The organism is Novosphingobium sp. SG919 (genome assembly GCF_012932495.1).
In the GTDB taxonomy this organism is placed as follows: domain Bacteria; phylum Pseudomonadota; class Alphaproteobacteria; order Sphingomonadales; family Sphingomonadaceae; genus Novosphingobium; species Novosphingobium rhizosphaerae.
This window is the reverse complement of sequence record NZ_JABCNG010000002.1, coordinates 230687-288357: the sequence shown is the minus strand read 5'-3', so window position 1 is coordinate 288357 and position 57671 is coordinate 230687. Positions and strand designations below refer to the sequence as shown.

Annotated in this window: 46 protein-coding genes (2 of these 46 running past the window's edge); 18 read left to right on the top strand and 28 right to left on the bottom strand. The window is 67.5% G+C overall.

Going from position 1 to position 57671, the window contains the following annotated elements; all coding sequences use genetic code 11:
- The 12 genes from ureC to FHT19_RS11345 form a co-directional block, all read right to left on the bottom strand.
- Positions 1–1447: the 5' portion of an urease subunit alpha gene (ureC, locus tag FHT19_RS11400; protein WP_169475213.1), read on the bottom strand. 263 nt of this gene lie to the left of the window's left edge; the window shows 1447 of its 1710 coding nt (coding positions 1–1447); its start codon is at positions 1445–1447; the stop codon falls past the left edge of the window.
- A gap of 2 nt (positions 1448–1449) precedes the next feature.
- Entirely contained in the window at positions 1450–1755 is a 306-nt protein-coding gene (locus FHT19_RS11395; RefSeq protein WP_169475212.1) for an urease subunit beta, read from the bottom strand.
- A gap of 11 nt (positions 1756–1766) precedes the next feature.
- On the bottom strand, positions 1767–2069 hold the full coding sequence (locus FHT19_RS11390) for an urease subunit gamma (RefSeq protein ID WP_168557483.1): 303 nt from the start codon (positions 2067–2069) through the stop codon (positions 1767–1769).
- Positions 2070–2079: 10 nt separating this feature from the next.
- A complete protein-coding gene (locus FHT19_RS11385) occupies positions 2080–2937 on the bottom strand; it encodes an urease accessory protein UreD (RefSeq protein WP_169475211.1) in 858 nt (285 codons plus the stop codon).
- 71 nt (positions 2938–3008) lie between these two features.
- On the bottom strand, positions 3009–4754 hold the full coding sequence (locus FHT19_RS11380) for a methyl-accepting chemotaxis protein (protein WP_169475210.1): 1746 nt from the start codon (positions 4752–4754) through the stop codon (positions 3009–3011).
- A 41-nt stretch (positions 4755–4795) separates the two neighbouring features.
- Positions 4796–7327: a TonB-dependent receptor gene (locus tag FHT19_RS11375; RefSeq protein WP_169475209.1), complete on the bottom strand. Its 2532-nt coding sequence runs from the start codon at positions 7325–7327 to the stop codon at positions 4796–4798.
- Between the two features lie 209 nt (positions 7328–7536).
- Positions 7537–8688, bottom strand: coding sequence for a DUF2332 family protein (locus FHT19_RS11370; protein ID WP_211184893.1), 1152 nt, complete (start codon positions 8686–8688; stop codon positions 7537–7539).
- A 116-nt stretch (positions 8689–8804) separates the two neighbouring features.
- Complete coding sequence (locus FHT19_RS11365) at positions 8805–9608, bottom strand: copper resistance protein B (protein ID WP_169475208.1); 804 nt, start codon at positions 9606–9608, stop codon at positions 8805–8807.
- Positions 9605–11371 (bottom strand): copper resistance system multicopper oxidase, encoded by a 1767-nt coding sequence (locus FHT19_RS11360; RefSeq protein WP_348981792.1) that lies wholly within the window; start codon positions 11369–11371, stop codon positions 9605–9607. The genes FHT19_RS11365 and FHT19_RS11360 overlap by 4 nt, the downstream gene beginning before the upstream one ends.
- 4 nt (positions 11372–11375) lie before the next feature.
- Positions 11376–11966 (bottom strand): RNA polymerase sigma factor, encoded by a 591-nt coding sequence (locus FHT19_RS11355; protein ID WP_248290414.1) that lies wholly within the window; start codon positions 11964–11966, stop codon positions 11376–11378.
- A 15-nt stretch (positions 11967–11981) separates the two neighbouring features.
- Positions 11982–12449 carry a periplasmic heavy metal sensor gene (locus tag FHT19_RS11350; RefSeq protein ID WP_169475206.1) on the bottom strand — a complete coding sequence of 156 codons (468 nt, stop codon included), beginning with the start codon at positions 12447–12449 and terminating at the stop codon, positions 11982–11984.
- Positions 12449–12772 (bottom strand): hypothetical protein, encoded by a 324-nt coding sequence (locus FHT19_RS11345; RefSeq protein WP_169475205.1) that lies wholly within the window; start codon positions 12770–12772, stop codon positions 12449–12451. The genes FHT19_RS11350 and FHT19_RS11345 overlap by 1 nt, the downstream gene beginning before the upstream one ends.
- Positions 12773–12927: 155 nt before the next feature.
- Between FHT19_RS11345 and FHT19_RS11340 the strand changes: the two genes are divergently transcribed.
- Positions 12928–13314, top strand: a complete 387-nt coding sequence (locus FHT19_RS11340; protein ID WP_169475204.1) for a copper resistance protein CopC — start codon at positions 12928–12930, stop codon at positions 13312–13314.
- A gap of 1024 nt (positions 13315–14338) precedes the next feature.
- On the opposite strand, the gene FHT19_RS11335 is transcribed toward FHT19_RS11340, so the two are convergent.
- The 4 genes from FHT19_RS11335 to FHT19_RS11320 all read right to left on the bottom strand — a co-directional run bounded on the left by FHT19_RS11335 (position 14339) and on the right by FHT19_RS11320 (position 19689).
- Positions 14339–15592 (bottom strand): replication initiator protein A, encoded by a 1254-nt coding sequence (locus tag FHT19_RS11335; RefSeq protein ID WP_169475203.1) that lies wholly within the window; start codon positions 15590–15592, stop codon positions 14339–14341.
- 352 nt (positions 15593–15944) lie between these two features.
- On the bottom strand, positions 15945–17129 hold the full coding sequence (locus tag FHT19_RS11330; RefSeq protein ID WP_169475202.1) for a ParB/RepB/Spo0J family partition protein: 1185 nt from the start codon (positions 17127–17129) through the stop codon (positions 15945–15947).
- 50 nt (positions 17130–17179) lie between these two features.
- Positions 17180–18382 (bottom strand): AAA family ATPase, encoded by a 1203-nt coding sequence (locus tag FHT19_RS11325; protein WP_168557494.1) that lies wholly within the window; start codon positions 18380–18382, stop codon positions 17180–17182.
- Between the two features lie 299 nt (positions 18383–18681).
- Entirely contained in the window at positions 18682–19689 is a 1008-nt protein-coding gene (locus tag FHT19_RS11320) for an MBL fold metallo-hydrolase (protein WP_169475201.1), read from the bottom strand.
- Between the two features lie 246 nt (positions 19690–19935).
- Here FHT19_RS11320 and FHT19_RS11315 point away from each other — a divergent pair, with 246 nt between their 5' ends.
- The 3 genes from FHT19_RS11315 (at position 19936) to FHT19_RS11305 (ending at position 23623) form a co-directional block, all read left to right on the top strand.
- Positions 19936–20646, top strand: a complete 711-nt coding sequence (locus tag FHT19_RS11315) for an MnmC family methyltransferase (protein WP_248290413.1) — start codon at positions 19936–19938, stop codon at positions 20644–20646.
- Positions 20647–20811: 165 nt separating this feature from the next.
- Positions 20812–22956: a response regulator gene (locus FHT19_RS11310; RefSeq protein WP_248290412.1), complete on the top strand. Its 2145-nt coding sequence runs from the start codon at positions 20812–20814 to the stop codon at positions 22954–22956.
- Positions 22957–23164: 208 nt separating this feature from the next.
- Positions 23165–23623: a histidine kinase gene (locus FHT19_RS11305; protein WP_169475052.1), complete on the top strand. Its 459-nt coding sequence runs from the start codon at positions 23165–23167 to the stop codon at positions 23621–23623.
- Positions 23624–23639: 16 nt separating this feature from the next.
- Here the strand turns inward: FHT19_RS11305 and FHT19_RS24620 are convergent, their stop codons facing one another.
- A complete protein-coding gene (locus tag FHT19_RS24620) occupies positions 23640–25217 on the bottom strand; it encodes an ATP-binding cassette domain-containing protein (protein WP_169475199.1) in 1578 nt (525 codons plus the stop codon).
- Positions 25214–26890 carry an ATP-binding cassette domain-containing protein gene (locus tag FHT19_RS11295; protein WP_169475198.1) on the bottom strand — a complete coding sequence of 559 codons (1677 nt, stop codon included), beginning with the start codon at positions 26888–26890 and terminating at the stop codon, positions 25214–25216. Before FHT19_RS11295 ends, FHT19_RS24620 begins: the two co-directional genes overlap by 4 nt.
- Before the next feature lie 250 nt (positions 26891–27140).
- Here FHT19_RS11295 and FHT19_RS11290 point away from each other — a divergent pair, with 250 nt between their 5' ends.
- The 4 genes from FHT19_RS11290 (at position 27141) to FHT19_RS11275 (ending at position 32579) form a co-directional block, all read left to right on the top strand.
- Entirely contained in the window at positions 27141–28727 is a 1587-nt protein-coding gene (locus tag FHT19_RS11290; protein ID WP_169475197.1) for a cytochrome ubiquinol oxidase subunit I, read from the top strand.
- A gap of 12 nt (positions 28728–28739) precedes the next feature.
- Positions 28740–29888 carry a cytochrome d ubiquinol oxidase subunit II gene (gene cydB / locus FHT19_RS11285; protein WP_169475196.1) on the top strand — a complete coding sequence of 383 codons (1149 nt, stop codon included), beginning with the start codon at positions 28740–28742 and terminating at the stop codon, positions 29886–29888.
- A gap of 12 nt (positions 29889–29900) precedes the next feature.
- Positions 29901–30011: a cytochrome bd-I oxidase subunit CydX gene (gene cydX, locus FHT19_RS11280; protein ID WP_168557502.1), complete on the top strand. Its 111-nt coding sequence runs from the start codon at positions 29901–29903 to the stop codon at positions 30009–30011.
- Between the two features lie 225 nt (positions 30012–30236).
- The gene (locus tag FHT19_RS11275) at positions 30237–32579 is read left to right on the top strand and encodes a TonB-dependent receptor (protein WP_168557503.1); all 2343 of its coding nucleotides are present in this window, start codon (positions 30237–30239) and stop codon (positions 32577–32579) included.
- 62 nt (positions 32580–32641) lie between these two features.
- Here FHT19_RS11275 and FHT19_RS11270 read toward each other — a convergent pair whose 3' ends face one another.
- From FHT19_RS11270 to FHT19_RS11260, 3 genes are read right to left on the bottom strand one after another with little or no spacing between them, the layout of a single operon-like run.
- Positions 32642–33961, bottom strand: coding sequence for an amidohydrolase family protein (locus FHT19_RS11270; RefSeq protein WP_211184894.1), 1320 nt, complete (start codon positions 33959–33961; stop codon positions 32642–32644).
- A 31-nt stretch (positions 33962–33992) separates the two neighbouring features.
- Positions 33993–34979: a FecR domain-containing protein gene (locus FHT19_RS11265; protein ID WP_169475195.1), complete on the bottom strand. Its 987-nt coding sequence runs from the start codon at positions 34977–34979 to the stop codon at positions 33993–33995.
- Positions 34976–35494: an RNA polymerase sigma factor gene (locus FHT19_RS11260; protein WP_169475194.1), complete on the bottom strand. Its 519-nt coding sequence runs from the start codon at positions 35492–35494 to the stop codon at positions 34976–34978. Before FHT19_RS11260 ends, FHT19_RS11265 begins: the two co-directional genes overlap by 4 nt.
- 49 nt (positions 35495–35543) lie before the next feature.
- Here FHT19_RS11260 and FHT19_RS11255 point away from each other — a divergent pair, with 49 nt between their 5' ends.
- The 3 genes from FHT19_RS11255 to FHT19_RS11245 all read left to right on the top strand — a co-directional run bounded on the left by FHT19_RS11255 (position 35544) and on the right by FHT19_RS11245 (position 41923).
- Positions 35544–38123 carry a TonB-dependent receptor gene (locus tag FHT19_RS11255; RefSeq protein WP_169475193.1) on the top strand — a complete coding sequence of 860 codons (2580 nt, stop codon included), beginning with the start codon at positions 35544–35546 and terminating at the stop codon, positions 38121–38123.
- 144 nt (positions 38124–38267) lie between these two features.
- A complete protein-coding gene (locus FHT19_RS11250) occupies positions 38268–40568 on the top strand; it encodes a TonB-dependent receptor (protein WP_169475192.1) in 2301 nt (766 codons plus the stop codon).
- A 14-nt stretch (positions 40569–40582) separates the two neighbouring features.
- The gene (locus FHT19_RS11245) at positions 40583–41923 is read left to right on the top strand and encodes an amidohydrolase (RefSeq protein WP_248290411.1); all 1341 of its coding nucleotides are present in this window, start codon (positions 40583–40585) and stop codon (positions 41921–41923) included.
- A gap of 24 nt (positions 41924–41947) precedes the next feature.
- Here FHT19_RS11245 and FHT19_RS11240 read toward each other — a convergent pair whose 3' ends face one another.
- The 4 genes from FHT19_RS11240 to ptsP are packed head-to-tail and all read right to left on the bottom strand — an operon-like array spanning position 41948 to position 48535.
- Entirely contained in the window at positions 41948–43318 is a 1371-nt protein-coding gene (locus FHT19_RS11240) for a carbohydrate porin (RefSeq protein ID WP_169475191.1), read from the bottom strand.
- Positions 43319–43365: 47 nt separating this feature from the next.
- Positions 43366–45015 (bottom strand): fructose-specific PTS transporter subunit EIIC, encoded by a 1650-nt coding sequence (locus tag FHT19_RS11235; protein WP_169475190.1) that lies wholly within the window; start codon positions 45013–45015, stop codon positions 43366–43368.
- A 32-nt stretch (positions 45016–45047) separates the two neighbouring features.
- On the bottom strand, positions 45048–45998 hold the full coding sequence (gene pfkB, locus FHT19_RS11230; protein WP_169475189.1) for a 1-phosphofructokinase: 951 nt from the start codon (positions 45996–45998) through the stop codon (positions 45048–45050).
- Positions 45998–48535 (bottom strand): phosphoenolpyruvate--protein phosphotransferase, encoded by a 2538-nt coding sequence (ptsP, locus tag FHT19_RS11225; protein WP_169475188.1) that lies wholly within the window; start codon positions 48533–48535, stop codon positions 45998–46000. Before ptsP ends, pfkB begins: the two co-directional genes overlap by 1 nt.
- Positions 48536–48705: 170 nt before the next feature.
- Between ptsP and FHT19_RS11220 the strand changes: the two genes are divergently transcribed.
- Positions 48706–49680 carry a LacI family DNA-binding transcriptional regulator gene (locus FHT19_RS11220; protein WP_168557512.1) on the top strand — a complete coding sequence of 325 codons (975 nt, stop codon included), beginning with the start codon at positions 48706–48708 and terminating at the stop codon, positions 49678–49680.
- A gap of 156 nt (positions 49681–49836) precedes the next feature.
- Here the strand turns inward: FHT19_RS11220 and FHT19_RS11215 are convergent, their stop codons facing one another.
- Positions 49837–50223 carry a type II toxin-antitoxin system VapC family toxin gene (locus FHT19_RS11215; RefSeq protein WP_169475187.1) on the bottom strand — a complete coding sequence of 129 codons (387 nt, stop codon included), beginning with the start codon at positions 50221–50223 and terminating at the stop codon, positions 49837–49839.
- A 9-nt stretch (positions 50224–50232) separates the two neighbouring features.
- A complete protein-coding gene (locus FHT19_RS11210) occupies positions 50233–50466 on the bottom strand; it encodes a type II toxin-antitoxin system prevent-host-death family antitoxin (RefSeq protein WP_169475186.1) in 234 nt (77 codons plus the stop codon).
- A gap of 191 nt (positions 50467–50657) precedes the next feature.
- Here FHT19_RS11210 and FHT19_RS11205 point away from each other — a divergent pair, with 191 nt between their 5' ends.
- The 3 genes from FHT19_RS11205 (at position 50658) to FHT19_RS11195 (ending at position 54058) form a co-directional block, all read left to right on the top strand.
- Complete coding sequence (locus FHT19_RS11205; RefSeq protein WP_169475185.1) at positions 50658–51737, top strand: class 1 fructose-bisphosphatase; 1080 nt, start codon at positions 50658–50660, stop codon at positions 51735–51737.
- 22 nt (positions 51738–51759) lie between these two features.
- The gene (locus FHT19_RS11200; RefSeq protein ID WP_169475184.1) at positions 51760–52704 is read left to right on the top strand and encodes a LysR family transcriptional regulator; all 945 of its coding nucleotides are present in this window, start codon (positions 51760–51762) and stop codon (positions 52702–52704) included.
- 136 nt (positions 52705–52840) lie between these two features.
- Positions 52841–54058: an MFS transporter gene (locus FHT19_RS11195; protein WP_348981780.1), complete on the top strand. Its 1218-nt coding sequence runs from the start codon at positions 52841–52843 to the stop codon at positions 54056–54058.
- 100 nt (positions 54059–54158) lie between these two features.
- Here FHT19_RS11195 and purU read toward each other — a convergent pair whose 3' ends face one another.
- Positions 54159–55046 (bottom strand): formyltetrahydrofolate deformylase, encoded by an 888-nt coding sequence (gene purU / locus FHT19_RS11190; RefSeq protein ID WP_169475183.1) that lies wholly within the window; start codon positions 55044–55046, stop codon positions 54159–54161.
- 152 nt (positions 55047–55198) lie between these two features.
- Here purU and FHT19_RS11185 point away from each other — a divergent pair, with 152 nt between their 5' ends.
- The 3 genes in view from FHT19_RS11185 to FHT19_RS11175 are tightly spaced (at most 15 nt apart) and all read left to right on the top strand, a layout consistent with a single transcriptional unit that may run on beyond the window.
- The gene (locus tag FHT19_RS11185; RefSeq protein WP_169475182.1) at positions 55199–56485 is read left to right on the top strand and encodes a sarcosine oxidase subunit beta family protein; all 1287 of its coding nucleotides are present in this window, start codon (positions 55199–55201) and stop codon (positions 56483–56485) included.
- 15 nt (positions 56486–56500) lie between these two features.
- On the top strand, positions 56501–56764 hold the full coding sequence (locus tag FHT19_RS11180) for a sarcosine oxidase subunit delta (RefSeq protein ID WP_169475181.1): 264 nt from the start codon (positions 56501–56503) through the stop codon (positions 56762–56764).
- On the top strand, positions 56761–57671 hold the beginning of the coding sequence (locus FHT19_RS11175; protein WP_169475180.1) for a 2Fe-2S iron-sulfur cluster-binding protein. 1969 nt of this gene lie beyond the right edge of the window; the window shows 911 of its 2880 coding nt (coding positions 1–911); the start codon lies at positions 56761–56763; the stop codon falls past the right edge of the window. Before FHT19_RS11180 ends, FHT19_RS11175 begins: the two co-directional genes overlap by 4 nt.

Sequence of the window (57671 nt, the reverse complement as noted above, 5' to 3'; positions counted from 1 at the left end):
GGCCCAGCGCGCCGAACATCGGGCGGTAATGCACCGGCTGCGGCGTGGGGATCGATGCATTGGGATCGCCCATCGGCGCAGTGGCGATGGAACCGCCCTTGATCACCATGTCGGGCTTGGCGGCAAAGAACGCGGGCGACCACAGCACCAGATCGGCCAGCTTGCCCACTTCGACCGAGCCGACGACATGGGCAATGCCATGGGCAATCGCCGGGTTGATCGTATACTTGGCGATATAGCGGCGCGCACGCAGGTTGTCGTCGTCGCCATCGCCGGGCAGCGCGCCCCGCTGCACTTTCATCTTGTGCGCGGTCTGCCAGCAGCGGATCACGGTTTCGCCCACCCGGCCCATCGCCTGGCTATCCGAAGACATCATCGAAAACGCGCCCAGGTCGTGCAGGATGTCTTCGGCGGCAATGGTTTCGCGGCGAATGCGGCTTTCGGCAAAGGCCACGTCCTCGGCAATGCGCGGATCGAGGTGGTGGCACACCATCAGCATGTCGAGATGCTCGTCCAGCGTGTTGACCGTATAGGGCCGGGTGGGATTGGTCGAACTGGGCAAAACGTTCGGCAGGCCCGCCACGCGGATGATGTCGGGCGCGTGGCCGCCCCCTGCCCCTTCGGTGTGGAACGCGTGGATCGTGCGCCCGGCAAAGGCGGCGATCGTGCTTTCGACAAACCCGCTTTCGTTGAGCGTATCGGTGTGCAGCGTGACCTGGATATCCAGTTCGTCGGCCACGGTCAGGCAGCAGTCGATGGCAGCGGGCGTGGTGCCCCAATCCTCGTGCAGTTTGAGGCCACAGGCCCCTGCCTCGACCATTTCCACCAGCGCCTGGGGCTGGCTGGCATTGCCCTTGCCGAACAGGCCGAAGTTCATCGGCAGCGATTCCAGCGCCTGCAGCATCCGCCCGATATGCCAGGGGCCGGGGGTGCAGGTGGTGGCCAGGGTGCCGTGCGCCGGGCCGGTGCCGCCGCCCAGCATCGTGGTGATCCCGGCGTTGAGCGCTTCTTCCACCTGCTGCGGGCAGATGAAATGGATATGCGCGTCAACCCCGCCGGCGGTGAGGATGCGCCCTTCCCCGGCGATGATCTCGGTGCCCGGGCCGATCGGAATGGTCACGCCCGGCTGCGTATCGGGATTCCCCGCCTTGCCGATGGCGTGGATGCGCCCGTCGCGCAGCGCCACGTCGGCCTTGACCACGCCCCAGTGGTCCAGGATCACCGCATTGGTGATCACCGTATCGGGCGCGCCCTGCGCCCGGGTGATCTGGCTTTGCCCCATGCCATCGCGGATCACCTTGCCGCCGCCGAATTTCACTTCCTCGCCATAGACGGTGAAATCCTGCTCCACCCGGATCAGCAGCGCGGAATCGCCCAGGCGGATGCGGTCGCCCGTGGTCGGGCCAAACATGCCGGCATAGGCGGCGCGGGTCATGCGCAGGGCCATGGTCAAAGCGCTCCCATCACGGCGCCGCGAAACCCGATGACCACGCGCGCGCCTTGATAGGGGATCAGGGCAACGTCGCGCGATTGGCCCGGCTCGAACCGCACCGCCGTGCCGCTGGCGATATCCAGCCGGTGCCCGCGCGCCGCCGCGCGATCGAAGTCCAGCGCCGGGTTGGTTTCGGCAAAGTGGTAATGACTGCCCACCTGGATCGGCCGGTCGCCGGTGTTGGCCACCGTCAGCACCAGCACCGGGCGCCCGGCGTTGATCTCGATCTCGCCATCGGCGCACAGGATTTCACCGGGGATCATGACGGGTTCCTTCACCGGATGGGCTTGTGCACGGTCACCAGCTTGGTGCCGTCGGGAAAAGTCGCTTCCACCTGGATGTCGTGGATCATCTCGGCAATGCCGGGCATGACCTGCTCGCGCGTCAGCACGTGGCCGCCGCTGGCCATCAGGTCGGCCACGCTGCGCCCATCGCGCGCGCCTTCCACCACGTGTTCGGTGATCAGCGCGATGGCTTCGGGATGGTTGAGCTTCACCCCGCGCTGCAACCGCCCGCGCGCCACCATCGCGGCCATCGCCACCAGCAGCTTGTCCTTCTCGCGCGGGGTCAGTTGCATCGCGTTCCTTTCAGCAGGTCCAAAGCGCCGGCAGGCGCGGCGCCAGCCCGAACACCGCCGCGCGCATGGCGCAGGCCGCCGCCATCACTTGCGCGCGCAGCGCCTGGGGCTCGGGCGCGGCCCAGCGCAGCAGCAGCATGCCATCGAAACTGGTGGCCCCACCATGGGGCGCAGGCGCCAGGCTCCGCGCCAGATCGAGATGCCTGGCCGCATCGCGCCCCACATAAAGCATCGTGGCCAGCGCGCGGGCCTGGCCCAGCCCATGGGGCAGTTCTCGGGAAAGCGTGCCCTGCCCCGCGCCATCGCCGTGCATGTGCAGCGCATCGGCCCAGATCAGGCGTCCATCGCGGCGGATATGCCAGGCATCGTGAACCAGCCCCTGGGTAAACGCCTCGCCCATGGCGCCGCGCCCCAGCACGAGCGTTTCGACCGCCAGCAAGGCGCCATCGCCGTCCACATCGGCTTGCAGCCGGCGACGCAGCCGCGTGCCCTGAAACAGGATGGCTTCCTGGCCCAGCCATTCGCAGCGCCCGCCCGCACCCACGCTCAGGTGCGTTTCCACGGCAATGTCGGGATCTTCGGGCAGCACGCGATAGAGCTTTTCGGCCGCTTGCGTGGTCACCGTGCCGCAGGCCCCCGGCTCCACCACCACCTGCACTGCCACGCGGTCTCCGCCGGTCAGGCCGCCGCTGGTGGTCAGGCTCACGGCCAGGGGAAATTCGCCGGCCGCGGCATCGGGAAACAGCAGGCGGCAAGGCGCCTTCTGGTAGATATCACTGATCCCGTTGCCACCAAATGCCACGCGCGACAGGCCGGTCAGGCGCTGGTGCCCGGTCAGGCGCTGATGGCGGGCGGGGATCGCATGCATCGTGGCATCAGGCTATGCCCCGCCAACCCCGGCTCATGTAGCCAATTGCGCAACACGGCGTTGCCGCGCGCTCACGCCGCGCGCAGGTGGCTTCCCCCGCTGCGTGCGCCCGCAGCGCCATCGTCGATGCGGAAGCTGGCGAACGATTGCGCCAGCATGTTGACTTCGCGCGCCAGGCTTTCGGTGGCGGCAGTGGTTTCCTCCACCATGGCCGCATTCTGCTGGGTCATCCCGTCCATCGAACCGATTGCCGTGTTGATCTGGCTCAGGCCCGAAGACTGCTGCGTCGCGGTTTCCGAAATGGCGGAAATCACCCCGCCCACGCCACTGACCTTGGCAATGATCCGCTGCAGCGATTCGCCCGTATCATGCACCAGTTCAGAGCCCGAACGCACATGCTCGGTCACCGCGCCCACGCGGGCCTTGATTTCCTGCGCGGCTTCGGCGCTGCGCTGCGCCAGGGCGCGCACTTCGCTGGCCACCACGGCAAAGCCCTTGCCCGCCTCGCCGGCGCGCGCGGCTTCTACCCCGGCGTTCAGCGCCAGCAGGTTGGTCTGGAACGCGATCCCGTCGATCAGGGTAATGATCTCGGCAATCTCGCGGCTTGCCTGGTCCACGTCGCTCATCGCGGCAATGGCGCGGCCCACCACGTCGCCCCCGCGCGCCGCTTCGCTGCGCGCCTCGGCCATGGCCTGGTTGGCATTGCTCGTCAGGTCGGCATATTCCATCACCTTGCGGGTGATATCGGCCATGGCCGTGGCCGAAGCCTGGACATTGGCGGCCTGGCGCTCGCTGCGGTTCGAAAGGTCGATCGTTGCCTGCTTGATCTCGCCGGTCGTGCTGTTGATGCTGGCGATGGAGCCCTTGACCGTGCGCATTGCCGCGCCCAGCCGGCCCAGCGCCTGGTTGAAGTGGTCGGCCAGTTCCTGGAAATCGGCGGGCAACCCTTCCAGCCGCACGGTCAGATCAGCGTCGGCCAGCGCGTGCAGCCCTTCGGCCAGGCACGCCATGGCGCGCTCGCGATCCTGCACCGCGGCCACGCGCATGCGCGCGGCATCGCGGAACACTTCCACCGCGCGGGCCATTTCGCCCAGCTCGTCGCTGCGGTCGGCATCGGGAATGTCGATCTCGTTGTTGCCCTGCGCCAGTTGCTTCATCGTCTGGGTCAGCAGGGTGATCGGCGCGGCAATCGCCCGGCTCAGCATGCGCGAAAGGAAGAACGGCAGCCCGATCAGCAGGATGCCGCCCAGCGCCAGCGTCGCCCAGGCCAGCGTGATGGCGCGGCCCTGGCTGGCGGTGTTGGCGTCGATCGCTTCGCTCTGGATGTCGCGCAGCTTGCGCAGCGGCAGGACCGCATCGGTCACCAGCACCGCCTTGCCCGCCGCGCGCACCGCTGCCTGGGCGCCCATCTGGTCGCCAGACTTGACCACCTCCACGTACTTGTCGCCCCAGTTCTTCCGCCAGGCCTGCGTGGCCGCGCGCGATTGCAGCACCAGATCACGCTCGATCGGATCGGTCAGCGTGGTTTCCAGTTCGCGGCTCACCTTGTCGTAATCGTCGCGCCCTTCGTAATAGGACTTGAGATACGAAGGATCGGCCGTGACCAGGTAGCCGCGCAGCTGGCTGTTCTGGCGCAGCAGCGCGGTTTCCAGGGTCAAGGATGCGGCGTGAACGCCGCGGCTGTAGTCACTGCGTTCGGCCGATGCGCTGATCTGCGCGATATTAAGACCAAAGATCACGCTCATCAGCGCGGCCGTCAGCGCCACAGCCATCAGGGCAAAGACCAGCTTGCGGGGAATGGGCAGGTTGCGTTCCATATGCGATCTTTCGGCCTTGGCCATTTGGGGGAAACGAACGATCAGAAATCGAGCCGCAGCGAACCGGTCACGGTGCGGCCGTTGAGGACCTGGGCATTGGCAAGGCCGCCCGCCGGAATGCTGGCCGCACCCAGTTGCACGATGGCCAGCTTATCGAACACGTTGAAGGCGCTCAGGCCCAGTTCCAGCCGCCGCAACGGGCGCACGAAGACATAGGGGCTGACCAGCACATAGCCCGGCTGCTTGAGCACGTTGCTGTCCTGGGCATAGCTGCTGCTCAGGCCATTGACCTGCGCCCCCACGTTGAACAGGTCGGTGGCGTATTCGGGCCGCGCCTGAAACAGCAGCGAAGGCTGGTGGCGCGGGGTATGGCCCACCACCGTGGGATCGTTGAGATCGCTGTCGATGCGCGCCTTCACATACGTGGCGCCCAGCGTCAGCCGATAGGGGCCATGGTGCGCTTCGGCTTCCAGTTCCACGCCCTTGGCGCTGTAGTCGCGCTGCACGTTGAGCACCACCGTCGTGCCGCTGTCGTCGGCGCTGATCTGGTAGTCGTTTTCGTGCGAAGAGGCCCAGAACCCGGTAACATAGACCGCAAAGGCCGACTTGCGCAGCTTGAAGCCCGCCTCGGCCTGCTTGACCGGGGCATGGCTCAGCGAGGAATCGAGCAGCTTGCCCGTCTGGCCGTTGACCACCGGGGTGAACATGGCGCGCTCGCCGGTGGCCCGGCCGCCCTTGCTGTACCGGGCAAAGACCGATGCGTCGCTCGCCAGGCGATAATTCACGCCCGCCGAATACGAGACATAGCGATAGGTGTAGTCGGCAATGCCGGGGCGCTCGAGCGGCAGGATCCCCACCGCGCTTTCGACGCCGCTGATCGTGCCATCGTGGTTCATGTCGATGCTGCCGGTGCCGTTGCGCCCATCGCCCAGGTCGCCGCCAAACAGCGTGCCGCTCACCTTGCCGGTGTCCAGGCGAAGGCTGCCGCCCACGGAAACGCGGCCGAACTGGTAATTGACCGAGGCGTAGGGCGCCAGCACGCGATATTCCAGGTCATAGCGGCGATGCCAGGCCGAAGGGTTGCCCAGCGAGCCCATCCCGAACGAGGAAAAGCCACCTTGCGTCCTGGCGGTGCCATCGGCGGCAAACACATCGACGAGCGCCGATCCGGCGTGGCCGGATACTGAAGTGACCGCGTTGTTGAAATTGAACAGCGTGTCGACCGATTGCTTGGCCGCATAGAGCCCGGCCGTGGTCGTCAGCTTGCCATCGCCCACGGGCCACACCCGCGTGGCGCGCAGGTCGTTCGCCACGTGGTCAAGCTTGTTGAGCTTGGCATTGATCTCGAACTGCAAGGCCAGCAGGCCATTGCCGCCGATCGTGGCAGGATCGGCAATGGCCTGCCCTGCCGATGGCCCGGTGGCATAGGCGAACGTGGCGCCCGGACCCGCCACCATCAGCCCGATCACCGAGGCAGGGGCAGTCGCCACCGGCAGTTCCTGGTTGTACGCGCCGCTGTTGGCCGAATAGTGGAACCGATCCGAAACCGTCCACCCGCCCAGTTCGAACTGCGTCTCGAAACCGACGCTGCGCGACTTGCCGCGAATGCCCTGGCGCCCGTTGATCGCCATGGGATTGTTGCTTTCATCCAGGCCCAGGCCCGATGCGGTATAGCGCGTCAGGAAAGTGTCGCGCCGCGCGCTGGTGCCCGGCACGTTGCTGATCACCGGCTTGGCATTGCTGCCCGAAAGCAGCACGGGATATTCCGAGTAGTCGGGCTCGCGGTCGTCCAGGAACTTGCCGTAGAAGCGGATATAGCCGCCGGCGAATTCGCGCGTGACGTTCAGCTTGACCTGCCCGCCCGAAAAGGCGTTGTAACCGATATGGCGCGGCCCCTCGCCGGTGCGATAAAATCCACCCACGTGAAAGCGCCAGCCTTGCCCAAGGGGCGAGCCATAGGAAAAGTCCATGCGGTTGAGATCGTAGCCCAGCCCGCCGGAATAGCGCACGGCACCCCCGGCTTCCTCGCCGGTCTTGGAAATCAGGTTGATCACCCCGCCCGGCGAATTGGACGCAAACGTCGAAGCCGAACCGCCGCGAATGGCCTGGACTTGCGACAGGCTGAGATCGGCACGCACGAAGGAATCGAGCAACCCGAAGTGGATGTCGCCGAACTCCATCACCGGCAAGCCGTCTTCCTGGATGAGCAGGTACTTCGAACCATCGCCCGACAGCGGCAGCCCGCGCACGGTCATCGACGAATAGCCGTCTGTCCCGGTGGATTCGACGCGAACGCCCGGCATGTTGCCGATGATCGCAGCCGTCGCCGTCACGCCCAGGCGCTGCAGGTCGGCTTCGTCCAGCGACGTTGCCGAAATCGCCGAATCCAGCAGGTCGCGCCCCTTGGCAACGCCGGTGCTGAATGTCTTGGCGGCCCGCGCCGGGGCGGCGGCCACCGCGCCGGGGTGATGCCCTTCTCCCGCATGGTCAGACACGTCTGCACCATCGGCGGCAAAGGCACCGGTGGAAACCATCATCGTGGCGGAAGCCAGCAGGGTAAAACGCAAGGTCATTTCCGATCTTCTCCCGATGCAACGGCATCTCCTGGGCCGGATTAGGGAAGGATCGCGAAATTATCTGTTGCGGTTATATAGGCAGATTTGCGGAGGGTTAATGCAACCAGCGCAATAGAAATCAAATTTCTACGCAAACATACTTACGTATTTTGCGAAGATCGTGCCGTTTGACCATGGCGCGTCGGTTCCAGCTCCCACCTGCCCTTTCAGGCAAGCCACTCGATCCATTCGCCATAGGGATGGACGCGCGCCAGGGTCTGGGTTTGCCCGCCGCTCCGCACCCCCGCGCCCCAATGCGTGGCCTGCAACATCACCGCGCTGCGATCCGCCGCCCATTCCAGCCCGATCCAGGCCAGCGGCCGTTCGGGCGTGGCCGCAGCGCCGGCGCGGATGATCGTCGCGGTAATCTCGCCGCGCTCCCCGGCAGACAGATACTGCATGACCATCGAATGCACGATCACCCTGCGGGTGCCCTGGGCCTGCGGCGCGGCCAGGCGGCGCTCCAGCCAGGGCGCGGCGCTTTCGCGGTCCACCAGCGGCGGATGGCGGCGCGCGATCGCGATCGCGGCCTGCAGCCGCGCCAGGCGGTCGGGCTTGTCGGGCCAGACATAGGCCTGCATGCGCGTGGCGCTTGCCGGTTCGCGTGGATCGATCGGCGCCAGGTCCACCCCGCGCGCGCTGGCAATGCGCAGCGCAGCCGGCGGTGGAGATGCCCCGCGCCAATCTGGCACGATGGACAAGGGCGAATTCGCCGGTCCGCAGGTCGTGCGCCCAAGGATATGGCGATAGTGCCCCAGATTGAGATTGAGACCTGCACTGGCGCCCACTTCCAGCAATTCCACCGGCAGCGGCCCTTGCCTGTCCAGCGTCAGCAGCGCAGCGGCAAAGGCGGCCGATCGCGCCACTTCGTTGGTCTGGGTGGGGTGGGCCATCCAGCCGATGACAAACCCCTGGTGCAGCGCCAGCGCTTCGCCCACGGCCGCTTCGAAATCACCATTCTGGCTCGCAAACAGTGCGGCAAGGCGGGGCGGATCGCCCGCCAGCGCAAGGGCATGCAGCGCCGAAGCCAGCCTGAACGCCACGGCATCGGCGCCGAATTCGCCCGGCCAGTTGTCGAACATCAGCGCCAGTTCGGGGGCTTGGTCAAGTTGCCGCCAGGCCGCTTCCAGCAACCGCGCCACGAAAGGTGAACCAAGGGCGGCAATGCGCGCGGCGTGGGTCCGCAAGCCATCCCGCCGGGGCTCCGCCACCACGCCCACCCTGGGCCCCGCCCCCAGCCCGGCGTCCCGGCCAAAACGCTTGCCCTGCCCCGCGGCGCTGGCCACTTCGTCTCGGGCCGGCAAAGAAACCGCCATCATCGTCAACGCCAATCGTGCCTGATCCATATCCACTTGCACGATATGGACGATCAGGCCCCAACAGGCCTCCACCACCCGTCACGTAGAGATGCGTAGTCCCCCGTTCATGATGGCCATCACCACCAAACCCGCACCCCGGCCAGCGCGCGCAGCGCCGCGGCTTTTTCGCCGCCGGCGCGCATCGCCCGTGCAGTGCCGCCCAGCTGCCGTTCCCACGAAAGGCCAAGATAGGGCGCAAACGTGCGGCGCAGTTCATAGCGCAGGCGCAGGCCCGCCTCGACCCGGTCGATTCCGGCGCCGCGGTCCCGGCTTCGGTCGCCGTGCAGGTCCGGCATGGCCTGCGCCGCCCAATCCAGTTCCACGCGCGGCTGCGCCACCAGGCGCTGGGTCACGCGTTGGTCATAGCTTGCTTCGGCCCGCCCGCTCACTTCGCCGCGGGTAGACAGGAAGACCGAGGTTTCCACATCGAACCAATAGGGTGCCAGGCCCTCGATGGTCAGCGCGGCATGGGTACGCCCCTGCCCTGCCCCCAGGTCCTGGCGCAGGCCCGCGCGCAAGTTGAACCAGGGATCCAGGGCATGGAGCCAGCCGGCCTGTGCTTCGGCGCGGTCCAGCCGCCCGCCAAAGGCCCCCTCGCCGCGTGTTTCGACGGCCAGCCGGTCGCTGTCGCCGCCCCACCAGCCCTTGGCTTCCCAGGCATAGTCGTCCCCGCCGCGCAGTTCCAACTGGTCCACCATCACCTGGCTTACCGCCATGCCACCGCTTTCGCGAACCAGCGCGGTTCGTGCCCGCGCCATGGCCTGCGGATCGAACAGCGCATCGGCAGCGTGATCGGCCGGTGGCGCCGGGGGCGCCTCCTGCCCGTGCGCCACGCCGCTGCCCAGCGCCAAGGCGGCGGCCCATCCCAGGCCGCGCTTCATGCCGCCTGCTCCCGCACGGTGACCACGCGAAACATGCCCGCATGCATGTGCAGCAGCATGTGGCAGTGAAACGCCCAATCCCCCACCGCGTCGGCCGTCAGGTCGAAGCTCGCCTTGCCGCCGGGCAGCACGTTGATGGTGTGCTTGCGCGGCGCGGCTTCCTCCGCCCCGTTCACCAGGTCAAAGAAATGGCCATGCAAATGAATGGGATGGGGCATCATCGTATCGTTGATCAGCGTCACCCGTACCCGCTCGCCGGCACGAAATGCCAGTGGCGCAGGGTTCTCGCTCAACTTCACCCCGTCGAACGACCACATGTAGCGTTCCATGTTGGCGGTCAGGTGTATGTCGAGGCTGCGCGTCGGCGGCGCCTGGGCGCGCGGCACCCGCGCCTTGAGATCGGCATACGTCAACACGCGATGGTCTACGTCCTCCAGCCCGGTCGGCCGGTCAGCCAGGCGGTCCACCGGCGCGGCGGCCAACGTCGCCACGCCCGGCCCCATGCGCATCGTGGGCGGCGCCAGGCTCTTGTCGCGCATTTTCATGCCGCCGTGGCCATGATGATGGGCCGGCGCGGGCTCTGGCGCCGAAAGGTCCAGCGTACCGGCCGCCATGTCCATCCCGGTCATGTCCATCCCGGTCATGTCCATGCCACCCATGCCCATGTCGCGCATGGTCAGCAGCGGCCGCTTGCGCCGCGGCGGGATCGGTGCCGCCATCCCCGCTACCGGCGCAAGGGTTGCGCGGCACTGGCCCGATCTGTCGATGGCTTCGGCAATGATCGCAACGGGTTGCATCGAATTGGGCTGCACGATCAGGTCATAGGTTTCGGCAATGCCGATCTGCAGTTCATCGGTTTCCACCGGCGCCACGTCGCCACCGTCGGCCGCCACCACCTGGATTGGCAAGCCGGGCAGACGCACGTTGAAATTGGTCATCGCCGCGGCATTGATCACGCGCAGCCGCACTCGCTCGCCGGGGGTAAACAGCCCGGTCCAGTTGCCCGCGCTGTCGTGGCCATTGATGCAATAGCTGTAGGTAGACCCCGTCACATCGGAAATGTCGGTCGGGTCCATGCGCATCCTGCCCCAGTCTAGCCGGTCGGCCAGGGACTGGTCGCGCCCGGCCAGCAAGCCGGCCAGGGTCTGCTGCTGGCGGTTGTAGAACCCGCCCTGCTGTTTCAAGCGCTTGAACAGCATGTGCGGGTGCACGTCGGTCCAGTCGTGCAGCATCACCACGTGCTCGCGCGCGGCCGCTTCCGCCTCGCCCGCGGCAGGGTCGATCACGATCGGGCCGAACAGGCCCATCGCTTCCTGCATCCCACTATGGCCGTGATACCAGTATGTTCCGGCCTGGCGCACGGTAAACACATGGTCAAAGCTCTGCCCTGGCGCAATGCCGGGATAGCTGATGCCGGGCACGCCATCGAACTGGAACGGCACAAGCAGACCGTGCCAATGGATCGAGGTGTCTTCGTCCAGGCGGTTGTGCACGCGCAGACAAACCTGCTGCCCTTCGCGCAGGCGGATCATGGGCCCGGGCGTCGTGCCGTTGACCGTGACGGCATGGCCACGCCGCCCGCCCAGCACGACCGGCGCATGGCCTACCGTCAATTCGATCAACTCGCCCGAAAGCGTGGCCGGCGCCGCGCCCATCGCGCTATACCGCATGCCCGCGCCATCGCCCATGGCGCGCGCCCATTCGGGCAAGATCGTGCCCATTCCTGCGCCGCCCAATGCGGCTATCATCGTGCGTCGATCCACGGTTTCAGTCCTCTTCGCCAAGCACCTGGGCAAGGCGCTTTCTTGCGCGGTAAACTCTTGTTTCCACAGCTTTCTCGCTCAACCCGAGCAAAGCGGCAATATCGCGCTGCGCCATGCCCTCAACGCCGTGCAGCACGATTGCCTCGCGCAAGGGCGCCGGCAGGCCTGCAATGGCATTGGCCGTGCGCACCAGCTCGGCCCGCGCGCCTGCTTCCTGCTCCGGCCCAGGGGCTGGATCGGGCACCTGCGCTGCCAACTCCTCGCCGCCGCGGTCGTCGCCCGTTGCACGCCAGCCCAACCAGAACCGCCGCACCGCTTGCCGTCGCCGCCAATCACGCCCCTTGTTCAGTGCAATCCGTCCCAGCCACCAGCGCATGGGCCGCTTCGGGTCATAGCGCGCCAAGGCGGCAAACGCGGCGATGAAGGTTTCCTGCGTGACATCCAGCGCGGCATCGGCCTGCCCGGTCTGCGCCCAGGCCACGCGATAGACGGCCTGGCGATGGCGCACCATGAGGTGGCGATAGGCCTGCTCGTCCCCCGCCAGGGCCGCGCACACCAGCGCGGCATCGTCTGCCTGATCCAGCCCGTGGCGCACGCTGCCGCCGGCCCGTCAGCGGCGTTGCACGGGCTGCGCCGCCGCATCGGGCGTTGTCCGGGTCAGGGCCGTGACCATGGCTTGGTCAAAGCGCACCTGTTGCTCGGGCCGCAGCACGCCGCGCATGGCAAACAGGTGTTGCAGCGTTTCCTTTTGCAGCATGCCCATGGCCTGATGCGAACGGTCCACCGCCGCCGCCACGCGCGGGCCATAGCCCTTTTCCGCCACGATCGCCTGTGCCAGGTCGCGGTTGTTCTGCGCCATCTGGGCGCCATAGCGCGCCTGCGCCGCGGCATAATCGCGTTCCAGCCGCGCAATCGCCTGCTCCTGGCCGGCATCGAGCGCCAGATCGCGATGAATCAAGGTGTGAAACGTGGTTTCCAGGGGCTGTGCGGGCCGAAACAGCACGCGCCCTACCCCCACCCCAGCCAAGGCCGCCACGAAGGCCAGCAAGACCGCCAGGGCCGTTTGGCGCGCGCCCATCACCCTGCCCCCAGCAAGACCACCGAAGGCGCCTGTGGCGGCAGCGCCAGCGGCCCTGCAGCCAGGCTTCGTGCGTCCTCTCCGGGCTGCGGCGCGCGCAGCGACGGTTGCTGCTGGGCCAGCCCGCCCGCCAGGCCCACGGCCAAAGCCAGCGCTCCGGTCCAGGCGAGCTGGCGCCGCGCCTGGGTCTGTTGGCGGCGCAGGGCAAATCCTGCCATCACCGCCTGTTCGGCGCCCGCCCAATCGAGCGCTGCTCCATCCGGCGCGACATCGGCCCGTGCACGCAACTGGGCCAGTCTTTCGTCCACGCTGGTCATCGGCATCGGCATCTCCTGTTCGCACCCTTGGCGCCGTTACCGCATCATACGCAGGCCGCGCCCTGCCCCCTCACCGCCATCGAACATTTTTTGGCGCGGCGGCAAGGGATCGCGGCATGGCATGCGTATCGGCTTTCAGGATATCCTCGAAAGGCTCGTACATGCACTCTCGCTCGCTTTCCGCGCTTGCCTTGGTCGGCGCCATGCTGGCCGCCCCCTTCCCCGCCCTGGCCAAGCCATCGCTGGCCAGGGCCAGTCCGGCGGCAGAGACTGCCGTTTCCGCCCCACGGCAGATCACGCTCACCTTTGCCGAGCCGGTGTCCCTGCCCACCGCTCCCCTCGCCCTGGTCATGACGGCGATGCCCGGCATGGCACACCACAATCCGATGACCGTCACCGGCTTCGCCACCCGGCTTGGCGATGACGGGCGGACCCTCCTCGCCACCCTGCCGCGCGCACTTCCGGCCGGCACCTATCGCCTCACGTGGCATGCGGCAGACAAGGGGGGCGAAAGTGCCGAGGGCAGCTACAGTTTCACCGTCAAATAGAAAGCCGCGCAGGAAGGTCGTTCAAGAGACTGAAATTGCACATATTTTCATTTTCGGCCGGTTTTGCCCTGATTTGCGGCAAAACCGGCCGAAATTCGTTGTAGCTGCCAACCGCCGAAGTTTCGCGCTATCTATTTGGTTTTTAATCCTAAATAACGCGAAATGGGTATTTCGAGGCCACCTGCACCGGATTTGCCAGTTCCTCCGCTGGGCGTCCATGCACGGCCGCCGCAGCCATGCCCCTTCCCCCTTATCAATCAGACCAAAGAGTCTTCCCGCGGGTTAGATCCTCTTTAAAGGGGTTAGACAAGTTAAGGGTGCGATCCACGCGGGCGAATCGCCGTGACTTCGCGATTCGTGCAAATGCCCCTGTTCCCGATAGATCGAGATTGTGTTCCTGATGGATCGATGCGCCGTTCCTGAAAGGTCGTCTCCGCGTTCCCGATGGATCGACGGGCCGTTCCCGAACGGTCGAAACCCGCGTTCTGGCGTTCCCGATAGGTCGAACTTTGCCACGAACAGCCCAATGGACGCGACGGTTTGAATTTCTTTTTTGGAACAGGCCGCGTGGAAGGTTCAATTGCGACAGAGGATTTCGCAGCCCTGCTCGCGGCCACCAACAGACACGACACATCGCGAACGGATCGAGCAATCGTAGGATGCAGCGCATCGCGGTTTGCTTGGTTGTCTGCCAAATAGGGATGATCGTCGCGTTCGGGCATTGCTCGCGTTCGTCCACTCTCGCCGGTTCCTGATCCCGCCGCCGCCGTCGTCGTGTCCTGCCGGCAAGGCGCGTTGGAGCGGGCAAGTGTGTCTGCGCGTGGCATGGTGGATATTGCCCCCTCACCTCCCCTCCCCCGCCCCGCGCTTGCATCGCATATGGCGCGCTCGGTGTTTGGGGGGTGGTATGACGAAGGATGGATCCGGCCAGAGAGCCGCGTGGGCCCTTGGCGCGTTCCCCTGCTGATCGTCATTGGCCAGCAGGGGAAGCGCGCGGGCGTGATTGCCTGCGTGCGCGGTTGGCTCAGCGCAGGGTGTGGCGGTGCTTTTCGTGATGGCGCTTGGTCCAGCCGATGAAAGCACGCTGCCAGTCGGCCGGGGTGCGTGCGGCATCGGCTGAGACCCAGCGTTCGAACTCGGCATGCAAGGCGTGGAAGTCCCAGCCCGGGCAAGTCTCGCGCAAGTGCGCCAGGGTTTCATCGGTCATGAAGCCGCGGGTGGCGGCGTGGCTCAATCCGGCAATGGTCGAGCGGATCAGGCTGCGTGCATCGACCGTGGCAGGCTTTGCAGCAGGGGCAGGCGTGGCCGCAATCGCGGGCGAAGCCGTGCGCGCGGGGGTCGGCTCCGGTCGGGCTTCGGGTGCGGGCAGGGCCTGTGGGGCGGGCAGTGGGGCGGGCAGCGGTGAGTGTCGTTTCCCCGGGGAAACGACTTCGGCGCCGTCCTTGCCGTCCACCCGGCGCATGCGCAATAGCGGTTCGCCGGCCTTGCCTTGTTCAACGCTCAGGGCATAGCCGGGCAGGGCATCCTTTTCCGCCAGCTTGAGGATTTCGAACTTGAAGCGGCGATATTCGCCTTCCGCGCCCGATTTTTCGAACAAAGTCGGCATGGCAATGGCAAAGCCGTCTTCGCCGGCACCGCCAGCGTGCTTGCGCGCCACTTTGTACAGCCAGCGCTCGCGGCCACCGGTGATGTTGAAATAGGCGCGGTCGATCGCCAGGACGCCGCCTTGCATCATCACGCCTTCCCAGAACCAGTTGGATAGCTCCAGCGTCATGCCCTTGGAACGCTCGGTGCGTTCGTCGACCAGCTGGGTCCAGCCATCGAGCCACGAGAAGGTGGCTTCACGGCGGTTTTCGGCGCGGATGTTAGTCTTGATCGTGGTGGCAACCAGTCGATCGAGCGCCTGGCCCAGCAGTTCATAGGCGCGCCCGGTGGTGGGGCGGCCGATCGCGCGCAGCAGGTCATAAGGCATGATGTTGAGCTTGCGCGGCACATCGTTGGCACCACGCCGCACCATGTCGGCCAGCACGCTGGCGCAATAGATCAGGATGTCCGCGTCCCAGATCGTGGCCATGCCATAGTCCGGGTTGCCCGAGACGTGCACCCACAGCTTGCCGTCGGGGCTGGTGTAGCCGATCGGCTTGGTGCGCTTGGTCTTGGCCAGCGAAAAGAAGGGGCGTTCCATCATCTCGCGCTGGTCGCGCAAGGGCATGTCGGCCACGTAGGGCAGGAAGACGTCGAAGCGTTCGCTGCTGGCGGAAGGTTTGCTGCGGGTCATGGAGATGCCGGTATTGCTGGATGGGGAAGGGGAAGCAGATGCGCCAATACCCGGTACCGGCAAGGGCCGGACCGGGGCAAGGTTGGGGGGATGGGAAAGCTGTGGGGAGGGGGGAAGAACGAGCAAGAGGGCGGCATCGCCCGCTTTGCGCCAAAAGTTCCGCCCATGCGGCGCCAAGGGCCCGCTCTGGCTTGCTTCAAGACATGGGAGGTTGCCCGTGACGGGGGCGCCGGTGCAGCGCCGGCCCAGGTCAATGGGGTGAGGGGGGGCGGGCCTCCCTCGGGTTGTGTTCTTGAACTGGGCAAGGCCAAAGGCCCAGATGTTTCCCCGGGGAAACGGGGAAACGCTGGTCTCACCGCTGCATGCCCTTGCCTTGGGATTCGAGAGCTTCAAGCGCGGCGCGCACGCCTTCGACGAGGTCTTCGGTCGTCGCGCCGGTGCCGTTGTGCAGCTTGAGCGTCACCCCCTGGCGACCGGCCGAGAGCACCGAGACGGCACAGCGCCCGGTGGCCGGCGCATCCCACACGAACAGCGGCCCGCGCGGCGCCTGGCCAGCGCTGGGCGCCGTGAGCAGGCGCTGGAGCACTTCGGCCGAGGCCAGCATGGGCCGCCCACCGCTGCGGGCGGCATCCTGCTCGCGCGCGATCTGGCGCGCTTCCTTGAGGATCAGGGCCTGCGCGTTCTTGTCATCAAGGGCTTGGGCGAGGGCGTAACCGGGCTTGAGCTGCACATCGGCAGGCGAAGCAAATGCGTCGATCACGGCATCGGGAATCGTCGCCACGCGCAGCATTTTGGAAAGCCAACCCTTTGACAACTTTAGCCTTTCCGCCATGCGGGTGAGGTGGTTGCCATAGTGGTCTTTCAAGGCCAGCGCGTAATTGCGGGCGCGTTCGAGATCCGAAACGTCCTTGCGGGCGCGGTTCTCCAGATCGGCCAGGCGGAACGCGGCTTCATCGTCGAGCTGGGCAACCTGGGCGAGGAACTGGAACTGCGGATAGGAATTGGCGCGTAGCCAGGCAATCGACCAATGGCGCCGCGTTCCCGCAATCACTTCATAGTCATAGGCCGGATCGCCTTCCAGGCGGCGCACAACCGCCGGCACTTTCTGGCCGCCTTCGGCGATGATCGAATCGATCAGTTCGCGACAGGATTCCTCGGACAAGTGGGCATAGGAACGGGCATTGCCGGCCCAGACGCGCACCCGCGCCGGATCGAGCAGCAGTTGCGTGACCTGGCGCACTTCCCCGCTGGCAACCCGTGCGAGCGCGCTTTCGCGGTTGAGCAGCGTTGTGCCGCGCAAGGGGCCCAGGCCCGGCGATGCCGCGCGTGGAGACTGCGCCGGTGCAGGAGCGGGTGCGGGGTCTGCGCGCGGGGCCGGTGTGGCGTCCTCCGCCACGCCCGAGGGGCGCGCAGAGGGCGTGTTGTCGATCACCGCAGGCGCGATGGGCGCTGCCGGGGCCGCGCTGGGCGAGGGGCTGGCGGTTTCTTCGTCTTCCGCCAGCAGCGCGGCGAGGTAATCGGATTGCTTGCGCGCCATGGCGTTAGAACCTTGCGAAGAACGGGGCAGAGGGAAGGGGAAGGGTGGCTTCAGGCATGGAGCACATCCTCTTCACGCGCCGGGGCAATGCGGCCCCAGCCGGTGCGCACCAGCTGTTCGATCTGGCCCAGTGCCTCGTCGAGGTTGGCGCGGCAACGCTTGTGCGTCTTGGCCGTCCCGATCGGCTTTTCCAGTTCGTAGATCGTCATCATGCGCAAGGCGGCGTGGCTGATTTCCGCGCTTTCCAGGATGGGCACGGGCAGCAGGGCAGGGCCAAAGGTCTGCTCCATGATGGTGCGGACCATGGCGTGGCTGGGATCGTTGCCGTCAAATTTCGAACAGATCAGGCGAACGAATTGATAATCCACGGCAATCCCGGCTTCAACCAGCTGCGCGATGACCTGGTCCATCATGGAGAGGAATTGCACGGTGGAGCAGAAATCGGGGGTGGTGGCCGCCAGCGGGACAAGCAGGGCATTAGCCGCCTGCATCACCGCCAGCGAGATCGTGCCGAGCGCCGGCGGCGGATCGAGGATCACCACATCGTAATCGCGAGCGAGGTCGAGCAGCCCTTGCTTGAGCTTGCGGAAGCGCGCCGCCAGCACGGACTGCCCATCGGCGCCGGCCGCGGCGAGTTCGTATTCCACGTCGAACAGTTCGAGGTTGGAAGGGATCAGATCGACATTGGGCCAGGGCGTGCGCTTGACCGCGTAGAGCAAGTCGGCCTGGGTCGGGTCGATCGACAAGTAGGGGTAAAGGGTTTCCTCCCGCGTGATGTTGAAATGCGGGTTGAAGCCGAACAGCGTGGTCGTGGTGGCCTGGCTGTCGCAATCTACCACCAGAACGCGATAGCCCTGCACTGCGAAATAGTGCGCCAGGTGGGTGGTGACGGTGGACTTGCCCACCCCGCCCTTGAAATTCTGCACCGCGATCATCGCCGGCACGTCTTGCGGCCCGCGCGTGGGCATGGCGCCCAGCACTTCGCGCATGTTGAGCATTTCGGTGACGCCATAGCCGATGCGCCGGCCGTTGTCGCCCGACGGGGGCGGGGGCAGGCGGCCATCATCCTCGGCCATGCGGATGCGGTTGGTCGAACAACCCAGCAGGTGCGCGGCTTCGGCAATGCCGAAACGCACGTTGAGTCCCTTGCGGCTTTCCGGCAGAAAGGCCTTGCGCCGCAAGCGCTCGATCATCCGCTCCCCGGCTTGGGCCAGATCGCCGATTTGCCCCACGATTGCATTGGTATCAGCCATCATCCGCCCGTTTGAAGCTGTTGATGGGTATGCATAGCAAATTTCATTCAATCGGGCAACTTGGTGGTTTACCATCGCAAGAGCGCGCAAAAACGGCGCAGCATGCATTCCATTGGCCCTTTGGCCGAGGCAATACATCCTTTTGCCGGAATAAATCAAATCATTGAATTAAAATCATAAATTCTGCCATGCAGCGAGACCGCCATCCCATCGCCGCGCCGCTTCGCTGGCCCAGACCCTTGATGTCGATAGGAATTCCGCAACGCGGCGATCGGCCTTAGGCCGCCCGCATCATAGAATCACGCGACCGCCCCGCGCGCCGGAATATCGGCAACCTGGCCGGGATGCAGCGCGCGAAAGCGTTCGGGCGCGATTCCCTGCGCGGCAAGCGCGGCGTCAAGCTGGTGCAGCGGGTCTTCGCGCGGCTCGTCGGTCAGCTTGAACGTGCCCCAATGGATGCCGAGCGCCCGGTCGGCATCAAGATCGCGCATGATCGCCACCGCTTCGGCCGGGTCGGTATGCTGCGCGGCCATGAACCAGCGCGGGTCATAGGCGCCGATCGGCAGCAGCGCGCAATCGACCGGGCCGAAGCGCGCGCGCAGGGCACGAAAGATCGCGCCGGTGCCATAGCCGGTATCGCCGGCGAAATAGACCGTCCGGCCTTGCGCGCACAGCATGAAGCCACCCCACAGCGCCATGCGGCGATCGCGCGGACCGCGCGAGGACCAATGCAGCGCAGGCACGAGATGGGCCTGCGCGGTGCCGGCCGGATCGAGGGGGTGGGCCTGGTGCCAATCGAGCGCGGCAAGGCGGGCGCCGGGCACATGGCGGCGCACGATGCTGTCGTTGCCCAGCGGGGTGATGATCAGCGGCGCATGGGCTTTGGTCAGGGCCTTGAGCGTGGCCACGTCGAGATGATCGTAATGGTTGTGCGAAAGCAGCACGGCGTGGATCGGCGGCAGGTCTGCCAGCGCCACGCCTGGCGCAGTAACGCGGCGCGGACCGGCAAAGCGCACCGGGCTGGCGCGCTGCGCCCAGACCGGATCGGTCAGGATGTTGAGGCCGCCCAACTGGATCAGCACCGTGGCATGGCCGACCATGGTGATGCGCAGGCCTGGCACCGCCGCATCGGGCCGGGCCGGCGTGACCGGCACCGAGGGCGGCCAGGGGTTGTCGGGCGCGGTGCGGCGCCAGCGCAGCACATCCTTTAGCGAGCGATCGGTTTCGGGCTCTCCGGCGGGATTGCGGAAGCGCAGCCCGTCGAAATGGTCGCTGACAGGGCCTTGATAATAGGGATTGCGCGGCATGCGGCCCTTTCGCGGTGGCGCGGGGGAGTGGAGGCCCACCAAGTGGGTGCGGCGTGGCGGAAATTCCAGGGGGATGGCCAAGCGCGATTGCATTGCCGGGCCAAGTCACTATGGGCTGTTGCTGCGTCGGTGCCGTGCCTGTGACTTGCGGGGTGGGCATTTCCCCCCTCTTGCTTGGTCCTTTCTCGCCATGGCCGTTTCATGCCGTTGCGCCCGGGCCGTGCCGTTGCCGCGATTGGATACCCTTTGGCCCAGACCACGCTTGCCCCGCATCGGGACGAGAAGATCCGCCTGATCGACAAGGCGCGCCTGCCCGGGGGCGGCGAGCTGCTCCTGCTGCAAAGCGGCGATTCCTTTTCGATCGAGTTGGACGAAGAGGAATTGATGGGCAACACCGACTATGTGTCGGAACAGGCCCTGGCGACGATGACCGCCCAGCGCCTGCGCCGGCACAACGGATCGATCCTGATCGGTGGACTGGGCATGGGCTTTACCCTGGGTGCGGCGCTTCAGGCCTGGGGCAAGGGCGCACGCATCCGCGTGGCCGAACTGGTGCCCGAAATCCTGGCCTGGGCCAAAGGGCCGCTGGTGGATGTCTTTGCCGGCAAGCTGGACGATCCGCGCGTGACCGTGACGCTGGGCGATGTGCACGATGTGATCGCGCAGGGCAGCGTGGGGGGCAGGGGGCAATTCGATGCCATCCTGCTGGATGTGGACAATGGCCCCGACGGGTTCGTGCAGAAGGAAAACGACCGGCTTTATGGCCCGGACGGCTTGCGTGCCGCCTATGCCGCGCTGCGGCCGGGCGGCATCCTGGCGGTGTGGTCGGCCGATCCCGACGCGCGCTTTACCCGCGCGCTGGCACGCGCCGGCTTTGCCGTGGAGGCCGTGCCCGTGCCAGCCTATGAAGGCGCGCGCAACGATGTCCACTGCCTGTGGTTTGCCACGCGGCGCTAGGCGGCGTGGCAACGCCGCGCCACTTTGCGGCGATGTTCTGAAAAAGCGTGGCGCGATCGTAATTTGCGGCACTTTTTGCCCGCCCGTGCGTTGGGGACGCCGAGGCGCTGGGCGCGCTTTGTCGCCGCGACTGGCTGGGCAAGAAGAAAAGGACAGGACCGCATCGTGACACAGGCCCCGGTTGAGATGCTGTCGCGCGCGGAACTGGAAAGCGAAGTGCAGCGGCTGCGCCATGCCGGGTCAGCGGCCGATAACGCCGTCGACACGGCCGACGCGCGGCGCCAGGCCTTGTTCGAAGCGATCGACGATGGCTTTTGCATCATCGAGTTCTTCGATGGGCCGCATGGGCCCTTGAGCGACTATCGCCATGTTGAAGCCAATTCGGGTTATGAGCGCCACACCGGGATTGCCGGCATCGTTGGCAAGACGCTGCGCGACATTGCCCCGAACGAAGCCGATGGCTGGCTGGAACTTTATGGCCGCGTGCTGCGCACGGGCGAGCCGGTGCGCTTTGAACGCGAATTCATCACCGCCGGTCGCTTCATCGAGGTTTCGGCGCGGCGCGTGGGGCCGCAAGGCAACCGCCAGGTTTCCGTGCTGTTCCGCGACATTTCCGAGCGCAAGGCATCGGAATCGGCACTGCGGCAAAGCGAGGCGCTGGCCCGCGACAATGTGCAGCGGGTGCAACTCGCGCTTTCGGCCGGCGCTATCCTGGGCACCTGGATCTGGGACTTGCCGAGCGGGCTGGTGAGCGTGGACGAAGGCTTTGCCAATGCCTTTGGCGTGGAGCCGGGCGCCGATCTGGCGGCCCTTCGCGTCGAGCGCTTGCTTGGCGCCATCCATGCCGATGACCGCGCCGGGGTGGATGGTGCGATTGCCGCCTGCCTGGCCCAGCCCGGCCCCTATCGCCACCAATACCGCGTGCGCGGACGGCATGGGCGCCATGCCTGGGTGGAAGCGGTAGGGCGGGTCGAAGCCGACGCGCGCGGGGCGGCGGTGCGCTTTCCCGGCGTGTTGCTGGATCTTGAGACGCGGCGCGCGGTGGAAGCCGAGCGCGACCGCGTGACCGAGGAACTGCGCCGCCTTACCGAAACCCTGGAACAGCGCGTGGCGGACCGCACCGCCGAACTGATGCATGCCGAAGCGCAGTTGCGCCAGGCCCAGAAGATGGAAGCGGTCGGGCAGTTGACGGGGGGCCTTGCCCACGATTTCAACAATCTGCTTGCCGGTATTTCCGGCGCGCTGGAAATGATCGGCTCGCGCCTGGCGCAGGGCCGCTTTGCCGAAGTGGAAAAGTACCTGGCGATGGCGCAATCGGCCGGGCGCCGCGCTGCCGCGCTGACCCATCGCCTGCTGGCCTTTTCGCGGCGCCAGACGCTCGATCCACGCCCTACCAACGTCAACGACCTGGTCGATGGCATGGCGGACCTGGTGCGGCGCACCGTTGGCCCGGCGATCGCCGTGGAGGCAGTGGGCGCGGCCGGGCTGTGGACTGCGCTGGTCGATGCCAGCCAGTTGGAAAACGCGCTGCTCAACTTGTGCCTCAACGCGCGCGACGCCATGCCCGATGGCGGGCGCATCACGATCGAGACGGCCAACCGCTGGTTCGACGAGCGTGCCGCTGCCAGCCACGAGATTCCGCCGGGACAATACCTGTCGCTGTCGGTGACCGATACGGGCGTGGGCATGTCGGCCGATGTGATCGCCAAGGCTTTCGATCCGTTCTTCACCACCAAGCCGCTGGGCCAGGGCACAGGGCTTGGGCTGTCGATGATCTATGGTTTTGCGCGCCAATCGGGCGGCCATGCGCGCATCTATTCCGAAGTGGGAAGCGGCACCACGGTGCGCATCTACCTGCCGCGCCATTACGGCAGCGATGAAACAGCCCACGATACGATCAGCGCCTTTGCCGGGGCGGCGAACGCCTCTGCAGCGCCTGGGCAAGGGATCGTGCTGGTGGTGGACGACGAGCCGCTGGTGCGCATGCTGGTCGTCACCGCATTGGAAGACATGGGGCACACCGTGCTTGAAGCCGAAGACGGCGCGCAGGGGTTGAAGATCCTCCAATCGGAAGCCGCGATCGACCTGGTGGTGACCGACGTTGGCCTGCCGGGTGGAATGAACGGGCGCCAGATGGCCGATGCCGCGCGCGGACACCGGCCCGATACGCCGGTGCTGTTCATCACCGGCTATGCCGAAAACGCGATCATCGGCAACGGCCACCTGGAACCGGGCATGCAGATCCTGACCAAGCCTTTCGCGGTGGGCGACCTGGAACAGCGCGTGCGGGCCATGCTGATGGGGCGCTAGGGACCATCTTGGCCATCGCGCCAAGGCCTTTCGACTGGCTCGGGGCGGACCGAGATAGGGATGTGAAATCCTTATGAAGACCGTTGCACGACCCGGATGGGTCGGCGTGTGCTTGCTGAACAATCGGCGACGGCCGGTTCAAGTTTCGGGCAGGATGCCTGGCATAGCCTGTGTCTTGGGATGGACACCCAAGCACGGGAGACACACGATGAAGATGGTTCGCATGGCCGCGCTGGCGGCGGTGGCAATGGTTGGGGTTGGGGTTGGTGGCGCGGCCGGCCTGGCCCAGGCACAGGCCTGGAACGGATATGGCCAGGGCTATGGCGGTTACGGGCAGGGCTATGGATCTGGCTATGATCGCGGTGGGGATTACTGGCGGGCCAAGCGCAAGGCCGATTATGTTTGCTCGGGCCAGCGGGCGCATGCGCTCGAAGCGCGCCTGGCGCAGGAAGTGAACCAGGGCGATATCGATCCTCGCCGCGCCGATCGCATCCACGATGCCATCGATCAGCTCGAAGGCCGCCAGCGCTATGAATGCGGCGGTGGCGACTGGCGCGCGGTCAGCGCGCTGACCACCCGGTTCGACCGCATCGAAGGCTGGATCAATGCCGAGGCCCGCCAGGGCGGCTGGCGGCGGCCGCAATATGGGCGCGGCTGGGGCTGGTGATGCCTGGGGCCGGTGATCAGGCGATCGGCACCGCCTGTTGCGCCAGGGCGGCCAGCGCCGGGCGATGGCTGACAAGCACCAGGCCGGTGCCGGTCTGATCCAGCCACGCATCCAGGCGTTCGCGCAGGCGCGCCTCGGTGGCCAGGTCCAGCCCCTCGCTCGGCTCGTCGAGCAGGAGCCAGGGGCGCCCGGCCAGAAGAGCGCGCGCCAGGACGAGGCGACGGCGCTGGCCGCCCGACAGGCGCGCGCCGTCGCCGCCCAGCCATTGGTCGAGGCCTTGGGGCAGGGGGGCCACGACATCTTCGGCGCAGGCGACATACAGCGCCCGTTCCATCGCGGCACGGGTCCGGCCGGGGCGGGCAAGCGCGAGATTGTCGGCCACGGTGCCCGCGATCAGCGGGGCGGACTGGGGCATCAGCGCCAGGTGCGGGCGCAAGGCGGCAAGGCCCAGCGCGCGCGGATCGTGCCCGTCGATGGCCAGCATCTGCGGCGCATCCTGGCGCAAGCCGGCGAGGGTTTCCAAAAGCCGTGTCTTGCCAGCGCCCGATGGCCCGGTGATCAGCACGCGTGCCCCGTGTGCAAAGGACTGGCCGGCGATGGTCAGCACCGGCCGGCCTGATAGGCTGACAAGCGCAGGGGAGGGGGCAAGCGGCGGCGCTTCCCCCGCCTGGTCCAGCCGGGCCAGGGCCAGCCGCATTTCCGGACCGCGGGCGTCATGGGCGGCAAGGCCGGACCAGGGCTCCAACGCGGCCAGGGCGGCAAGCAGGCCCAGGGCAAGCAGCGGCGCCGGCGCTTGTGCCAGGGTGACAAGGACGGCGAGCGTCAGCCCCGCGAGCAAGGTTTGCGTGGCGGTGAGCCAGGCTTCGGCACGGGCCAGTGCGGCCTGCGCGCGCGATTGCGCCTCGGCGCGCTCGGCAAGGGCCTGGGCCAGTGCCGGTGCCAGGCCATAGACGGCAATGTCTGCCGCCGGGCCGGCCATTTCCGCATAATCGGCAGCCAGCGCGGCGTGGGCAGCGGCCAGGTCTTGCTGCGCGCCGGGCAGCAGGCGCCGCGCCATGGTGCGTGCGGCCAGGCGCATGGCTGCCATGCCCAGCGCCAGCGCCAGCACCGCGGCCCAGCCCAGCGGCAGGGCCAAGCCCAGCGCCACGGCCGCAGCACTCCACGCGCCCACCCGCGCCACGCGGCGGATCGCGGCGTCTTCGAGCAGATCGACATCGCGGCCAAAGCGCGCGGCCATTGCCCCGCTGCGCCCGGCGTCGCGCCCGGCCAGGGCCGCCTGTGCCACGCGGGCAAACAGCGTGGCGCGCACTTCTGCCAAGGCAAACAGCGCGGCGCGGTGGCCCAGCATCCGCTCGCCATAGCGGCTGGCGGTGCGCACAATCGCCGCAGCGCGCAGCGCGGCGCTGGGCAGCAGATAATTGAACCCGGTGACTGCCAGCGGCCCGGCGAGGCCGGCCAGCGCCGCGCCGGCCAGGAACCAGCCGGCCACGCCCAGCAGCCCCACCGCGCACAAGGCGGCCATCACCGCGCAGGCCATAGCCGCGCGCAAGGGGCCGCGCTGGCGCAGCAGCGGCATCGCGATCAGGGCGCTCATGCCGCAGTCTCCCCAGCGATGTGACAACGGCTTTGCGCCATGGCGGCAAGATCGGCATCATGGGTTGCAGCCACCACCAGGCGATGCTGCGCGCATTGCCGCAGTACCGCGCGCACGGCGGCGGCGCTCATGGGATCGAGATCGGCGGTGGGCTCGTCCAGCAGCAGGACCGGCCTGCCCGACAGGATCGCGCGGGCGAGGCCAAGGCGCCGCCGCTCCCCGCCCGACAGGCCCGAGCCGCGATGGTCGAGCAGCATGCCAAGCCCGCCGCGCTGCGCCATCATCGGGCCAAGGCCAAGCTCGTCCAGCAGGGCCAGCATCGCGGCGTCATCGGTGGCGCCGCCCAGGGCCAGGTTGTGGCGCAAGGTGCCGGGCAGCAGGGCCACGGCCTGCCCGGCCCAGCCGATCGCGGTATTGATGGCGCCGGGCGAAACTGCGTTCTCATCTGCCTGCAGCGTGCCGGTGGCCAGCGGCACCTGCCCGATCAAGGCCAGCAGCAGCGAGGATTTGCCGCTGCCGGTGGCGCCGGTCACGGCGTGGAGCCCCGGCCCCGCCCAATCCCATGCGAGCGGGCCGATCGAGGCGCCGCCGGGATAGGCGATGATCACGCCCGCGCCGTGCAGGCGCGCCGGCGCGCTGACTGGCGCCACGGGTGCAGGCAGGGCTTGTGCTACGGCGCCGATAGCGTCCAGCGCCGCCTCGCCGGTCTGCTTGTCGTGATAGGCGGCGGCGAGGCGCCGCATGCCGAGGTAGAATTCCGGGGCGAGGGCCAGCGTATAGAACGCCTGCGCGAGAGTCAGCCGCTCGGGCGCGGGAAACGGCAGGAGGCCGAGCAGCGAAAAGCCGCAATAGACCGCGACCAGCGCCACGCAGAGCGCCGCAAAGAATTCGAGAATGGCGTTGGAGGCAAAGGCCACGGCGAGCACGGCCATGGTGCGTCGCGCGACGTCTTGCGTCGCGCTGGCAAGCTGGCGGCCGATACGATCTTCCGCGCCGGTGGCCAGGATCAGCGGCAGGTGCGCGATGCGATCGACGAACAGGCCGGCGGCACGGGTCAGGGCCTGGTGCTGGGCTTGCGCTTGCCGCGCCGCCATGCCGCCTGCCAGGATCAGGCCGAGCACGAAAGGCACCAGCGTGGCCAGCATGATCGCGGCGCACACCCAGCTGGCGGGGGCCACGGCCGCCGCGATCAACAGCGGCGCCAGCGCGCCCGCGCCGCGCAAGGGCACGAACCGCGCCACCAGGCCTTCGGTGCGATCGACGGTGTCCACCGCCAGGTGCACGTCTTCGCCCACCAGCGCCCCGCGCAAGGTGCGGCTGGGCAGCAGCGCGGGCCACAGCCAGGCGCGCAGGGCCTGCTGGAACCGTGCCGCGCCGGCTTGCCCTGCCACCCGCGCACGGCCCAGCGACAGCGCACGCCATGCCGCGCCCAGCGCCAGCAGCGCGGCGGCCGGCCAGGCCGGCAGCACGCCATCGGCGCGCGCGGCCACGGCCCAGGCCAGGCCCAGCGCAACGGGAACCGCGCCTACGCCTTCGACCAGCCACCATGCCGTGGCGGCCAGCACGCGGGGCGGATCGACCGGGGGCCGCGCGGCAGATGCCAGGGGTTCGGATGGGGATGCGGCCGAGGATGCGGCCGAGGATGCGGGAGGCGTGTGAGACAATCTGTCCATCTTATTATAACAGGAAACGATGACATAAGCGGCGAGCGAGTCGGGAGACCTGGCCTCGCGCTGGATTTTTCTTTTCGCGATCGGCGTTTGCCGCAAGAAATCACATGCAGGATTGATTGCCGTCAAATTGCGGCAGCGCAGCAGGGTTTAACGAGGCGCCGCGCACCTGTCGCGCAATTTGCAGCCAATCCGCGATCTTGCATGCCGGATGGAACAAGCGGGCAGGGGCCACAGCAGAGGAACCGCGGCCATGGACATGGCAGTCATCGAGTTATCCCGCCTTCAGTTCGCGCTGACGGCCATGTATCACTTTCTCTTCGTGCCATTGACGCTTGGCCTTTCGTTCATGCTGGTCATCATGGAGAGCATCTATGTGATCACCAAGCGGCCGATCTGGCGGGTGATCACGCGGTTCTGGGGCAAGCTGTTCGGCATCAATTTCGTGCTGGGCGTGGCCACGGGCCTGACCATGGAATTCGAGTTCGGCACCAACTGGGCCTATTACGCCCATTACGTGGGCGACATCTTCGGCGCGCCGCTGGCGATCGAAGGGCTGATGGCCTTTTTCCTCGAAGCCACGATGGTGGGGGTCATGTTCTTTGGCTGGGACAGGCTCAGCCGGCGGCAGCATCTGGCCGTCACGTTCATGGTTGCGCTGGGCACCAACCTTTCGGCGCTGTGGATCCTGATTGCCAACGGCTGGATGCAGAACCCGGTGGGCGCCACGTTCAATCCCGCAACCATGCGGATGGAAGTGACCGACTTTTCCGCGGTGCTGTTCAACCCGGTGGCCCAGGCCAAGTTCGTGCACACGGTGAGCGCCGGCTATGTCTGCGCGGCGACGTTCGTGATGGGCGTTTCGGCGTTCTACATGCTCAAGGGCAAGTGGACCAACGTGGCGCGCCGGTCGATGATGGTTGCGGCCGCGTTCGGCCTGGCCTCGGCGCTTTCGGTCGTCGTGCTGGGGGATGAAAGCGGCTATACCCTGACCGACAACCAGAAGATGAAGCTCGCCGCGATCGAGGCGATGTGGGAAACCGAGCCGGCGCCGGCGGCGATCACGCTGATCGGCCTGCCCGACGTGGCCGCCCGTACCACCCATGGCGCGATCAAGGTGCCCTATGTCATGGGCTTGATCGGCACGCGCAGCCTGACCGGCAAGATCGATGGGATCGAGGAGCTGGTGCTGCGTGCCGATGCGCGCATCCATAGCGGCCTGATCGCCTATGATGCGGTGGAACGGCTCAAGGCCAATCGCGCCGACATGGCCGCGCGCGCGGCGTTCGAGGCGCACAAGCAGGACATCGGCTTTGCCATGCTGCTCAAGCGCTATGTCGCCGATCCGCGCCGCGCCGATGACAAACTGATCTTGAAAGCCGCGTGGGACACGGTGCCCAACGTGCCGGCGATGTTCTTCCTGTTTCGCGGCATGGCCGGCCTTGGCTTTGGCTTCATCGCGTTCTTCGGTGCGGCGTTCTGGTGCGCGTCCACCTGCCGGTTCCGCCGCCGCTGTTTCCTGAAACTGGCGGTGGTGGTGATCCCGCTGCCATGGGTGGCGATCGAGGCAGGCTGGGTGCTGGCCGAGATCGGCCGCCAGCCCTGGGCCGTGGACGGCGTGCTGCCCACGTTCCTGGGCGCCTCCTCGCTCACCGTGGGGCAGGTGTGGACCACGATCGTGGGCTTTACCGCGCTCTATGGCGCGCTGGCGGTGATCGAAGTGCGGCTGATGCTGGCGCAGATCCGCAAGGGGCCGATCGAGCACCACGAAGACGATCAAGGGCACGACGACGAAACGCAACCCCGGGCCGCGGGCTTTGCCCCGCTGCCGGCCGAATAAGGGGCAAGGGCCATGCACATTCCGCTTGATTACGAAACCCTGCGGGTCATCTGGTGGGCGCTGCTCGGCGTGCTGCTGATCGGCTTTGCCCTGACCGACGGCTATGACCTGGGCGTGGCCGCGCTGCTGCCTTTCGTGGGCCGCACCGATGCCGAGCGCCGCCTGGTGATCAACGCCGTGGCGCCGCATTGGGAAGGCCACCAGGTGTGGCTGATCCTGGGCGGCGGGGCGATCTTTGCCGCCTGGCCGTTTGTCTATGCGGTCAGCTTCTCCGGCTTTTACCTGGCCATGTTCCTGGTGCTGGCGGCGCTGATCCTGCGGCCGGTGGCGTTCAAGTATCGTTCCAAGAAACCCGATGCCGCCTGGCGCAGCCGGTGGGACTGGGCGCTGTTCACCGGGGGTTTCGTGCCCGCGCTGGTGTTTGGCGTGGCCGTGGGCAACGTGCTGGCCGGCGCGCCGTTCCGCCTCGATGGCGATCTGCGCATGACCTATGAAGGCAGCCTGCTGGGCCTGTTCACGCCGTTCACGCTGCTGACCGGCGTGCTGTCGGTGGCCATGCTGGCGTTGCATGGCGCGGGCTGGCTGGCGATCAAGATCGAGGAAGGGCCGGTGCTGGCCCGCGCCCGCGCCATTGCCCGCGTGGCGGCGGTGGCCAGCATCGCGTTGTTCGCGATTGGCGGGCTGATCGTGGCCAAGGGTCACATGGGCATGGCGATTGCCGGCGCGGTCGATACGCAAGGTCCGTCGAACCCGCTGCTGTCGGGCAGCGTGGCCGCGCCGGGCGCGTGGCTGGCCAACTATGGCGCGCATCCCTGGATGCTGGCGGCGCCGCTGCTGGGCCTGGCCGGGCCGCTGCTGGCGCTATGGGCCATTGCGACGCGGCGGGGCGGCGTGAACCTGGCGGGCACTGCGCTTGCCACCACCGGCATCATCGCCACGGTGGGCTGCTCGATGTTTCCGTTCATCCTGCCATCCTCGATCGATCCGCGATCCAGCCTGACGGTGTGGAACGCCTCGTCCAGCCATCTCACGCTGTTCATCATGCTGGTGTGCACGATCGTGCTCCTGCCGATCGTGCTGGCCTACACCGCCTGGGTAATGAAGCTGCTGCGCGGCCGGATCACCCTGCGCGATGTGCGCACCAACCCCGATTTCTACTGAAAGGAACAGGCCATGTGGTATTTCACCTGGGTGCTCGGGCTGGGCTTGGCGGTGGGCTTTGGCATCATCAACGGGCTATGGCACGAGTTCAATTCGCCGGTCGACGATGACCCGGCCCTTTGACGCGGCAGACGTGATGGCCCCCATCTGACGGCCTGAGCGCGCCGGAAATGCTTGCACGAAGAGCGCGCACGGGCCCTGCCCGGCGCGCTCTTTGCATTGCTGCGTAACGGAAAATCACGAAGGCTTGCGCAAACTACCGATTCAAAGTTGAAAGTCGGTTCACCTTTCAGTATCGTGGTCTTCCCAAGCGACGGCACGCAAGACCGTCGCGCCAAGGAGAGGACCATGGCTGTGACCGCCAGCACCCGCATTCGCTCGATTCCCGCCATCCTCCTGGCCGGCGTGGCCCTGGGCGCGCTGCCCGCGCCATCGTTTGCCCAGGAGGCGAGTGGCGCCCCTGCGGCGCAAACCCCGCCCGCCGGAAGCGCCGCCGAAGCGCCGGCAGAGGGCGACATCATCGTCACGGCCCGCCGCCGCAGCGAATCGCTTACTTCGGTGCCGATCGCCATCACCGCGTTTTCGGGCGATGCCCTGCTGGCCAGGGGCGCGGGCGACATCACCTCGCTCGCCGATGAAGTGCCCAACGTGACGCTGGAACCTTCGCGCGGGACCAATTCCACGCTGTCCGCCTTCATTCGCGGCGTGGGCCAGCAGGACCCGGTTTCCGGGTTCGAGCAGGGCGTGGGCATCTACCTGGATGACGTCTATCTCAACCGTCCGCAGGCCGCCGTGCTCGATATTTATGACGTGGAGCGGGTGGAAGTGCTGCGCGGGCCGCAGGGCACGCTCTATGGCCGCAACACCATCGGCGGCGCGATCAAGTATGTGACGCGCAAGATCGACGATGCGTTCCACGTGCGGCTGCGCGGCACCTATGGCAGCTATGACCAGGCCGATGGCGTGGCCACGATCAGTTCGCCGCTCACTTCGGACGGCGTGCTGCGCGCCAGCGGCACGGTGGCGCGGCTGACGCGGGGCGGCTTTGGCCGCAACCTGACGACCGGCCTGTCGAATTACAACAAGGATATCTGGGCCGGGCGCGGCACGGTGGAAGTACACGGGTCCAGCTTCTTTGCGCGGCTGACCGGCGACTATACCCACGACATGTCCAACCCGCGCGGCGGGCACCGCGAAATTCCCGGGCAACTGACCGGGGCGCCGGTGCTGGCCAACGTGTTCGACACGCAGGCCGGGCTCAACAGCCCCAAGCAGGACGTGAAAGCCTGGGGCTGGTCGCTGTTCATGGAGGCCAAGCCGACCGACAGCCTCACGCTGCGTTCGATCACCGCGTTCCGCAAGGATGACAGCGCCTCGCCGATCGATTTCGATGCCACCGCCTCGCAAGACGTCGACGTGCCGGCCTATTACCGCAACAAGCAGTGGAGCCAGGAAATCCAGCTGCTCTACAACAAGGGCCGGTTCAACGCGCTGTTGGGCTACTACTATCTCTATGCCACGGCGCTGACCCAGTTCGATGTGCGCCTGTTCACCACGGTGCCGGGGCTGACCGCCTTTACCGGCGCCAATATCCGCACCGATACCTCGGCGGCGTTCGCCAATTTGAGCTATGACTTTACCGACCAGATCAGCCTGGAAGTGGGCGGGCGCTATACCTGGGACAAGCGCTATGCCCAGATCCTGCGGCAGAACTACCTGGGCGGCGGCTCTCCGGTGTTCGGCGGGGCAGGGGTGGCCTTTGGCGCGCCGGGCACCAATTTCCTGGGCAGCGCGGACTACAACAAGTTCACGCCGCGCGTGTCGCTCAACTGGAAGCCGAATTCGGACAACACCGTCTACGCCAGCTTCAGCCAGGGCTTCAAGGGCGGCGGGTTCGATCCGCGCGGGGTGGGGGTAAACGCGCCGGCCGGCACGACCCAGGCCGAATACCTCAGTTTCCGGCCCGAAAAGGTCAACAGCTATGAACTCGGGGTCAAGACCCGGCTGTTCGACCGCCGCCTGTCGCTCAACCTCGCGGCGTTCCGCATGGATTACACCGACGTGCAGATCCCCGGATCGGTGGCCTGCACGGTGCAGGGCCTGCCCAGCTTCTGCGGGGTGGTGTCCAACGCGGGCAAGGCGCGGATGCAGGGGGTGGAAGCCGAAGGGCGCCTCAAGCTGGGCGGGTTCACGCTCAATGGCTCACTGGGCTATATCGATGCCAAGTACCTGAAATACATCACCCTGATCGCCGGGCAGCCCACCGATGTGGCCGCCTATCGCAAAGTGCAGAACACCCCGGCGTGGACGGGCAATGCCTCGGCCGGCTATTCCATTCCCGTGGGCGGCGGCGCGGTGGACGTGACCGGCGGAGTTTCGTGGAAAAGCAAGACCTACCAGTTCGAAGTGCCCAATCCCTATCTCGACCAACCCGGCTATGCACTGTTCGATGCCAGCGTGTTCTATCGCGCGCCGGGCGGCCGCTGGACCTTTGGCGTCTATGGCAAGAACCTGGCCGACAAGCGCTACAAGACTTCGGGCTATACGTATGTGGCGGGCAACGCGACGACCGGTGCGCTGACCTATACGCCGTCGGGCAATCTCATCCCCACGCTGGGCAAGGAAGGCGTGCTGACCACCTATTGGGGCAATCCGCGCCAGGTCTTTGCCACCGCCACGCTCAACTTCTGAGCGAGCAGACCTGAAAAAAGGGGGCGTGCGGGCGACTGGCCCGGCGCCCCCTTCCTGGCCGGTCAGATTCTGGGCTCGCCGTGGTCCTTGACGATGCGCCCGCCCTGCATGACGAAGCGCACGCGCTGCAGTTCGGTGATGTCGGCCAGCGGGTCCTTGTCGGTGGCGACGATATCGGCAAAGGCGCCCGGGCGGATCGCGCCGATGCGGCTTTCGCCGATCAGCGTGGCAGCGCCGGTAAACGAACTGCGCAGCGCATCGGCCGCCGGCATCCCGGCCTTGACCATCAGTTCGAATTCGCGCGCATTCTGCCCGTGGTGATAGACGCCGGCATCGGTGCCGAACGCGATTTTAACGCCGGCCTTCCATGCGCCGTAGAGGTTCTTGGCCATGATCGGGCCCACCGCCAGCGCCTTTTCCGCCATGGAGGGGCCAAGCAGTTCGGGATGCTTCTGCGCGAATTCCACCACGGTCGCCCCGGCAATCAGCGTGGGCACCAGATAGGTGCCGTGCTGCTTCATGATCGCATAGCTGGCCGGGGTGGCAAAGCTGCCGTGCTCGATCGAATCGACGCCGATCGCGCTGGCGTGGTCGATCGCCTGGGCGCCATGGGCGTGGGCGGCCACGGGCAGGTGCAGGGTGTGCGCGGTTTCCACCACGGCGCGGATTTCCGCGTCGGTCATCAACTGCGCCTGGGGATCGTCACCCACGCTGGCCACCCCGCCCGAGGGCACGATCTTGATCAGGTCGACGCCTTCGCGGAAATGCTCGCGCACTTTCTTCATCGCCTCGTCCGGCCCATCGACGATGCCGTCCTGCCATTCCGGCTTGGCCAGCGCCGGGTCAAAGCCGTTGGCCGGATCGCCATGGCCGCCGGTCGGGCTCAGGATGCTGCCCGAAACCCACATGCGCGGGCCGGGAATCGTGCCGGCCTTCTGCGCCCGCTTGAGCGCCACGACCACGGCGGTATCGCCGCCCACGTCGCGCACCGAGGTGAACCCGGCGAGCAGGGTGAGGCGGGCATTGCCCACCCCGTCGAGCGTTTCGTCAAAGGCGCTGTGCGTCACGCTTTGGAGCAGGGCATTGCCCTTGGTGAGATCGAGCGTGAGGTGCACGTGCGCATCGATCAGGCCGGGCATCACCGTGCCTTGCGAAAGATCGACCACTTCGGCCCCGGCGGGGGTGACGAAGCCATCCTGCACCGCGGTGATCTGGTCATCGTGCACCAGGATCGACACATTGCTGCGTTCCCCGGCGTTGACCCCGTCGATCAGGTGCCCGGCATGGATCACATAGTCGCGCGCCAGGGCAGTGGCGCCCATAATCGGGGTACAGGCCATCGTCACGGCCAGCGCAACGCCGGCCAGCAAGGTCTTCTTCATTGGCTAAGCTCCCTGAAAGACAGACTTCAAATTACGGTTGCGCGTTTCCGCGGGTAAGCGCGCCGGGATGGCCCATGGCGGCCACGGCATCGACCAGCGCCTGGGGATCGTCGACACGGAAGGCGCCGCTGACCGGCACCGCGCCGGCGCGCGCATCCTTGAGCACCAGCGGCCGGGCCAGATAGCGGTTGAACCGCGCCACCAGGCTGGCCAGCGGCTCGGCATCGGCGGCGATCATGCCGTCCTGCCAGGCGGGCGTGCCGGCGGGATCGGCCCGGCCCAGCCGGGCCACGTTGCCGCGCAGGGTCAGCCGCTGGCCCGGGGCCAGGCGGCGCGGGGCAAGGCCCGGTGCAGACACGTCCACCGCGCCTTCCAGCAGAGTGACAGTGGCCGTATCGCCATCGCGGCCCACGTCGAACACCGTGCCGATATCGGTCACGGCCATGGTGCCGGCCGTAACGCGGAACGGCCGCGCGCCATCATGGGCCACGCGAAAGAACGCGCGCCCCTGCGCCAGCACGGCGCTGCGCCGCTTGGCATTCTCGCCCAGCAGCACGCGGGTGTGCGCATCGAGCGTGATCTGGCTACCATCGGCCAGGGCCACGGTGCGCGGGCCGGCGGCGCCGTTTTCCAGGGTGCGCATGGCCAGTTGCGGCGCGCCGGGCGTGGCGGTGGGGGCACTGCCCGATCGCACCACCAGCACGGTGCCCACGCCCACGGCCAGGGCGCCCAGCGCGGCTGCGGCGGCCAGCCAGGGCCGACGCTGTCCTTGCCCCTGGTGCGTGCCCGGCGCGCTGCGGGCGAGGGCGGCCGCGCGCATCGCGGCGATCTCCTCGCTGTCGGCGGCGTGTTCAAGCCGGGCCCACAGCGCTTCCACTTCGGCCAGCGCGGCCTGGGTTTTTGCATCGGCTGGCACGGGCACCGGCCGGCCACTTTGCCGCGCGGCGAAATGGGCGATCGCCGCTTCGCGTGCGCTGCGCTCTGCGCCTTCCTCCGCGCCGCTCTGGTCCGCGCTCATTCCTCGATCTCCAGCAACAGGCGCAGGGCCTTCATGATATGCTTTTCCACCGAACTCACCGAAATGCCCATGCGGCGGGCGATGTCGGCATAGGCCAGGCCTTCGAAACGGTGCAGCACGAAAACATCGCGCGTGCGTTCGGGCATGGTCGAAAGCCGGTGCATGATGACGGTAAGCGCCTCCTTACCTTCCAAGACGCGTTCCGGCGTGATCCACTCAACGGGATGATCATTTTCTTCCAGGCGGTGGTGCGCATCCTCGTGGCGCACGCCGGCGCGGCGCGCGCGATCGTGCACCACACTGCTGGCGGCGGTAAACAAGTAGGCCCGCGGATTGGTCACCTCTCCGCTGTCGAGCCGTTCGTGCGCGCGCAGCCAGACGTCCTGCACGGCATCGTCCACATCGGCCGGATTGCGCAGCCGCCGCCCCAGCCAGGCGCGCAGGGCGCGGCGATGGCGTTCGAACCCGGAAACGGGTCCGTCGCCGGCCGGTGGGATGATCCGTCGGGATGACATGATCGTGACAGCTAGCCAACACCTGCCCTCTTTGGCAAGCTACCGGGCAATGAGGGAAAATTCGGGCGCTGATCGGTGCCGGCCGGCCTGTGGCACACAGGGGCGGGCCGGCCTGTTGCTGGCCGTGGCCGTGATGGCCCTGGCCGGCACGCCTGCGCTTGCCCAAGGCCGGCAGGCGCTGCCCCCGCCGCAGCGCCTGCCACCCGCGCCGCTGGCCGATGCCTTGCGCGCCGTGGGCCTGGCCACCGGCACCACCATCGTCTTTGCCCCGCAGACCGTGGCCGGGCGCCGCGCCGGCGCGGTGACGCTTTCGGGTGACGCGGCCACGATCGTGCGGCGTTTGCTGGCGGGCAGCGGGCTTATGCTGCGGCGCAATGGCCCACGCAGCCTGCTGGTGCTGCCCGCGCCCGCGCCATCGGGCCCAGGCGATGGTGCGGCCGCGCCGCTGCCGGCCCTGGCCATGGGGGACATCATGGTCACCGCGCTGCGCCGGCCCACGTTGCTGGCCGATACCCCGATCAGCATGGTGGCCCTGCGCGGCGAAGACCTGGGGCATGACCAGGCCACGTCGCTGGCGGGATTGGCGCGGCTGGCGCCCAGCCTGGTGGTCACGTCATCGGGCACCGGCTTCAACCGGCTGAGCCTGCGCGGCGCCTATGCCGCGGGCGAAGCGACCGTGGCGCTCTATTACGGCAACGTGCCGGTGGCGGGGCCGGGCGGTTCGACCAGCGATCCGGGGATGATGACGCCCGATCTGGTGCTGGCCGACGTGGAACGGGTGGAAGTGCTGCGCGGGCCGCAGGGCACGCTCTATGGCACCAGCTCGCTGGCGGGCACGGTGCGTGTGCTGTTTCGCGGCGCGCAGCTTGATCAGCGCACGCTGGCGCTGGAAAGTGGCGCGACGTTGACCCACGGCGGCGCGCCCGGTGCCAGCGTCACGGGCACGGTGAACCTGCCGCTGGTGCCGGGGCGGCTGGCGCTGCGCGCGGTGGGCTGGCGCGAATACCAGGGCGGGGTGGTCGATTTCCCGCGCCTGGGCCTGGTCAATACGGACGACCAGTTGCGCGAGGGCGGGCGCCTGGCGCTGCGCTGGCAGATCGCCCCCGATTGGCGGGCAGACCTGGCCGGCGTGTGGCAGCGCAGCCGCATCGGCAATACCCACAGCACCACCGCCGGCGCCGTGCCCAACCAGTCGCAGGGCCAGGTGATCGTGCCGTTCTACGATACCTTTGCCATGGGTTCGCTCGACCTGCATGGGGCCATCGGCGGGGTGGGCGTGGATGCCACCGTGGCGCGATCGTGGTGGCGGCCCCACCGCTTCTGGGATTTCACGCAAAGCCAGCTCAACCACCTGAACGATGGCGTTGCCTGTGCCGCGTGGGTGAATGCGGCGGCCTGCACCACCACGCAGATGGCGGGCTTCAACCGCTATTTGCTGGCCAGCAGCCCGTCCCTGGTGGCCCAGCCCCTGGCCGTGGATATCACCAGTGCCGAACTGCGCCTTTCGGGGGAAGGGCGGCTGACCTGGACGGCCGGGGTGTTTGCCAGCCGGCGCACCGACGATGGGCAAAGCAGCAGCCTGCCGGTGAGCGCGGCCACCGGGCTGGTCCTGCCTGGCACGGTGGCGGTATCGCACCGCAGCTTTGCCAGCGCGCTTTCCGAATATGCCCTGTTCGGCGATGGCAGTTGGCGCGTGCTGCCGTGGCTGACGGTGTCGAGCGGGCTGCGCTATTTCCACTATGTGCGCGATACCCAAGGCGTGGTCAGCCTGGCCAATCCCTTCATCGGTCCGTTCGGCTCGTCGGCGCTGAGCATGGCCTATCGCGCGCACGGGCTGGTGGGCCGCGCGCGGATCGAGGCGCGACCCATGGCGGGGCTGCTGATCTATGGCCAGGTGTCCAACGGTTTTCGCCCCGGCGGCATCAACGTGGTGCCAGGGCTGCCGGAAAACCTGGCGACCTACCACGACGATCGCCTGGAGAGCCTGGAGATCGGCACGCGTCTGGCTCCGGTCCACCGCGCCTGGCATTTTGACCTGACCGGCTTTCGCCAGCGCTGGTCCAACATGCAATATGCCGCCGCCTCAAGCGACGGCAGCTATGCCTTCATCACCAATATCGGCGCGGCGCGGATCAACGGGGTGGAACTGGCCGCCGGCGGTGCGCTGGCAGGTGGCTGGCGGGCCAAAGTGCAGGGCACGTTCACCGATGCGCGGCTGGTCTATGACCAGGTTTCGGGCACGGTGACCACCGATGGCCGCGCGGGCGAGCGGCTGCCCTATGTGGCGCCCTGGGCCGCCAGCGTGGAGCTGCGCCGGCAATGGGCCTTGGGCAATGCCTGGCTGGGCGGCGGCTGGGCGGGCGATGCCGGCCTGTTCGTGCACTATGCCGGCCAGGCCTACAGTGCGTTTCGCGCCAGCACGGCGTTCAACCGCCTGGCGCTGGGCGGCTTTGCCACGCTGGACGCTGACGTTGCCTTGCTGCGCGGGCCATGGCGGGCGGGCCTGTTCGTGCAGAACCTGGCCGACGGGCGGGGCCGTGTCTGGGCCGGCACGATCGGCGGCACCGACCTGGTCACCTATCAGCGCCCGCGCACCATCGGCCTCACGCTGCGCAGCGAATTTCACTGACCTTATTTCACTGGCAGGAAAAAAATGTGCCCGTCCGATGAGGGGCCGCGCCGTCCCCGCGTCTAGCCAAGCAGGGGGCCGGACAACGATGCGCCACGGGAAGCGGCATCGCGGCAAACCCTGAACCAAGGACAGGGAGTTACCATGAGCAAAGCCATTCTGGCCGTTTCCGGCCTGATCACTGCGCACGTCTTGCTGGCAGGCACCGCCTTTGCCGCAGATGGCGCGCAACCCGCGCAAGCCGTTCCGGCAGAGGAAGCCCCCTCCACGGGCAATGACATCGTGGTCACCGCGCTGCATCGCACGTCCACCGTGCAGACCACGCCGCTCAGCATCGTGGCGATTTCCGGCGATGGCCTGGCCAAGACCGGCGCCACCCAGCTCAACGACTATTTCCGCCAGATCCCCAACCTCAACGTGACGAGCGGCGTGGCCGGATCGAACCGCATCTCGATCCGTGGCGTCAATGCGGCGGGCGAAGCGACCGTGGGCCTCTATTACGATGAAACCCCGGTCACCGGCCCATCGGGCACGACGCAGGATTCGGGCGCCGTTGCCGCCGATCTCAACTTGTTCGACGTGGAGCGGGTGGAAGTGTTGCGCGGGCCGCAGGGCACGCTCTATGGCGCCAGTTCGATGGCCGGCACGCTGCGCGTGATTTTCCACAAGCCCGATTACGACAAGGTGGAAGCGGGCGGCGAAACCCAGGTGACCACCACCGAAGGCGGATCGGCCGGCTATTTCCTGCGCGGCATGGTCAACCTGCCGGTGGTGACCGACAAGCTGGCCGTGCGTGTGGTCGGCTATGGCGAGCGCAAGCCCGGCTGGATCGACAATGTCACCTACGGCACGCAGAACATCAACCGCTCCAGCAACTGGGGCGCGCGCGGCATCATCGGTTTCAAGCCCGATGAACTGACCACGATCACGGCCACGGCAAGCTATCAGAAAAGCGACGCGCGCGATCAGCAGGGCTGGTATCCCAGCGTGGGCCGCTACAAGACCAATTCCACCGCGCAGCTGCCGTTCCACACCGAAATGCAGCTCTACAATCTCAAGGCCGATCGCGACCTTGGCTTTGCCACGCTGACCGGCACGGCCAGCTACTACAACTACAACTATATCCGCACGGTCGATTTCACCCCCTCGGTGGCTGCCTATGCCAATTCCACCGCGCAGTGCGCCCGCGCGCAGGGCGGCACGGCCTGCACCACCGACCAGTTCGCCGCCTATCGCGCCACGGGCCTCGCGCTCTTGCCGGCGGTGGGCTATCAGCCGGCCTGGGTCCATTCGCAGAACTATGAAGCGCGGTTGGCGTCCAACGCGGCGCAGATGCCGGCCTGGCTGGAATGGACGGTCGGCGTCTATTACGAAAAGCGCAACGACCACATCGACAGCAACGTGATCAGCGAAAGCGCGGCCGACGGATCGATCACCCTGCCGATCACCCCGCTGGTCTATCGCTATGTCGAGACGCGCTCGCGCCAGGTGGCCGGATTCGGCGAAGTTTCGATCAAGCCGCTGCCCGGGCTGACCATCACCGGTGGCCTGCGCTATTACGATTACAGCAAGACCACCAGCGGCCAGTCCTATATCACCAACTATTACACCGGTACGTCTGCCGCGCCCTATAGCGCCGCCACGACCAAGGCCAACGGCTGGCTGGAAAAGTTCAACGTCAACTATCGCATCACCCCGCGCGTGATGGTCTATGCCAGCGCTTCGAAGGGATTCCGTCCCGGCGGGGCCAACAACATCCCCGGCCTTGCCGCCAACCTGGTATCCTACAAGCCCGACAGCCTGTGGAACTATGAAGTGGGCCTGAAATCGAGCTGGCTGGGCGACAAGCTGGTGCTCAACGGCGCGGTGTTCGATGTCGAATGGAGCAACATGCAAAGCTCGGCTCGCACCGCCGACGGGCTCTATGCCTTCCTCACCAACGCTGGCCACGCGCGCATTCGCGGGCTGGAAGTTGACCTGACCACGCGCCCGTTGCGGGGCCTCACGCTGAACGGTGCGCTGGGCTATGTCGATGCGCACCTGACGCAGGACCAGTCTTCCTCGGCCGTGCTGATCACCGCGTCTACCGGCAAGGCGGGCGATCCGATCCCCAATACCCCCGATCTCACCGCGTCGGCTTCGGCCAGCTATAGCTGGGCGCTCAATTCGCGGTTCGACGGGCTGGTGCGCGCCGATGGTGCCTATACCGGGCATCAGGAAGGCACGTTCCGCCCGACCGATCCCTATCACACGTCCTACGGCAACTATGCCACGGCCAACTTGCGCGTGGGGGTGGAGAACCCGCAGATGGGCATCTACGTGTTCTGCAACAATCTGACCGACACCACCGGCGCGATCGCGGTGAGCAGTGGCTTTGGCTATTCCAACCTGACTTATTCGATCCAGCCGCGCACCTGGGGCCTCAACGCCCGCTTCAGCCTGTAAGGAAAGGAAAGACCATGCCTTGGTTTGCCAAGCCGGCCATGGGCCTGGCCCTGGCGGCAGCAGCGCTGCCCCATGCCGCCCATGCCGCGCCGCTCGATCCTGCCGCCGCGCGCGGCGCGATCGATGCCCAGCTCGACAAGATCTATCCCGCGCTCGATGCGCTCTACAAGGATATCCACCAGCATCCCGAGGTGGGGTTCCAGGAAACCCGCACCGCCGCGCTGCTGGCCGCGCGGATGCGCCAGATCGGCTTTACCGTGACCGAGCACGTCGGCCAGACCGGCGTGGTCGCGGTCTATCGCAACGGCGATGGCCCGGTGGTTCTGGTGCGGACCGAGCTGGACGGCCTGCCGCTGGAGGAAAAGACCGGGCTGCCTTATGCCAGCCATTACCAGCAGACCATCGATGGTAAGCTGACGCCGACCGATCACGCCTGCGGGCACGACAGCCACATGGCCTGGTGGGTTGGCACCGCGCAGACCCTGCTGGCGATGAAGGACAAGTGGCATGGCACGCTGGTGTTCATCGGCCAGCCGGCCGAGGAAAAGGTGGGTGGGGCCAAGGCGATGCTGGCCGATGGCCTGTTCACCCGCTTTCCCAAGCCCGATTATGCCTTTGCCGCCCATGTCACGCCCGATGTGGCGGGGCATGTGGTGATCAAGCAGGGCGCGGTGAGTTCGGCCGCCGATGCCGTGGTCGTCACGTTCCACGGCCTGGGCGCGCATGGTTCGATGCCCGACAAGGGGATCGATCCGATCGTGATGGGCGCGCATTTCGTGGATGACGTGCAGACCGTGATCAGCCGGCAGAAAGACCCGCAGAAATTCGGGGTGATCACGGTGGGCGCTTTCAACGCCGGCTATGCGCCCAACATCATCCCCGACACTGCCGTGCTCAAGCTGACGCTGCGATCCTATGATGCCGATGTGCGGCAATTGCTGCTCGATGGCGTGGGCACCACCGCGCGCGCCGTGGCGACCATGGCCCGCGCCAGCGCGCCCGATGTGGAACATACCGAGGGGACGGCATCGGTGATCAACGATCCGGCGCTTTCGGCCAAGCTTGCCGGCGTGCTGAAAACCGCGCTGGGCGACAGCCGCGTGGCGCTGGTGCCGGTGGCAATGCCGGGCGGCACGGCGAGCGAGGACTATTCCGAATTCGTCAACGCCGGGGTCAGCCAGTCGGTGTTCTTCGGCGTGGGCGGCAGCGACCCGGCGATGCTGGCCCGGCTCAAGGCCGAAGGAAAGCCCGTGCCGGTCAACCATTCGCCGTTCTTTGCCCCCCAGCCCGAACCGGCGATCCGCGCCGGGGTGGAAACGCTGGTGCTGGCGGTGCTGGGCGTGGCGGGGAACTGATTTTCCGCCACGCCGGCTGGACGGTCACCGCCCGAAAAAGGTGGGGCCGTCCAGCGTGAACTTGAAGCCGAAGACCAGCGCATTGTCGGTGTTGGTGCGATTGAACGGCGCGCCGGTGTTGTCCGGGTGCAGGATATACTGCACGTTGGGCGAAACGCGCAGGCCCGGCACCACATCGGCGCCATAGGCGAGTTCCATCATCACCTGGTGGCGATGCACGTTGTCTTCGCCGCCGGCGGCCAGGCGCGCGGCGCGCATGCGCGCCATGGCCAGGTCGGAAAAGCGCTGGTCGTTGATCATGAAGCCCAGCGTATCGCTGTCGCGGCCCTTGAACGTGCCGGTCTGCACCACGCCGAAATCGAAATAGCGGCTTTCTTCCACCTGGCCCGAAAGATTGGTCATCGCCACGCCGAAGATCGAGAGGCCGCGCTTGCTCGTGGGATCCGGCCGGGTCAATTGCTGGTCGAACCGCACATAGATGCCGCTGCGGCCGTGCAGGGTGCGCGCCGGGCGGCCGGTGAGAATGGCGATGCCGCCCTGATCGTCGCGCAGCGGGTCGCTGTAATCGGCGCGGTCGAACCAGCCGCCCAGGATATAGTGGCCGGGCAGGCGGGTTTCGCGCTTGTCATCGCCATAGCCCAGTTCCCACGGCACGATCACCCCGGTGCGGTTGGCCGAAGAGAAGTTGAAGCCATCGTCGTTCCAGCGCTTGCGATCGGGGTTCACTTCATAGACCCCGGCATGGGCGAACCAGCGCGGCGCGAGCGCGAGCTTGGCCTGGGCCATCCAGCTTGACGCCGGAAAATAGGTGAAGTTGCTGTTCTTGAACACGAAAGTGGGGTTGCCGCAGGTCGAATTGCTTTGGAACAGGCAATAGAGCGGCGAATTGAGGAAGTGGATGTTGGCCTGGCTGCGACCGGCCTCGATCACCAGGCGATCGTTCAGCAGCTTCTGCTCCCAGGTGAGGATCGCCAGGTGGGTGTTCTGCGTGCCCCACACTTCCTGGACCGAGGTGTTGTTGCCCAGCGCGATGTTCGACAGGCTCTTGCCGTGGCGGTTGGTCACGGCAAAGTGGATCGTCGCGCCGGGAATGCCGACGATGCGATCCATGTCGAAATCGGCGCCGAGATAGACCTGGCCGGTATAGGCGCTCTTGCGCGCCAGGCCGCCCGAAACGTTGCCAGCCGCTTCGCCGGTATAGCTATAGGCCAGGGTAATGCCCTGGTCGGCCAGCGGCTGCGCCAGGTTGGGCGCGGGTTGGCTTTTCGCGGTGGCGGGCAGTGTGGGCGGCGGCGGTGCCTCATCGGCCAGCGCCGGGGCGGCCGAGGCGAGGAGAGCGGGCAGCACGATAGCGAGGGCGCCTGCGCGGCAGGCACCAGAAGGCAGGGCGGGCATGGGACGAGGCACTCCTTGCGGCCAGGGGCGGCCGCGCGAAAAAGATGTCAGGCGGTGGTCGGAAGCGGGCGGCGCAGCAGCCCGGCCAAAAGCGCGGTGGTCAGCGTGCCTGCGGCAATCGCCAGGGCATAGGCGCCCAGATGCGTCACGGCGCCGGGGATCGGCAGCACGAACACCCCGCCGTGCGGCACGCGCAGTTCCACGCCCATCGCCATGGAAATGGCGCCGGCCAGCGCCGATCCGGCGACGAAGGCGGGGATCATGCGCAGCGGATCGCGCGCGGCAAAGGGGATCGCGCCTTCGGTGATGAAGGCCAGGCCAAGCACCGCCGTGGCGCCGGCGCCATCGCGCTCTTCAGCGGAAAAGCGGTTGCGGAACAGCACGGTGGCGAGCGCGATGCCGAGCGGCGGGGTCATCCCCGCGGCCATCGTCGCGGCCATCGGGGTGTAGACTTGGCTGGCGATCAGGCCGACGGAAAAGGCATAGCTGGCCTTGTTCACCGGCCCGCCCATGTCGAACGCCATCATCGCGCCCAGGATCAGGCCCAGCGCAATCGCGCTCGATCCCTGCATCCCGCGCAGCCATTGTGTGAGGAACGATAGCACCGCCGCAACCGGCGTGCCCACGGCATAGACCATCAGCAGCCCGGTGATCAGCGTGCCGAGCAGCGGCAGGATCAGCATGGGCTTGAGCCCTGCGAGATTGCGCGGCAGGCGGATCGCGCGGTTCAGCGCTTCCACGCCATAGCCGGCGATGAAGCCCGCGACGATCCCACCCAGGAACCCGGCGCCCTGGCTGGCGGCGATCATGCCGCCGATCATGCCCGGCGCGATGCCCGGCCGGTCGGCAATGGAATAGGCGATATAGCCGGCCAGCGCCGGCACGATCAGGGCAAAGCCGCCCTTGGCGCCGATTTCGAACAAAGTGTGCGCCAGCGTGCCGGCGGCGGCATCGTCATTGGCGTGAATGCCGCCCAGCGCAAAGGCCAGCGCAATCAGCAGACCGCCCGCCACCACGAAGGGCAGCATGAACGAAACGCCGGTCATCAGGTGCTTGTAGGGGCCGGTGCGTTCGGCCTTGGCCGGCGCGGCGCCAGCGGTTTGGCCGCCGGCCTGCACGCTGGCTTCGGCCAGAGCGCGGGTGATCAGCGCGGCACCGCCGGTGATCGCGGGCTTGGTATTGCTGGCAAACACGCGCTTGCCGGCAAAGCGGGCGCGGTCCACTTCGCGGTCGGCGGCGATGATAACCACGTGGGCCTCGGCAATTTCCTGGGCCGTCAGCGGCGTGCCGGCGCCCACCGATCCTTGCGTTTCCACGCGGATGGCATGGCCCAGTTCGGCCGCGCCCTGTTGCAGCCCTTCGGCCGCCATGAACGTGTGGGCAATGCCCGTGGGGCACGAGGTGATCGCCACCACGCGCACTTGCTGCGCAGCATTCGGCTGGGCGGAAAGCAGGGCCAGGGCGGCGGCGGGATCGGCCAGCACGGCATCGAGCGCCACCACCTGCGCCGCCTGCGCGGCTTGGGGATGATCGGGCGCGCCCACCAGCAGGGCCGGCGCGGCGGGTGCATCGCCCGCGCTTTCGAGATGCACGTCGATTTCCAGCCCGGCCTCGCGCGCGGCCTTGGCCAGGGCTTGCGCGGCCAGCACCGCTTCCACATCGCGCCCGGGCGCGGCGATCAGCACTTGGTGTTTCATCAGGCTCTATCCCAGGTTCTTTTTGGCGCGCGTCATGGGCGCGGGCCGGTGATCACGTCTTGCGCCAGGGCCAGCACGCTGGCCTTTTCCGGCAGGTTGGGCCCGGCCATGCCCAGCTTGGCCACGGCGAAGGCCGTGGCTAGCCGCGCGGTTTCCGCCAGGCCCAGCCCGGCGACATGCGCGGCGGCCAGCCCCGCCACCATGGCATCGCCTGCGCCCACCGTGCTGGGAATGCCCAGTGGCCCGATCGGGGGCAGGGCCAGGCGCGCATGCATCGCACCATCGCCATTGACGAACAGGGCGCCTTCGCTGCCCATCGACACCACCACCTGGTCAACCCCCCGCGCATGAAGCGCGCGGGCTGCGGCCAGCACGGCGGCGATATCGGGCAGGGGTTCGCCCGCCCAGGCCGCAAGTTCATCGCGGTTGGGCTTGATCACGTGGGGCAGCACCGGCGCGGCCAGCGCGCGCGCCAGCGGTTCGCCGCTGGCATCGAGCAACACATGCACGCCCGCATCGCGCAGCCGCGCCACTTGGCTGGCATAGCAGGCTGGCGGGCAGCCGGGGGGGAGACTGCCCGCCAGCACCGCCATGTCCCCGGCGGCGGCCATATCGGCCAGCCCATCGAGCACGGCGGCAAGGGTTTCGTCGGTCACGGCCAGGCCATCGAGGTTGATGTCGGTCGTGCCGGCGCTATCCACCAGCTTGAGGTTGACGCGCGTGGCGCCATCCACCCGCACCATGGCATCGGTGATCGGCTTGGCGGCAAACAGCGCTTCGAACGGGGCGGCATTGTCGCGGCCCAGCAAGCCATGCGCCGAAACCGCTACGCCCCAATCGGCCAGGCAACTGGCCACGTTGATGCCCTTGCCCCCGGCATTCTGGCGCACGGCGCGGGCGCGGTGGACCTGGCCGGGCACGAGCATATCAAGCGTGATCGTCTCGTCGATCGCGGGGTTGAGCGTAAGCGTATGGACGCGCATCAGGCGGCTCTTTCATCCAGGGCAGGGGCATCCAGCGCGCGCACTTGCGCGGCGCCGGGCTGGGCCAGCGCGCGGCGGGCGAGGTCTTGCAGATCGGGCAGGTTGGCGGCGCGCAGCCGCGCCTTCACGGCGGGAATGTCGCGCGGGGTCATCGAAAGCTCGGTTACGCCAAGCCCGGTGAGCAGCGCTGCGCCGAACGGATCGCCGGCCAATCCGCCGCATACCCCCACCCAGCGGCCATGCGCCGCCGCGCCTTCCACGGTCAGCGCGATCAGGCGCAGCACGGCAGGGTGCAGGCTGTCGGCCTCGGCCGCCAGTTCGGGGTTCTGGCGGTCGATCGCCAGGGTATATTGCGTGAGGTCGTTGGTGCCGATCGAAAAGAAATCGGCATGCTGGGCAAGGGCATGGGCCTGGACCGCAGCGGCGGGCACTTCGATCATGATGCCGATCGGCACCGCCGGTGCATCCAGCTCGGCACGGATTTCCTCGCACCGCGCGCGCAGGCGCTCCAACTCCCAGGCAGAGGTGATCATCGGGAACATGATCGACAAGTCGCCGCCGTGCTTTGCTGCGCGGTAGAGCGCGCGCAATTGCGGATCGAGCAAGTCGGGCCGGCGCAGCAGCAGCCGCGCGCCGCGCACGCCCAGGAACGGGTTTTCTTCCGTTGGCAGGTCCAAGTGCGGCACTTGCTTGTCGCCGCCGATATCGAGCGCGCGCACGATCAGCGGGCGGTCGCCAAGCGCGGCGATCATCGCGCGATAGATCGCTTCCTGCTCGTCCTCGCTGGGCGTGTCGCCGCGTTCCAGGAACAGGAATTCGGTGCGCATCAGGCCCACGCCTTCGGCACCTTCGGCGAGGGCAAAGGGCACCGAATCCGGGCGGTTGACGTTGGCGGCAATGGCCACCTGGTGCCCATCGGTGGTCACCGCCGGGCGGCTGCGTTCGGCCTCCTGCGCCTGGCGGCGGGCGGCGATGCGATCGATCCAGGCTTGCGCGCAGGCCAGGTCGGCCGGCGTGGGATCGAGCCACACGCGCCCCGCATCACCATCGACGATGACTTTGGTTTGTGCGCTCAGCGCCAACAGGTCCTGGCCCACCGCCACCACCGAGGGCAGCCCCAGCGTGCGCGCCAGGATCGCGCTGTGCGACGTCGGCCCGCCCAGCGCCGTGGCAATGCCGGCAACCTTTTCGGGATCGAGCGTTGCCGTATCGGACGGGGAAAGGTCTGCCGCCACCAGGATGCACGAACCCTCGGGCAGCGTATCGATCGAACCGGTCGCGAGGGTGGGATCGAGCGCGGCCAGCACGCGGCGGCCCACATCGTGCAAGTCTGCCGCGCGGGCGGCGAGCACCGGATTGCCCAGCGCGGAAAGCTGCCCGGCAATGCGGCTGACGGCCTGGTGCCACGACCAGGCCACGCCATGCCCTTCGACCATCAACTGGCACGTGAGGGTGATGAGGTCGGTGTCGTCGAGCAGGTCCGCTTGGGCCTTGAAGATCGCGGCATCGCTGGCGCCCAGGCGGCGGGTGGTATCGTCGATCAGCGCGGTCATCTGCGCGCGGGTGCGGCGCAGCGCGTCGTCGAGCATGGCGCCACCCCGGCCCAGGTCCACCGGCTCGTCGGGCACGGAAAGCTCGGCCGCGGCCACGACATGGACCGTGCCGATGGCGAGGCCCGGGCTGGCGGCAACGCCGGCCAGCATGGTGAGCGCCGTTTCCGGCTGCCAGCCGCGCCCGGTGGTCTGCGCGGCGGCGGCCACCTTGGCGGCGGCACGCGCGGCATCTTCCTTTTCGCGCGCGGTCAGACGGCGCACGGCGGCAAGGAACTGGTCCACCGCCGCGCGGCCCTGCGGCCCATCGGCGGAAATGGTGACGGTGTCGCCGCACTTGAGGCCCAGTTGCAGCAGCGACACCAGGCTCTTGGGATCGGCGCTATCGGCCCCGTGGCGCACGCGCAAGGCGGCCGGCGCGGCGCGCGCGGCCTCCATCCATGCCGAGGCGGGGCGCGCGTGAAGGCCGGCGGGATAGTCCACGGTCCACTGCGCCGCATGGGCCAGATCGGCCACCGGAGCCTGCGCGGCAGGCGCGGCGCCATCTTCGCCCAGCGCGGCGGCAATGGCGTGGGGGTCGTCGCTCGCCACCAGCGCGGAAAGGCGTGGCTCGTCCTGGATCAGGCGGGTGAGCCGGCGCAGGATGGCGATGTGGCTGTCGGAATTGGCGGCAATGCCCACGACCAGATGCGCCGTCTGGCCGGGGTTCCATTCCACCCCGTCGCGCAGTTGCAGCACGGCGATGCCGTCGCGGCGCACCAGCCCCTTGTCTTCGCCCAGGCCATGGGGGATCGCCACGCCCGCGCCCAGAAACGTGTTGGCCACGCCCTCGCGCCGCACCATCGAATCTTCATAGCCCGGCGCAACGCAGCCCGCGGCCACCAGCATCTGGCCCACCTGGCGAATCGCGTCTTCCTTGCTGCCGGCCTGCGCGCCGATGCGCACGAGAGCCGCCTCTTCTGGCAAAATCGCGGGGTTGGGCAGCATTTCGGGCCTCTCTCCAGGGGTGCTTGCCGGCGGGCTTGGGCCGCCGCTGTGCCTTCAGAAAACGTTTTCTCATGAATTTTGTCAAGAGGCTTGCGCAAATGGGGGGATTGCGGCCATGTTTGTGCGAAGAACAGGCCAATCGGCCGGGGAGTTGGAGAGAACGTTTTCTGATGGCCGTGGGGATCAAGGATGTGGCGCGGGTGGCCGGCGTTTCGGCGGCCACGGTTTCGCGGGTGCTGGCGGGCAAGGCCGTGGACGCGGCCATGCAGCAGCGCGTGCACGATGCCGTCAAAGTGACGGGCTATCGGCCCAACCTGGCGGCGCGGCGGCTGCGTTCGCAGCATTCCAACGTGATCGGCCTGATCGTGGCCGATATCCGCAACCCGTTCTTCACCGCCGTGTCGCGCAGCGTGGAAACGGTGGCAGCGGCGCGCGGGATGCAGGTGATCTTGTGCAACACCGATGAAGATCCGGCGAAGGAGGCGATGTACCTCGACCTCATGCACCAGGAGCGCGCAGCCGGGGTGATCCTGGCGCCCTCGCGCCAGCGCGTGGCCAGAACCGACCGCCCGGAAGGCGAGCGTCCGGTGGTGCTGATCGACCGCGCGATTCCCGGCGCGGATCTTGATTGCGTGCTGCTCGACAACGAACGCATGGCCGCCGTGCTGGTGGAACATCTGCACGCCCAGGGCCATCGCCGCGTGGCCGGCCTCTTCGGCGCGATGAGCATGACCGGCCACGAACGCCGCGCGGGCTTCGAACGCGCCGCCGCCGCACTCGGCCTGGAAGCCCAGGCCCTGGCCGTGCCGCACAACACCGGAGAAGCCGAACGCGCGCTCGCCGCCCTGCTTTCGGGCCCACAGCGCCCCGATGCCCTGGTGGCCAGCAACGGCGTCATGCTCCTCCACATCCTGCGCGCCTTGCGCGCCCAGGGCCTGTCCGTCCCCGCCGACATCGCGCTGGCCGGATTCGACAACAACGACTGGATGGATTTCGTGGGCAACGGCGGGGGCATCAGCGTGATCGAGCAGCCGGTGGAAGAAATCGGCCGCACCGCCACGACCATGCTGCTCGATCGCCTGGACAATCCGCAAGCGCCCACGCGCAAGGTGGTGCTGGCCGGCAAGCTGGTGGCGCGGGGATAGGGGACGCCTGTCTGCTTCGTCATCCTCGACATGATTTCAAGAGGCAGCCACGGTGCGTGATTTTCGGGTTCGAATCCTCAGCTCTGCATTGACAGCTACTCTGCGAAGTACCCGCCATCGAGCAAGCTATCCCGAATTAAGGTTGCCGAACCGGGTCTACCACACCCTTTGCACGGCAAACCCGTCAAACAGCGCTTCGTTGGACACCAGGGCCATGTCTTCAACCTGGGCCTGGGCGATCAGGAAGCGGTCGAAAGGGTCTTTGTGGGGAATGTTGAGCGCGCCGGCTAAGCGGGCGTGGGCGATGGTGATGGGTAGTTCGGCAAAACCCTGATCGGCCACGATCGCGGTGAAGTCCTGTGCCAGCAGTGCCGCGCTGGGCAGCTTGCCGATGCGAAACTTGGTGGTCACTTCCATTGCCGAGGCTGCGCTGATGAACACGGCATTGGCTTCGTTTGCGATCGCGTCGCGGGCGTGATGGCTCAAGGCGTCATCGCCGGCCAGCCACCAGATCAGCGCATGGGTATCCAGCAGCAGGCGCACGCGCTGATCTCAGCCCAGATCCCATCCTGCCATTTCGTCATCCGGCAGAGGATCGTGAAAGCCGGCGTCCAGGGCAATCTTGCCATGGAGCGCGCCAAAGCGGCGTTGCCCCCGCGGGTTGACCGGCACTAGGCGCACGGCCGGCACATTGCCGCGCGCGATCACCACATCCCCACCAGCCAGCGCATCGGCGATCAGGCGCGACAGGTTGGTCTTGGCATCGTGCACGGAAAACTGGGCCATGGGAGACTCCTTGGCTAAGAATATAGCTAACCTTACCGCGTCGGGCAAGGACCGGCTTGTCCGGATGTGCGCACGCTCGTGCGGCTTTCGCTGCAAAAAAGTGCCCTTTGGCCTTCGCAATTGCACAATTGTTGGCTTAGAGAAGGGCGAACGAACGGCCCGGGCGGGCCATGGCAGGAGAGATTCGCGCGATGACCATCCAGACCCCGGTGCTTGACAGCGCCCCCGCCGCATCGGCTCCGGCCCCGGCGCCCAATCCGCAATCGGGGCAGCCGGTCACGCTCACCCGCTTTCTGATCGAGCAGCAGCGGCGGCCGGATTCGCCGTGCCCGGCGGGCCTGCGCCTCTTGCTGGAAACCGTGGCGCGCGCGTGCAAGGCGATCAACTTTGCCATTTCCAAGGGCGCCCTGGGCGATGTGCTGGGTTCGCTCGGCAACGAGAACGTGCAGGGCGAAGTGCAGAAGAAGCTGGACGTGATCGCCAACGACCTGCTGCTCGATGCCAACGAATGGGGCGGGCAGCTGGCTGCCATGGCCTCTGAGGAAATGGAGACGCTGCATCCCATTCCCGGCCGCTTTCCCAAGGGCGAATACCTGCTGACCTTCGATCCGATCGACGGATCGAGCAATATCGACGTGAACCTTTCGGTCGGCACGATCTTTTCGGTGCTGCGCGCGCCCGATGCCTGCGCCGGGCGCGACGTGACCGAGGCGGATTTCCTCCAGCCTGGTGCGGAGCAGGTGGCGGCCGGCTATGCCATCTATGGCCCGCAGACGCTGCTGGTGCTGACCGTGGGCACGGGGGTCTATGAATTCACGCTCGATCGCGAGATCGGTTCGTGGCGACTCACCGACGGGCCGATGCAGATGCCGCGCGGCAACCGCGAATTTGCCGTCAACATGGCGCGACGCCGCCAGTGGTCGCCCCACGTCGCGCAGTATATCGAAGAACGCATCTGTGGCACCGAAGGACCGCTGGGCGTGGATTACAACATGCGCTGGCCCGCCTCGATGGTGGCCGACGTGCACCGCATCATCAAGCGCGGCGGGGTGTTCCTCTATCCGGCGGATTCGCGCAATCCGGGCAAGGCGCGCCTGCGCCTGCTCTATGAAGCCAACCCCATGGCGTTCCTGATCGAGCAGGCGGGCGGCGCGGCCAGCAACGGCACGGCGCGCATTCTCGACCTGATGCCCACCAGCCTGCACGAGCGGGTGGGCGTGATCCTGGGTGATCCGGCCGAAGTGGCCGCGGCCAGCGAACCCCAGGGCTGAGGCCCCAAAAGGGCGCGGCGCCATGGACATGTTCGCCGCGCTGGGTGCCTTTGTGGCGGTGGTGGACGAGGGCGGCTTTGCCCCGGCCGCGCGCCGGGCGGGGCAGGCGACATCCTCGTTCACCCGCCATGTCGATGCGCTGGAGGCCGCGCTGGGCACGCGGCTCTTGCAGCGCACCACGCGGCAGGTGACGCTGACCAGCGCGGGGGAAGCCTATTACCCCCAGGCGCGCGCCATCCTGGACCAGTTGGCCGAGGCGAACCGCGCCGCGCGCGAGGGGGCAGGCGCGGCGCGCGGGCTGCTCAGGGTGAGCCTGCCGGTCACGTTTGCGCGGCTCCACGTGACGCCCTGGCTGCCAGCCTTCCTGGCCGCCCATCCCGACATCGCGCTGGACGTGAGCGTGACGGACAGCGTGCTCGACCTGGCGGCGCAGCGCATCGATGTGGCGCTGCGACTGGGCGTGCTCGATTCCTCCAGCCTGATCGCGCGGCGGCTGGCGCCGCAGCGCCGCGTGGTCTGCGCCAGCCCCGCCTATCTTGCCGCCCATGGCACGCCCGGCAGCCCTGCCGACCTGGAAAGCCATGCCTGCCTTACTTTTGCCTTTGCCGATGGCGAGCGGCGCTGGCGGTTGAGCCGCGATGGCCAGCACCAGTGGGTGCGGGTGACGGGCCCGTTGCGCACCAACCATGCCGACACCATTCGCGAAGGCGCGCTGGCCGGGGTGGGGCTGGCGCTGCTGCCCACCTGGCTGGTGGGGGAAGAGATCGCAGCCGGGCGCCTGGTGGCGGTGCTGGGCGGCTGGCAAGCCGATATCGCGCGGCCCGGCGCGCTGCCGCTGGGCGACGTGGGCATTCATGCCGTGACTCTGCCCGATCGGCGCGGGATGGCCAAAGTCCGCCTGTTCGTGGATTTCCTGGCGGCGCGGTTTGGCACGCCGCCGTACTGGGAGCGCGGGCTGACGGGGTGAGCGTTGCGCTATATGCAATGGTGACTGCCAAAATGGGTGGATTATCATTGCGGCGGGCTTGGGGCATAGCGCTGGCAACCAAGCGTGGCAGCAACCGTTTCCCCCTCGGTCTGCCCAACAGGAAAGAGCCCTGATCATGTCGGAAACGATCCTGGCCGGCGCGCCCCCGCGCCCGGCACACCCGTCGCTCCCGCCCGCCTCGCGTCCCACGCTGGGCGCGGGCCTGACTCTGGCGATGGCGGCCACGACCGGCCTTGGCGTGGCCAATATCTATTACAACCAGCCGATGCTCGGCCTGATCGAGGTGAGCATGCCAAGCGCGCTGACCGCGCTGGTGCCCACGGTGACGCAGCTCGGCTATGCACTGGGGCTGTTCCTGCTGGTGCCGCTTGGCGACCGGGTGGAGCGGCGGGCGCTGATCGTCACGCAATTCCTGCTGCTGTCGGTGGCGCTGGTCCTGGCCGCGATCGCTCCGTCGCCCGCGCTCTTGCTGGGCGCCTCGCTCCTCCTGGGCGCACTGGCCACCGTGGCGCAGCAGATCGTGCCGTTTGCCGCGCACCTTGCCCCGCCCGAACGCAGCGGGGCGGTGATCGGCAAGGTCATGGCGGGGCTGCTGTGTGGCATCCTGCTCAGCCGCACGCTGGCCGGGTTCGTGGCCCAGCATGCCGGCTGGCGCGCGATGTTCTGGCTTGGCGTGCCGCTGGCGCTGATCGCGGCGGCGATCCTGCGCGCGATGCTGCCCAAATCGGCAGCCGGGCAGGGGCCGCGCTATCCGCAGCTGCTTGCTTCGCTGTGGCACTTGTGGCGTGCGCACCGCGCGCTGCGCCTGGCCACGATCACGCAGGGCCTGCTGTTTGCCGCATTCAGCGCGTTCTGGAGCATCCTCGCGCTGCGCCTGGCGCAAGTGGGCGAAGGGCCGAGCGTGGCTGGGCTGTTTGGCGTGATCGGCGCGGTGGGCATCCTGGCTGCGCCACTGGCTGGCCATGTGGCCGACCGGCGCGGGCCCCATGCCACGATCGTGGCGGGCGTGGCGCTGATGGTGGTGGCATGGGCCATTGCCATGGCCTTTCCGGGATTGGTGGGCCTGGCGTTGGCCTGCATCGTGCTGGACCTGGCGGTGCAGAGCGCGCTGATCTCGCACCAGCATATCGTCTATGCCCTGGACCAGGGCGCGCGGGCACGGCTCAACACCCTTTTCATGGGCGGCATGTTCCTGCTGGGCGCGGCGGGGTCTGCCCTGGCGGCACTGGCCTGGCATGGCGCCGGCTGGACCGGGGTGAGCGGCTTGGGCCTGGCGCTGGGCGTGGGTGGCGGCATTGCCAACTGGCTGGCACGGCGGCCACGTAACGCCTGAAAAAGGTATGCACGGCAATAGGATATCGGATTTCCCCGGGGAAACCTTGCGGTTTCTCCGGGTTTTCCATGGAAAATGCTGCACTGCACAATAAAGCTGTTCAGCCGAACACGATAGTCTTGTTGCCGTTGACCATCACGCGGCGTTCGATGTGCCAGGATACCGCGCGGGCGAGCACCTGGCATTCCACGTCGCGGCCCAGGGCGACCAGCGTTTCCGGCGCGTGGACGTGGGTGACGCGGCGTACGTCCTGTTCGATGATCGGGCCTTCGTCCAGGTCCGTCGTCACATAGTGCGCGGTGGCGCCGATGATCTTCACGCCGCGTTCGTGCGCCTGGTGATAGGGCTTGGCGCCCTTGAAGCTGGGCAGGAAGCTGTGGTGAATGTTGATGCAGCGCCCCGCCACTTTTTCGCAGAGCATGGGCGAAAGGATCTGCATGTAGCGCGCCAGCACGACGAGATCGGGGTCCGTCTGGTCGATCAGCGCGGCAAAGCGGGCTTCCTGCGCGGCCTTGCCATCGGGCTTCATCGGCAGGTGGTGATAGGGAAGGCCGCTCCATTCCACGAAGCTGCGCATGTCATCGTGGTTGGAAACGACGCCGACGATGTCCACCGGCAGCAGCCCGGCGCGCCAGCGGTGGAGCAGATCGAACAGGCAGTGCCCGAATTTCGACACCGCAAGCAACAGGCGCGGGCGGCGCGCCATGTCGTGCAGCGACCAGTCCATGGCAAAGCGTGCGGCAATCGGCGCGAAACGCTGGCGCAGCAGGTCCACATCCGGCAGCGGCACGCCATCACCGGCAAAGGCGGTGCGCATGGCGAAGAGGCCCGAGGTGCCATCGTTGAAGTGGTTGGATTCGGTGATCGTGGCGCCCTGTTCGGCCAGGAATCCGGCCACGGCGGCCACGATACCGCGCTGGTCGGCGCAGCGCAGCAGCAGCACGTGCCCCGGCGTGGCGCCGGTGGCGGGATCGACAATTCCGGTCATGCGTGTGTTTCCCCCGGCGCGGCCGATGGTGCCGCGCGTTCAGCCCGTGCAAAGGCCGGTCCGCGCGCGATTTTGGCAAATCACATTTTCGGCCGCGCGGATGACATTTTTAGACGCGACGCCGTGGCACCGTGCCCCTTACGCATGGTGTTGTGACAGGAACTGCATCCCACTTCCCGGCCAAGAGCCGCTATTCCGCGCTGGCGCTGTTGCGCGGCGCGCTGGGCGGGCATCGCCACTGGGGCCGCGCCTGGCGCGCGGCAGAGCCCAAGCCCAGCTATGACGTGGTGATCATCGGCGGCGGGGCGCATGGGCTGGCCACCGCCTATTACCTTGCCAGCCAGCATGGCATCCGCCGCGTGGCGGTGGTGGAAAAGGGCTGGATCGGCGGCGGCAACACCGGGCGCAACACCACCATCGTGCGATCGAACTATCGCCAGGCGCCCTTGCAGCGGCTGCTGGAGCATTCGCTGCGGCTGTGGGAGGGCCTTTCCGACGAATTGAATTACAACGTGATGTTTTCCCCGCGCGGGGCGCTGTTCCTGGGGCATTCGGATGCCGACATGACGCGGCTGGCGGAGCGCGGCGACAGTTTGCGGGCCATGGGCATCGACGCCGAATTGATGAGCGTGGACGCGGTGCGCCGGCTGGTGCCGCTGCTCGATTTTTCGCGCGCGGCGCGCTGGCCGATTGCGGGCGGGCTGATCCAGCATCGCGGCGGCACGGCGCGGCACGATGCGGTGGCCTGGGGCTATGCCCGCGCCGCAGACAATCTGGGCGTGGACATTATCGAGAATTGCGAAGTCATTGGCTTTACCCGCGAGGGCGACGCGGTGACTGGCATCGAAACCACGCGGGGGCGTATCGCGGCGGGCAAAGTGGCGATCTGCGTGGCGGGCAACAGCGGCCATGTGGCGGGCTTGGCCGGGGTGCGCCTGCCGATCGAGAGCCATACCTTGCAGGCCTATGTGACCGAGCCGGTCAAGCCGATGATCGACACGGTGATCATGTCGCAATCGCTGCATTGCTATATCTCGCAATCCGACAAGGGCGGGATCGTGGCCGGGGGCGATCCCGATGGCTTTCCCAGCTATGCCCAGCGCGGCCAGCCGGTGCGGCTGGAACATGCGATTGCCCAGGCGATTGCGCTGGTGCCCGCCCTCAGCCGCTTGCGCATGGTGCGCTGCTGGTCTGGGGTGACCGACATGAGTTTCGATGGTTCGCCGATCATCGGGGACCTGCCCTTGCGCAACCTGCATCTCAACGGCGGCTGGTGCTATGGCGGGTTCAAGGCGACGCCGGGTTCGGGGCATCTCTATGCCTATCACCTCGCCACCGGGCAGCCGCACCCGATTGCCGCGCCGTTCGACCTCGCGCGCTTTGCCCAGGGGCGCACCATCGACGAAGCGGGCGTCGGCCCGATGCCGCAGCACCGCTAGGGGGAGCGCAAGGCCATGATGCTGATCCACTGCCCCCATTGCGGGCCGCGCGCGCAGGAAGAGTTCACCTATGAACGCACGCGCGACAGCGTGGTGCAGCTGGACCAGGCGCCCGATGTGGCCATGGCCGCGCTTTATTCCCGCACCAACCCGCGCGGGGAGGAAAACGAGATCTGGCGCCACACCTTGGGCTGCCGGGGCTGGCTGGAACTGCGGCGCGACCGGATGAGCCATGCCATCGTGGCGGTGCGGCCCCTGGGCGTGCAGGTGCTGCCATGAATGGGGAAACGGTGCAGTTCACCTTTGACGGCAAGCGCTATACCGCGCGCGCCGGGCAGACGTTGGCCGCCGCGCTGCTGGACAACGGCGTGGCCGTGGTGGCGCGCAGTTTCAAGTATCACCGTCCGCGCGGCATCATGGCCGCCGGGGTGGAGGAACCATCGGCGCTGGTGACTGTGGGTGAAGGCGGGCGGGCCGAGCCTAACACCCGCGCGACCGACGTGTTCGTCTATCAGGGCCTTGTGGCGCGCAGTCAGAATGCCTGGCCCAGCCTGGCGTTCGATGTGGGCGCGGTTAACGGCCTTGTTGCGCGGCTGATCCCGTCGGGCTTTTATTACAAGACGTTCTTCGGGCCGCCCAAGCGCTGGATGGTTTACGAACGCTTCATCCGCAAGGCGGCGGGGCTTGGCCCGGCGCCGCAACAGGCCGATCCCGATGCCTTCGACCATCGCGCCGCGTTTTGCGACCTGCTGGTGGTGGGCGCCGGGCCGGCGGGGTTGGCCGCGGCGCTGGGGGCGGTGCAGGCCAGGCAACGCGTGGTGCTGGTGGAACAGGACCGCCTGGCCGGCGGTGCGCTGCTGCGCGAAGACCTGCGGATCGACGGTGCGGCCGGGGCGGAGTGGGCGCAGGACGCGGTGGCGCGGATCGTGGCTGGCGGCGGGCGCGTGTTGCTGCGCGCCACGGCGACCGGCTATTGGGACGGCAATCTGGTGAGCGTGGTGGAGCGGCTGGCCGAGCCGGGGCAGGCGCCCTCGCGTGCCGATGCGCCGGTCCAGCGCCTGTGGAAAGTGCGCGCGGGCCGGGTGATCCTGGCGACCGGCGCGATCGAGCGGCCGCTGGCCTTTGGCGGCAACGACCGGCCCGGCGTGATGCTGGCGCAGGCGGTGCGCCACTATGTGCGGCGCCA

Bases quoted from the DNA above. Each gene is read 5' to 3' on its own strand.
- FHT19_RS24620 (WP_169475199.1), bottom strand. From the start codon at position 25,217: ATGAGCGCCCTGATCGCGATGCCGCTGCTGCGCCAGCGCGGCCCCTTG.
- FHT19_RS11275 (WP_168557503.1), top strand. From the start codon at position 30,237: ATGGCTGTGACCGCCAGCACCCGCATTCGCTCGATTCCCGCCATCCTC.
- FHT19_RS11250 (WP_169475192.1), top strand. From the start codon at position 38,268: ATGAGCAAAGCCATTCTGGCCGTTTCCGGCCTGATCACTGCGCACGTC.
- FHT19_RS11370 (WP_211184893.1), bottom strand. From the start codon at position 8,688: ATGATGGCGGTTTCTTTGCCGGCCCGAGACGAAGTGGCCAGCGCCGCG.
- FHT19_RS11335 (WP_169475203.1), bottom strand. From the start codon at position 15,592: ATGACCCGCAGCAAACCTTCCGCCAGCAGCGAACGCTTCGACGTCTTC.
- FHT19_RS11235 (WP_169475190.1), bottom strand. From the start codon at position 45,015: ATGAAACACCAAGTGCTGATCGCCGCGCCCGGGCGCGATGTGGAAGCG.
- FHT19_RS11195 (WP_348981780.1), top strand. From the start codon at position 52,841: ATGTCGGAAACGATCCTGGCCGGCGCGCCCCCGCGCCCGGCACACCCG.
- FHT19_RS11350 (WP_169475206.1), bottom strand. From the start codon at position 12,449: ATGGGCGCGCGCCAAACGGCCCTGGCGGTCTTGCTGGCCTTCGTGGCG.
- FHT19_RS11295 (WP_169475198.1), bottom strand. From the start codon at position 26,890: ATGGACAGATTGTCTCACACGCCTCCCGCATCCTCGGCCGCATCCTCG.
- pfkB (WP_169475189.1), bottom strand. From the start codon at position 45,998: ATGCGCGTCCATACGCTTACGCTCAACCCCGCGATCGACGAGACGATC.
- FHT19_RS11220 (WP_168557512.1), top strand. From the start codon at position 48,706: ATGGCCGTGGGGATCAAGGATGTGGCGCGGGTGGCCGGCGTTTCGGCG.
- purU (WP_169475183.1), bottom strand. From the start codon at position 55,046: ATGACCGGAATTGTCGATCCCGCCACCGGCGCCACGCCGGGGCACGTG.
- FHT19_RS11330 (WP_169475202.1), bottom strand. From the start codon at position 17,129: ATGGCGCGCAAGCAATCCGATTACCTCGCCGCGCTGCTGGCGGAAGAC.
- FHT19_RS11180 (WP_169475181.1), top strand. From the start codon at position 56,501: ATGATGCTGATCCACTGCCCCCATTGCGGGCCGCGCGCGCAGGAAGAG.
- FHT19_RS11290 (WP_169475197.1), top strand. From the start codon at position 27,141: ATGGACATGGCAGTCATCGAGTTATCCCGCCTTCAGTTCGCGCTGACG.
- cydB (WP_169475196.1), top strand. From the start codon at position 28,740: ATGCACATTCCGCTTGATTACGAAACCCTGCGGGTCATCTGGTGGGCG.
- ptsP (WP_169475188.1), bottom strand. From the start codon at position 48,535: ATGCTGCCCAACCCCGCGATTTTGCCAGAAGAGGCGGCTCTCGTGCGC.
- FHT19_RS11255 (WP_169475193.1), top strand. From the start codon at position 35,544: ATGAGGGAAAATTCGGGCGCTGATCGGTGCCGGCCGGCCTGTGGCACA.
- FHT19_RS11380 (WP_169475210.1), bottom strand. From the start codon at position 4,754: ATGGAACGCAACCTGCCCATTCCCCGCAAGCTGGTCTTTGCCCTGATG.
- FHT19_RS11325 (WP_168557494.1), bottom strand. From the start codon at position 18,382: ATGGCTGATACCAATGCAATCGTGGGGCAAATCGGCGATCTGGCCCAA.
- FHT19_RS11205 (WP_169475185.1), top strand. From the start codon at position 50,658: ATGACCATCCAGACCCCGGTGCTTGACAGCGCCCCCGCCGCATCGGCT.
- FHT19_RS11375 (WP_169475209.1), bottom strand. From the start codon at position 7,327: ATGACCTTGCGTTTTACCCTGCTGGCTTCCGCCACGATGATGGTTTCC.
- FHT19_RS11210 (WP_169475186.1), bottom strand. From the start codon at position 50,466: ATGGCCCAGTTTTCCGTGCACGATGCCAAGACCAACCTGTCGCGCCTG.
- FHT19_RS11260 (WP_169475194.1), bottom strand. From the start codon at position 35,494: ATGTCATCCCGACGGATCATCCCACCGGCCGGCGACGGACCCGTTTCC.
- FHT19_RS11265 (WP_169475195.1), bottom strand. From the start codon at position 34,979: ATGAGCGCGGACCAGAGCGGCGCGGAGGAAGGCGCAGAGCGCAGCGCA.
- FHT19_RS11320 (WP_169475201.1), bottom strand. From the start codon at position 19,689: ATGCCGCGCAATCCCTATTATCAAGGCCCTGTCAGCGACCATTTCGAC.
- FHT19_RS11240 (WP_169475191.1), bottom strand. From the start codon at position 43,318: ATGCCCGCCCTGCCTTCTGGTGCCTGCCGCGCAGGCGCCCTCGCTATC.
- FHT19_RS11385 (WP_169475211.1), bottom strand. From the start codon at position 2,937: ATGCATGCGATCCCCGCCCGCCATCAGCGCCTGACCGGGCACCAGCGC.
- FHT19_RS11305 (WP_169475052.1), top strand. From the start codon at position 23,165: ATGAAGATGGTTCGCATGGCCGCGCTGGCGGCGGTGGCAATGGTTGGG.
- FHT19_RS11270 (WP_211184894.1), bottom strand. From the start codon at position 33,961: ATGAAGAAGACCTTGCTGGCCGGCGTTGCGCTGGCCGTGACGATGGCC.
- FHT19_RS11200 (WP_169475184.1), top strand. From the start codon at position 51,760: ATGGACATGTTCGCCGCGCTGGGTGCCTTTGTGGCGGTGGTGGACGAG.
- FHT19_RS11345 (WP_169475205.1), bottom strand. From the start codon at position 12,772: ATGCCGATGACCAGCGTGGACGAAAGACTGGCCCAGTTGCGTGCACGG.
- FHT19_RS11245 (WP_248290411.1), top strand. From the start codon at position 40,583: ATGCCTTGGTTTGCCAAGCCGGCCATGGGCCTGGCCCTGGCGGCAGCA.
- FHT19_RS11395 (WP_169475212.1), bottom strand. From the start codon at position 1,755: ATGATCCCCGGTGAAATCCTGTGCGCCGATGGCGAGATCGAGATCAAC.
- FHT19_RS11390 (WP_168557483.1), bottom strand. From the start codon at position 2,069: ATGCAACTGACCCCGCGCGAGAAGGACAAGCTGCTGGTGGCGATGGCC.
- FHT19_RS11340 (WP_169475204.1), top strand. From the start codon at position 12,928: ATGCACTCTCGCTCGCTTTCCGCGCTTGCCTTGGTCGGCGCCATGCTG.
- FHT19_RS11365 (WP_169475208.1), bottom strand. From the start codon at position 9,608: ATGAAGCGCGGCCTGGGATGGGCCGCCGCCTTGGCGCTGGGCAGCGGC.
- cydX (WP_168557502.1), top strand. From the start codon at position 29,901: ATGTGGTATTTCACCTGGGTGCTCGGGCTGGGCTTGGCGGTGGGCTTT.